The 47,119-nt window shown below is 32.2% G+C and carries 47 protein-coding genes; 10 read left to right on the plus strand and 37 right to left on the minus strand.

Annotation, left to right across the window (positions count from 1 at the left end):
* From H6578_11895 to H6578_11960, 14 genes are all read right to left on the minus strand, one after another.
* Positions 1-301 (minus strand): hypothetical protein (locus H6578_11895; GenBank protein ID MCB9227853.1); only part of this gene is annotated, 301 nt, incomplete at its 3' end.
* Between the two features lie 8 nt (positions 302-309).
* The gene (locus tag H6578_11900; GenBank protein MCB9227854.1) at positions 310-1,290 is read right to left on the minus strand and encodes a hypothetical protein; all 981 of its coding nucleotides are present in this window, start codon (positions 1,288-1,290) and stop codon (positions 310-312) included.
* 352 nt (positions 1,291-1,642) lie between these two features.
* A complete protein-coding gene (locus H6578_11905) occupies positions 1,643-3,400 on the minus strand; it encodes a Na/Pi cotransporter family protein (protein MCB9227855.1) in 1,758 nt (585 codons plus the stop codon).
* A 65-nt stretch (positions 3,401-3,465) separates the two neighbouring features.
* Positions 3,466-4,221 carry a 23S rRNA (guanosine(2251)-2'-O)-methyltransferase RlmB gene (gene rlmB / locus H6578_11910; protein MCB9227856.1) on the minus strand — a complete coding sequence of 252 codons (756 nt, stop codon included), beginning with the start codon at positions 4,219-4,221 and terminating at the stop codon, positions 3,466-3,468.
* Positions 4,222-5,100 (minus strand): class I SAM-dependent methyltransferase, encoded by an 879-nt coding sequence (locus H6578_11915; GenBank protein MCB9227857.1) that lies wholly within the window; start codon positions 5,098-5,100, stop codon positions 4,222-4,224.
* A gap of 3 nt (positions 5,101-5,103) precedes the next feature.
* A complete protein-coding gene (gene pruA, locus H6578_11920; protein ID MCB9227858.1) occupies positions 5,104-6,741 on the minus strand; it encodes an L-glutamate gamma-semialdehyde dehydrogenase in 1,638 nt (545 codons plus the stop codon).
* A gap of 249 nt (positions 6,742-6,990) precedes the next feature.
* A complete protein-coding gene (locus tag H6578_11925; protein MCB9227859.1) occupies positions 6,991-7,743 on the minus strand; it encodes a succinate dehydrogenase/fumarate reductase iron-sulfur subunit in 753 nt (250 codons plus the stop codon).
* Positions 7,744-7,787: 44 nt separating this feature from the next.
* Positions 7,788-8,153, minus strand: coding sequence for a four helix bundle protein (locus tag H6578_11930; GenBank protein MCB9227860.1), 366 nt, complete (start codon positions 8,151-8,153; stop codon positions 7,788-7,790).
* Positions 8,154-8,206: 53 nt separating this feature from the next.
* Entirely contained in the window at positions 8,207-10,213 is a 2,007-nt protein-coding gene (locus H6578_11935) for a fumarate reductase/succinate dehydrogenase flavoprotein subunit (protein MCB9227861.1), read from the minus strand.
* Between the two features lie 14 nt (positions 10,214-10,227).
* Entirely contained in the window at positions 10,228-10,896 is a 669-nt protein-coding gene (locus tag H6578_11940) for a succinate dehydrogenase cytochrome b subunit (protein ID MCB9227862.1), read from the minus strand.
* Positions 10,897-10,999: 103 nt separating this feature from the next.
* Complete coding sequence (locus H6578_11945; protein MCB9227863.1) at positions 11,000-11,545, minus strand: HAD family hydrolase; 546 nt, start codon at positions 11,543-11,545, stop codon at positions 11,000-11,002.
* The gene (locus H6578_11950; GenBank protein MCB9227864.1) at positions 11,538-12,116 is read right to left on the minus strand and encodes an SIS domain-containing protein; all 579 of its coding nucleotides are present in this window, start codon (positions 12,114-12,116) and stop codon (positions 11,538-11,540) included. The genes H6578_11945 and H6578_11950 overlap by 8 nt, the downstream gene beginning before the upstream one ends.
* A gap of 5 nt (positions 12,117-12,121) precedes the next feature.
* Complete coding sequence (locus H6578_11955) at positions 12,122-13,150, minus strand: glycosyltransferase (GenBank protein ID MCB9227865.1); 1,029 nt, start codon at positions 13,148-13,150, stop codon at positions 12,122-12,124.
* Positions 13,150-13,950, minus strand: coding sequence for a class I SAM-dependent methyltransferase (locus H6578_11960; protein MCB9227866.1), 801 nt, complete (start codon positions 13,948-13,950; stop codon positions 13,150-13,152). The genes H6578_11955 and H6578_11960 overlap by 1 nt, the downstream gene beginning before the upstream one ends.
* A 49-nt stretch (positions 13,951-13,999) precedes the next feature.
* Here H6578_11960 and H6578_11965 point away from each other — a divergent pair, with 49 nt between their 5' ends.
* A complete protein-coding gene (locus H6578_11965; protein ID MCB9227867.1) occupies positions 14,000-16,393 on the plus strand; it encodes a hypothetical protein in 2,394 nt (797 codons plus the stop codon).
* Here H6578_11965 and H6578_11970 read toward each other — a convergent pair.
* Positions 16,383-17,114 (minus strand): FkbM family methyltransferase, encoded by a 732-nt coding sequence (locus tag H6578_11970; GenBank protein ID MCB9227868.1) that lies wholly within the window; start codon positions 17,112-17,114, stop codon positions 16,383-16,385. The genes H6578_11965 and H6578_11970 overlap by 11 nt on opposite strands.
* Positions 17,115-17,195: 81 nt before the next feature.
* On the opposite strand from H6578_11970, the gene H6578_11975 reads away from it, so the two are divergent.
* The 4 genes from H6578_11975 to H6578_11990 are packed head-to-tail and all read left to right on the plus strand — an operon-like array spanning position 17,196 to position 20,515.
* Positions 17,196-18,041 (plus strand): hypothetical protein, encoded by an 846-nt coding sequence (locus H6578_11975; GenBank protein ID MCB9227869.1) that lies wholly within the window; start codon positions 17,196-17,198, stop codon positions 18,039-18,041.
* Positions 18,038-18,835, plus strand: a complete 798-nt coding sequence (locus H6578_11980) for a polysaccharide pyruvyl transferase family protein (protein ID MCB9227870.1) — start codon at positions 18,038-18,040, stop codon at positions 18,833-18,835. The genes H6578_11975 and H6578_11980 overlap by 4 nt, the downstream gene beginning before the upstream one ends.
* A complete protein-coding gene (locus tag H6578_11985; GenBank protein MCB9227871.1) occupies positions 18,828-19,430 on the plus strand; it encodes a CatB-related O-acetyltransferase in 603 nt (200 codons plus the stop codon). Before H6578_11980 ends, H6578_11985 begins: the two co-directional genes overlap by 8 nt.
* Positions 19,431-19,432: 2 nt before the next feature.
* Positions 19,433-20,515, plus strand: coding sequence for a hypothetical protein (locus tag H6578_11990; GenBank protein MCB9227872.1), 1,083 nt, complete (start codon positions 19,433-19,435; stop codon positions 20,513-20,515).
* On the opposite strand, the gene H6578_11995 is transcribed toward H6578_11990, so the two are convergent.
* The 11 genes from H6578_11995 to H6578_12045 all read right to left on the minus strand — a co-directional run bounded on the left by H6578_11995 (position 20,504) and on the right by H6578_12045 (position 32,350).
* Positions 20,504-21,976 (minus strand): polysaccharide biosynthesis C-terminal domain-containing protein, encoded by a 1,473-nt coding sequence (locus tag H6578_11995; protein ID MCB9227873.1) that lies wholly within the window; start codon positions 21,974-21,976, stop codon positions 20,504-20,506. The genes H6578_11990 and H6578_11995 overlap by 12 nt on opposite strands.
* Positions 21,977-21,979: 3 nt before the next feature.
* Positions 21,980-22,933 (minus strand): glycosyltransferase family 2 protein, encoded by a 954-nt coding sequence (locus H6578_12000; GenBank protein ID MCB9227874.1) that lies wholly within the window; start codon positions 22,931-22,933, stop codon positions 21,980-21,982.
* An 8-nt stretch (positions 22,934-22,941) separates the two neighbouring features.
* Positions 22,942-23,475 carry a DUF4199 domain-containing protein gene (locus H6578_12005; GenBank protein ID MCB9227875.1) on the minus strand — a complete coding sequence of 178 codons (534 nt, stop codon included), beginning with the start codon at positions 23,473-23,475 and terminating at the stop codon, positions 22,942-22,944.
* Positions 23,472-24,734 (minus strand): dihydroorotase, encoded by a 1,263-nt coding sequence (locus tag H6578_12010; protein ID MCB9227876.1) that lies wholly within the window; start codon positions 24,732-24,734, stop codon positions 23,472-23,474. The genes H6578_12005 and H6578_12010 overlap by 4 nt, the downstream gene beginning before the upstream one ends.
* Before the next feature lie 2 nt (positions 24,735-24,736).
* Positions 24,737-26,749, minus strand: a complete 2,013-nt coding sequence (locus tag H6578_12015; GenBank protein ID MCB9227877.1) for a BatA domain-containing protein — start codon at positions 26,747-26,749, stop codon at positions 24,737-24,739.
* Positions 26,750-26,757: 8 nt separating this feature from the next.
* Positions 26,758-27,078 (minus strand): DUF3467 domain-containing protein, encoded by a 321-nt coding sequence (locus H6578_12020; protein ID MCB9227878.1) that lies wholly within the window; start codon positions 27,076-27,078, stop codon positions 26,758-26,760.
* Between the two features lie 885 nt (positions 27,079-27,963).
* Positions 27,964-28,611, minus strand: a complete 648-nt coding sequence (locus H6578_12025) for a hypothetical protein (protein MCB9227879.1) — start codon at positions 28,609-28,611, stop codon at positions 27,964-27,966.
* 357 nt (positions 28,612-28,968) lie between these two features.
* On the minus strand, positions 28,969-29,586 hold the full coding sequence (locus H6578_12030) for a hypothetical protein (protein ID MCB9227880.1): 618 nt from the start codon (positions 29,584-29,586) through the stop codon (positions 28,969-28,971).
* A gap of 477 nt (positions 29,587-30,063) precedes the next feature.
* On the minus strand, positions 30,064-30,732 hold the full coding sequence (locus H6578_12035) for a hypothetical protein (GenBank protein MCB9227881.1): 669 nt from the start codon (positions 30,730-30,732) through the stop codon (positions 30,064-30,066).
* 202 nt (positions 30,733-30,934) lie between these two features.
* Positions 30,935-31,567 (minus strand): SMI1/KNR4 family protein, encoded by a 633-nt coding sequence (locus H6578_12040; GenBank protein ID MCB9227882.1) that lies wholly within the window; start codon positions 31,565-31,567, stop codon positions 30,935-30,937.
* Between the two features lie 162 nt (positions 31,568-31,729).
* Positions 31,730-32,350 carry a Type 1 glutamine amidotransferase-like domain-containing protein gene (locus H6578_12045; protein MCB9227883.1) on the minus strand — a complete coding sequence of 207 codons (621 nt, stop codon included), beginning with the start codon at positions 32,348-32,350 and terminating at the stop codon, positions 31,730-31,732.
* A gap of 280 nt (positions 32,351-32,630) precedes the next feature.
* Here H6578_12045 and H6578_12050 point away from each other — a divergent pair, with 280 nt between their 5' ends.
* A complete protein-coding gene (locus H6578_12050) occupies positions 32,631-34,769 on the plus strand; it encodes a PKD domain-containing protein (GenBank protein ID MCB9227884.1) in 2,139 nt (712 codons plus the stop codon).
* Between the two features lie 75 nt (positions 34,770-34,844).
* Here the strand turns inward: H6578_12050 and H6578_12055 are convergent, their stop codons facing one another.
* Positions 34,845-35,309 (minus strand): hypothetical protein, encoded by a 465-nt coding sequence (locus H6578_12055; GenBank protein MCB9227885.1) that lies wholly within the window; start codon positions 35,307-35,309, stop codon positions 34,845-34,847.
* An 82-nt stretch (positions 35,310-35,391) separates the two neighbouring features.
* Positions 35,392-36,384 (minus strand): NAD(P)-dependent oxidoreductase, encoded by a 993-nt coding sequence (locus tag H6578_12060; protein ID MCB9227886.1) that lies wholly within the window; start codon positions 36,382-36,384, stop codon positions 35,392-35,394.
* 73 nt (positions 36,385-36,457) lie between these two features.
* On the opposite strand from H6578_12060, the gene H6578_12065 reads away from it, so the two are divergent.
* From H6578_12065 to H6578_12080, 4 genes are all read left to right on the plus strand, one after another.
* Positions 36,458-37,648: a pyridoxal phosphate-dependent aminotransferase family protein gene (locus H6578_12065; protein MCB9227887.1), complete on the plus strand. Its 1,191-nt coding sequence runs from the start codon at positions 36,458-36,460 to the stop codon at positions 37,646-37,648.
* A gap of 160 nt (positions 37,649-37,808) precedes the next feature.
* Positions 37,809-38,849, plus strand: coding sequence for an META domain-containing protein (locus H6578_12070; GenBank protein MCB9227888.1), 1,041 nt, complete (start codon positions 37,809-37,811; stop codon positions 38,847-38,849).
* A 144-nt stretch (positions 38,850-38,993) separates the two neighbouring features.
* Positions 38,994-39,953 (plus strand): helix-turn-helix transcriptional regulator, encoded by a 960-nt coding sequence (locus H6578_12075; GenBank protein ID MCB9227889.1) that lies wholly within the window; start codon positions 38,994-38,996, stop codon positions 39,951-39,953.
* Positions 39,954-39,965: 12 nt separating this feature from the next.
* A complete protein-coding gene (locus tag H6578_12080) occupies positions 39,966-40,469 on the plus strand; it encodes a rhodanese-like domain-containing protein (protein ID MCB9227890.1) in 504 nt (167 codons plus the stop codon).
* A 10-nt stretch (positions 40,470-40,479) separates the two neighbouring features.
* Here H6578_12080 and H6578_12085 read toward each other — a convergent pair whose 3' ends face one another.
* The 9 genes from H6578_12085 to H6578_12125 all read right to left on the minus strand — a co-directional run bounded on the left by H6578_12085 (position 40,480) and on the right by H6578_12125 (position 46,967).
* The gene (locus H6578_12085) at positions 40,480-41,562 is read right to left on the minus strand and encodes a PA0069 family radical SAM protein (protein ID MCB9227891.1); all 1,083 of its coding nucleotides are present in this window, start codon (positions 41,560-41,562) and stop codon (positions 40,480-40,482) included.
* 274 nt (positions 41,563-41,836) lie between these two features.
* The gene (locus H6578_12090; protein MCB9227892.1) at positions 41,837-42,415 is read right to left on the minus strand and encodes a hypothetical protein; all 579 of its coding nucleotides are present in this window, start codon (positions 42,413-42,415) and stop codon (positions 41,837-41,839) included.
* A complete protein-coding gene (locus H6578_12095; GenBank protein MCB9227893.1) occupies positions 42,415-43,035 on the minus strand; it encodes a DUF5343 domain-containing protein in 621 nt (206 codons plus the stop codon). Before H6578_12095 ends, H6578_12090 begins: the two co-directional genes overlap by 1 nt.
* A 184-nt stretch (positions 43,036-43,219) precedes the next feature.
* The gene (locus H6578_12100; GenBank protein MCB9227894.1) at positions 43,220-43,513 is read right to left on the minus strand and encodes a transposase; all 294 of its coding nucleotides are present in this window, start codon (positions 43,511-43,513) and stop codon (positions 43,220-43,222) included.
* A gap of 224 nt (positions 43,514-43,737) precedes the next feature.
* Entirely contained in the window at positions 43,738-43,899 is a 162-nt protein-coding gene (locus H6578_12105; GenBank protein ID MCB9227895.1) for a hypothetical protein, read from the minus strand.
* Positions 43,889-44,350, minus strand: coding sequence for a PIN domain-containing protein (locus tag H6578_12110; GenBank protein MCB9227896.1), 462 nt, complete (start codon positions 44,348-44,350; stop codon positions 43,889-43,891). The genes H6578_12105 and H6578_12110 overlap by 11 nt, the downstream gene beginning before the upstream one ends.
* Before the next feature lie 265 nt (positions 44,351-44,615).
* Positions 44,616-45,290: a hypothetical protein gene (locus H6578_12115; GenBank protein MCB9227897.1), complete on the minus strand. Its 675-nt coding sequence runs from the start codon at positions 45,288-45,290 to the stop codon at positions 44,616-44,618.
* Between the two features lie 111 nt (positions 45,291-45,401).
* A complete protein-coding gene (locus H6578_12120) occupies positions 45,402-46,103 on the minus strand; it encodes a hypothetical protein (protein ID MCB9227898.1) in 702 nt (233 codons plus the stop codon).
* A gap of 48 nt (positions 46,104-46,151) precedes the next feature.
* A complete protein-coding gene (locus H6578_12125; protein MCB9227899.1) occupies positions 46,152-46,967 on the minus strand; it encodes a hypothetical protein in 816 nt (271 codons plus the stop codon).
* Between the last annotated feature and the right edge of the window lie 152 nt (positions 46,968-47,119).

Genomic DNA, 47,119 nt, shown 5'->3' on the forward strand with positions numbered 1-47,119 from the left:
CTAATTGCTGCCAATATTGTTTATTTCCTACAGGGTACAATTCATTTTTAAAAAAAGTTGAGTTATCTATAAGTTTTAAAGAGTCAAAATAACAATTGTTATCCTTGTTTTTTAAAATAATCGTGTCCCCAGAAGAATAATTATAAAAGAAAAAGTCAACAAATTTATTCTCAATAGTTACAAATAGCTTGTCATCACTTATTACTAATTCAACATTATCCTTCCTCCATACTCCCTCTATGTTATTTTGATTACAAGAGAACAAAACAATAGTATGAATAATTAATAAAAATCTTTTCATGTTAAAATTTAATTTTGTCCACCAAATATCCACCAATCAGCTTCCTTTCTACTTTTGTATTTACCAATTTGCTTATAAATAATTTCTTTCGCCTTTTCATTAGCTGAATCAAACATTTCTTTATCTGACATTTCCATTATATTTCTTGCTTCAGGACTAAGAATTAAAGGAAGTTGTTCACTGCCTTGGAAAAATTTTACAATTGATTTTTTTAACTGTTTATACTCATTATAGTAAGCGAACATAATATGTTCCTGTTGTTCTTTAAAGTAACTTCCCCCAGCACCACCTAAAAATGCATTTATCATTCCTCCTATTGGAGTTCCATCATTAACGTTAACAAAAGCAATGCCTGAGGACATACCTTCCCATATTGTTCTCATCTCAACATTACTTTTACCTTTAGGTGAGCTGAAAAAAGGAATATTAGATGTGTTAGGAAAAACTGGTTGCATTTGTGTCGAATTTTGGAATGCATACTTTAGTAAATCTTGCGAAATATCTTGCTTATCTCTGATACCTTCAAAATATTTTGAACTTGCATATTTGATAGTTCCGACAGAATTACCATCTCTATCAAAAACATTTATGTTAATCTCAGTGTTTTTCATTCCTTCTGTTTTTTCTGCTTGAAAACTATAATCATCTAAATCAAATCCTACTAAGTCTTCCATTACAGTTTTTTGTTCATTCCTTCCACTAGCATATATTTGGTTAGTAGGGTCATCTTTTTTTGTGGAACTAGAAGGTGATAGTCCATAGACATCAGTGTACAAAACTGGATTATTATCATATGCAACATAAGGACTCATGTGAGGAAATTGAGCCATTAATGGGTCTAAACTAGTCCATCTACCCAATCTCGGGTCATACTGTCTAAACTCGGTCGTGTACTGATTTCCATCTCCACTAACTTCATCATCTTTTTCCATTCCATTAAACCCAAACCTATAGTTTTCACTGGTGTAAGACCTTCCTGGCATGGTCATACCGAACGGGTAGTAGTTTTTTACACTTAATTTTGTATAATATGTAGCTTGATTTTGCACTTAGCTTAACCAAATGTAAGAAATATTTTTGTAATCAGATTGTTAGAAGGGAACTTCTGACAGCACGAGATCTGTATTATGCCATAAAAACACCTAACCTAACCCAAAAACGTCATTGCCGCAAAGGCGGTAATCCCAAACTACAATGAGATGCCTGCTTCCGCAGGCATGACGAGTGAGATAGAAAATGTAAACACACAAACATAACCTAACAAATACCATCAACTTTGGTTATTAAACCTATCGGGTTAAGAGGATGAGATTGGACTATTATATTGTATAAACTACTACTTTACTGTTTCTTAACCTCTTCTTTCTTATCATTATCGTAAGCTTCAAACAAGTCATTTTTATTGTACAAAGCTTCATGAACATTCATACAGTGGTCGCCTATTCTTTCTGCTCTGTTTACAAAATCTATAAAAATAACTCCCGCTCTTGCAGAATACACACCACTTTCTAAACGAACAAAATGCTGGGTAAAAATTTTCTTTCTCAACTTATTAATCTTCCTTTCGGTATTAATAATTTGCTCTAAGTTAAACTTGTCTTTTTTGCCCTCTATGTGGTTTTTTACCAGCCCAATAGCTTCAGAAGTGTATTCCATTAGCTCTTTAAGTTCTTCTTTAGCATTAGGTGGCAGTTCTACGTTTTCACGTTTTAAACGTTCGTAGTTTTTGCTCATCTCATAAATAATATCAGCTATACGTTCTAAATCATTAGAAGTGCTAAGCATTCCTCTTATTTCTGTAGTATTAGCTTTGGTTAAATCGCTTTCAGAAACCTTAGTTAAGTAATCAGAAATTTCTAAATCTATACTATCGGTTATTTCCTCTCTATTTTTAATTTTCTTCAATAATTTTTCTGGATTTTTCTGCTTTTCAAAAAATAAAGAATTGATATTGCTATCCATTTTATAAACAAGCGTAGAAAACATTTCTATTTCTTTTTTAGCATTTTCTAAAGCTAAAGAAGGAGCGTTTAAAAATCCGCTTGAAATATATTTTAGTTTAAATTCTTCTGCATCATCATCTTCCGATTTAACAGATTTTTCGGCTATGCGAACCAACCACGGCACAAAAGGCAACAGCAACAATACATTGCTGGCGTTAAAAACTGTATGGAATACTGCCAATCCAAGCGATGCCGCATGAGGGTCATCAAAAGGGTTTCCATCGCCTATTTCTAATCCTATTAAATTACCTGCAAATTTTGTAGCTCCGGGAATAATATATTTTAAGAATAAAGGCATTGCCAAAATCATCCAAGAGACCCCTATTATATTAAATAGAGAGTGGATTCTTGCTGAACGCTTGGCATTTACATTAGCCACTAAAGAAGCCAATTCCGCTGTAATTGTTGTACCTATATTTTCGCCTAAAATCATGGCGGCACCTACATTAAAAGGAATTACTCCTGCCATTACCAGTGCTAAAGTAAGCGTCATTGATGCACTTGAAGACTGCATAATAACGGTAATTAATGCTCCTAATGCCACAAAAATTATAGAAGTTAAAATGCCGTAGTTAGAAAATTTAGTAAAAAATTGTACTAAAGGAGAATCTGGACCCAATTCCGGAACTGAATCTTTTAGCTCGCTTAAACCCATAAAAAGTAAGGCAAATCCTATTAAAAACTGCCCCCAAAATTTCCAATTGCCTTTATTAGAAAATAACATGGGGAAACCAATACCTATAATAGGCAGAGCAATAGTGGCTATTTTAAATTTTCCTACAATATTTACCAGCCAACCCGTAATAGTTGTACCAATATTAGCTCCCATCATTACTCCTGCCGATTCTACCAAAGTTAACAACCCGGCATTTACAAAACTAACTGTCATAACTGTGGTGGCAGAAGACGATTGCAAAAGTGCCGTAATAACAAACCCTACCAATACTCCTAAAACTCTGTTTTGAGTCATAGTACGTAGAGCTTTTCTCATAGTATCTCCTGCGGCATTTTGTATGCCTTCACTCATTACCTTCATGCCATACATAAAGAAACCAAGTGCTCCAACTATTCTAAGTATTGTCCAAAAAATTTCCATTTTTTATATTGGGTTTATTATAAAGTACAAAAATAAAGTGCCTAATGTTAAGCTAATGTTATCATTTATTTTCTTTGTGCATTAACTTCGTATAAAATCATACCAGCCGATACCGAAACATTTAAAGAATTAATTTCTCCTTTCATAGGAATAATAAATAAATGGTCGGCTTTATCTTTTGTAATACCACTAATTCCTCTCCCTTCGCTACCCAAAACTATGGCTGTAGGATAAGTAAAATCTATGGCACTAATTGCTATATCAGTTTCTAAACTTGAAGCTACTATTTGTATGCCACTCATTTTTAAATAATCATATACCTCCGCTAAATTGTTTTCTCTACAAATAGGAATATTATGTATGGCTCCGGCACTTGCTTTTATGGTTTCTGAATTTATGGGAGAATTGCCTTTTTCTGTAGTAATAATAGCATGCACACCCATTGCCTCTGCTGTACGAGCTATAGCACCAAAATTTCTAACATCTGTAATGCCATCTACAATTAAAAATAATGCCGTTTCGCCTTTAGTTAATATCTGATTGTAAATATCGTCTAACTTAAAATATTTTATTTCGCCATAAAAACCAACTACGCCCTGATGATTAGGTTTTTCGTGCTGATAAACAGGGAAAAGCATGTAGTCTATTTTCTCTTTGGGCACAGTACGCAATGAAATTCTTTGTTCTTTACAAATAGTTTTTATTTCGTCTATTTCTCTCCCCGATGCTCCTTTTTGAATCAATATTTTTTCAACAGCTGTATCGCTTTTTAAAATTTCTAAAGCCGGCTGTCTTCCTATAAAAATATCTTTTTTCTTCATTTAATTAGATTTCTTAAAAATATAAACAACCGATGAAGCACTTTCTGCATCAAAAAAACCTTCGGTAAAAGAAGCAATTCCTATTATAAATGCTCTAAACTTGCCTAAAAAATTAGATTGCTTATTTTTTTCACTTAAAAGTGCAATATAAAATGGGTCAAAAGGCATAGCATAAGATTTTTGATGAACAAAACCATGCTGTTTTGCTAACTCTTTCATTGAATTAGGCGAAAAATGCCAAAGATGCTTAGGCAAATCGTAAGCCGCCCAATATTTTTGGTACATTTTTGCATCGTAAGAAGTATAATTTGGAACAGCAATAGCCAATGTGCCATTATTGTTTAACAAAGTTCTAAAATGCTCAAAATAATCGTGTAAATCATGTACGTGCTCCAACACATGCCACATACTTATAGCATCAAATTTATTTTGTGCTACTATACTTGCTAAATTGTCTTTTAACTGCAAATTGAAATTCTTTTGAGCCTGATTTCTTGCTGTGGCATCGGGTTCAAAACCGGTGGCTTTAACACCATTATTATTGGCATAATTAACAAAATATCCTGTGCCGGCACCTATATCTAAAAGTGTACTTATTTTATTTTGTTTAGTTATATATTTCAGCTTTTGCCCCAGCATATAATTTCTTACTTTATGATACAGTTTAAAGAAAAGTCCTTCTTTAGTATCGGTATGAGAAACATAATCGGCATGCTCATAGTATTTGCCAATATTTTGAGCATCGGGAGCATTTACGGTATAAGCAAAACCACATTCTTGGCACTTATTAATAGTAAAATCCTCTTGCGAAACGCAAAAATCTTTGCTATCTAAATGCTTAATTATTTTATGGCTATTACAAACTAAACAAGTGTTCATGTTTTACTTTTTGTCTTCGCCTAAAAATGGATAACGATAATCTGTAGGAGGCACAAAAGTTTCTTTTATGGTTCTCATACTTACCCAGCGAAGCAAATTGTGCTTAGAGCCTGCTTTATCATTAGTTCCACTAGCTCTGGCTCCGCCAAAAGGCTGCTGTCCTACTACTGCCCCGGTAGGTTTGTCGTTAACATAAAAATTTCCTGCTGCGTGTTTTAATGCCTTGTGTGCTTCTACTATTGCATATCTATCTTGGCTAAACACAGCTCCTGTAAGTGCATAAGGAGAAGTTTCATCTACTAATTTTAAAGTTTCTGTCCATTTGTTTTCGTCATAAACATATATAGTTAAAACAGGACCAAAAAGCTCTTCTACCATAGTAGTATATTTAGGATTTGAAGTAACAATAACCGTAGGTTCTATAAAATACCCTTTAGATTTATCATACTTACCTCCAGCTATTATTTCGGCATCTTTATCTTTTTTAGCTTGGTCTATATATCCTGCCAATCTATCAAAAGATTTTTCGTCTATAACGGCATTAATAAAATTGCCAAAATCTTCTACATCGCCCATTTTAAATGAAGCTAAATCGGCTACTAAAGAATCTTTTACTGTAGCCCACAAATTTGAAGGAATATAAGCTCTTGACGCAGCAGAACATTTTTGTCCTTGATATTCAAAAGCACCTCTGCTTAATGCTGTAGCCACTTGTTTAGCATGAGCACTTGGGTGTGCTAAAATAAAATCTTTACCGCCTGTCTCGCCCACTATTCGTGGATAAGTTTTGTAGTTAGCTATATTATTTCCTATGGTTTTCCACATAAACTGAAAAGTACCTGTAGAACCCGTAAAATGGATACCTGCAAAATCGGGATGACTAAAACATACATCTCCGGCTACAGGTCCATCGGTAAATACCATATTGATTACGCCATCGGGCAAGCCTGCTTCTTTAAACAACTGCATAATAAAATGTGCTGAATATGCCTGCGTTACACTTGGCTTCCATACTATTGTATTTCCCATCATAGCAGGAGCAGCACTTAAATTAGCACATATTGAAGTAAAATTAAATGGTGTTACGGCAAATACAAAACCTTCTAAAGGTCTGTATTCCAGTCTGTTCCACATTCCAGGGTTGCTTTCGGGTTGCTCTTTGTACAATTCAGTCATATATTGCACATTAAACTTAAAGAAATCTATCAGCTCGCAAGCAGCATCTATTTCTGCTTGAAAAATATTTTTACTTTGCCCTAACATGGTAGAGCCATTTAATAAATCTCTATAAGGCCCTGCCAATAAATCGGCAGCTTTTAAAAATATGGCGGCACGTTCTTCCCAAGGTGTATTTTCCCATGCTTCTTTAGCGTTTAAGGCTGCTTTTATGGCATCTTCTACGTGCTTAGCTGTTCCTTTATTGTAAGTGCCCAATTTGTGTTTTAAATTGTGCGGTGGGTTTATTTCTATTTTATCATCGGTAAAAACTTCCTTCCCTCCTATTATCATAGGAATATCTATAGTTTTACTTTTAAGAGTTTTAAGGGTTTTTTCTATACTTTTTCTTTCCGCTGAACCTATAGCATAAGCTTTAACCGGCTCGTTTTTAGCAAGAGGTACATTAAAAAATGCGTTTGACATAATTATTTTATTTGTTTTGAGACTGCAAAGATAAGTTTTCTATAAACTTTATAGCTAAAATTGGCGTATGTTTACACTATACAGAATAAGGATTTTAAAAAATTATGAAGTTTTTTATCTTTCTTATAGTTTATACCGATTAGGAATATATAATAGTCCAATTTCGGCTACGCCTCATTGTACTAAATAAATTATCTAACGGCATTTGCCATTGTAAAACACAAAATAGATTAGACTATTTTGTGTTAACTACTTTCTGCTTACTAATGAAGATTTTAAGTACAATCTATTCATTCTTGCTATGTTTTCTAAAGAAATTCCTTTAGGGCATTCTGCTTCGCAAGCTCCGGTATTGGTACAGTTTCCAAAACCTTCTTTATCCATTTGGTGTACCATGTTTAATACTCTTTCTTCACTTTCTACTTTGCCTTGTGGCAATAAAGCTAACTGAGAAACTTTAGCTGAAACAAACAACATAGCACTGGCATTTTTGCAGGCTGCCACACATGCTCCACAGCCTATGCAAGTAGCTGCATCAAAAGCTAAATCGGCATCTTCTTTTGGTATAGGAATAGCATTTGCATCTTGCGTATTTCCACTTGTATTTACCGATACAAAACCACCTGCTTGAATTATTCTATCAAAAGCACCTCTATCTACTACTAAATCTTTAATAACAGGGAAAGGCTCTGCACGCCATGGTTCTATGGTTATAGTATCGCCATCTTTAAAACTACGCATGTGTAGCTGGCAAGTGGTAACTCTTTCTCCTGGTCCATGAGGTTGTCCATTAATAAACATAGAGCACATTCCACAGATGCCTTCTCTACAGTCATGGTCAAAAGCAACGGGTTCTTCGCCTTTTTCAACTAATTCTATATTCAGTTCATCTATCATTTCTAAAAACGAAGAATCGGGAGAAATATCTTTCACTTTATATTCCACCATTTTGCCTTTGTCATTTCCGTTTTTCTGACGCCAAATTTTTAATGTTAGATTCATATCTTTTTATTTTTACGCTAATTAGCTGGTTAGCTTTTAGCTGTTTAGTCTTTTTTTAAATTATTAATAAAGCCATTTATCATTTTAGCTTCTTCTATAATTATATTATTAATCTTATCAAAAGATTCTACCTCAATATAGTTTAATTCTTTTGATAAATAAATTTGAGTTTCTAATTCCATTAAAGATCCTCTTGAAATATACAAAAAGTTAGCAAACTGTTTATTGGTATGTCGCCCCCATCCCTCAGCAATATTGCTGGGTATTGATACTGCACACCTTCTTAGTTGTTGCTTCAAACCAAAGTTTTCTTCACTTGGGAAAGTACTTGTTACAGAATAAATTTCTTTAACTAATTCAATTCCTTTCATCCAAATCTTTAAATCTTTATATGAATTAAATTTACTCATACATCTTTTAAAACAACTTTTCTAAATTACTAACAAGCTAATCAGCTACCAAGCTATTTATAACTTCTCGTTTTTAACTCTATATCTTTAAAAGTCAACTCTTCTTTATGCAATACTGGCTCTTCATTATCGCCTTTATATTCCCACGCTGCCACATAAGCAAAGTTTTTATCATCACGCAAAGCTTCTCCATCTTCTGTTTGATATTCTTCTCTAAAATGTCCTCCGCAAGATTCATTTCTGTGCAACGCATCTTTAGCAAATAATTCGCCTAATTCTAAGAAATCTGCCACTCTGCCTGCTTTTTCTAATTCTTGGTTAAATGAATTGGCATCTCCCGGCACAAATACGTCTTTCCAAAATTCTTCGCGTATTTCTCTTATTTCTTTAATAGCATCTTTTAGTCCTTTTTCATTACGTGCCATTCCCACTTTATGCCACATTACTTGTCCTAATTTTTTGTGGAAATAATCTACCGGCTTGTTGCCTTTATTATTTATAAAAAAGTCTATTCTTTCTTTAACTGCTTTTTCGGCTACATCAAATTCTGATGTATTTGTAGGAATAGCACCCGTTCTAATATCATTAGCTAAATAATCGCCTATAGTGTATGGCAATACAAAATATCCGTCTGCTAAGCCTTGCATTAAAGCCGAAGCTCCTAATCTATTGGCTCCATGATCCGAGAAATTACACTCTCCTGTGGCATATAAACCCGGTACGGTGGTCATTAAATTATAATCTACCCAAGTGCCTCCCATAGTGTAATGCACCGCAGGATAAATCATCATTGGAGTTTCGTAAGGATTTTCGTCAACTATTTGTTCGTACATTTCAAATAAGTTGCCGTACTTTTCTTTAATAACTTCTTTACCCAATCGGGTTACTTCTGCTTTATTTCCTGTATCAATTCCATGCAATCTGGCTTGTATTTCTCCATAACGTTGTATAGCTGATGAGAAATCTAAATAAACGGCTTCCCCAGTTTTATTTACACCAAATCCGGCATCACATCTTTCTTTAGCTGCTCTTGAAGCAACATCTCTTGGCACTAAGTTTCCAAAAGCGGGGTATCTTCTCTCTAAATAATAATCTCTATCTTCTTCTTTTATTTGTGTTGGTTTTAATGAACCGTTTCTTAATGCGTCAACATCTTTTTTATGTTTTGGCACCCATATTCTTCCATCATTTCTTAATGATTCTGACATTAAAGTCAATTTACTTTGGTGCTCTCCACTTCGTGGAATACACGTTGGGTGAATTTGGGTATAGCATGGATTGGCAAAAAATGCTCCTTTTTTATACGATTTCCATGAAGCGGTAACATTGCTTCCCATAGCATTGGTAGATAAAAAGAATACATTTCCGTATCCTCCACTGGCTAAAACTACCGCATGAGCCGAATGTCTTTCTATTTCTCCGGTTATTAAGTTTCTGGCTATTATTCCTCTTGCTTTTCCATCTACTATAACAACGTCTAACATTTCATGACGGTTAAACATTTGTACTTTTCCTATGGCTATTTGACGGCTTAATGCAGAATATGCTCCTAATAATAACTGCTGTCCTGTTTGCCCAGCGGCATAAAATGTACGCGACACCAAAACACCACCAAATGAACGATTATCTAATAATCCTCCATATTCTCGGGCAAAAGGAACGCCTTGTGCTACACACTGGTCTATAATATTAGCCGATACTTCTGCCAAACGATATACATTGGCTTCACGGCTTCTGTAATCGCCACCTTTTACGGTATCATAAAACAATCTATAAACAGAATCGCCATCGCCTTGATAGTTTTTAGCGGCATTTATACCTCCTTGTGCCGCTATAGAGTGTGCTCTTCTTGGACTATCTTGAAAACAAAATGATTTAACATTGTATCCTAATTCTCCTAATGTAGCTGCTGCCGATGCTCCTGCTAATCCTGTACCTACTACAATTACATCAATTCTTCTTTTATTGGCAGGATTAACTAAGTTTATATGTTCTTTATATTTTTCCCACTTTTCGCTTATTACTTTACCCTCAGGTACTTTTGAATCTAATATGCTCATTGTTTATGATAGTTTTAATTGAATAAATAATGGTAAATTGCTATAAAAGCAAATCCTAAAGGCAAAAACACGCTATAAATAATGCCTACCGCCTTTATTATAGGAGTATATTTAGGATGATTAGCTCCCACTGACTGAAAAGCCGATGAAAACCCGTGGTTAGTATGCAAACCTAAAAACGCAAATGCTAATATGTAAATAATAACACGCCAAATATCTTGAAATTTAGCTACCAATTCTTCATAATATCTAAATTCTCCGTGTGCATTTAATCCTGTCATATCGCCATGTCCGTATTTTACAATCATTTCGTGTACCCAAAAATCATAAAGGTGCAAACCTAAAAACAGCAATATTGCCAATCCGGAATATATCATGTTTTTACTAATTTTAGAACCACCGGATTTGTTTTTAGAATAATACTTAATTGGTCGTGCCGATTTATTTTTAGTTTCTAAAATAAAAGCCATCACAAAGTGAAAAATAATTCCAAACATTAACACAGGTTGCATTACATACTGTATTAAAGAATTAGTTCCCATAAATTGTGAAGTTTGATTAAAAGCATCGGGGCTGACTACTGATAGGAAATTGATAGAGAAATGCTGTAGTAAGAAAAACATTAAGAAAAATCCTGATAAAGCCATTAAGAACTTACGTCCTATTGAAGACATTTTAGACATGTTTTATATTTTTATGCAAAGTTAAGGAGCATTCGTATTAAAGACAAGTTATTGCTAAATAATACCTTAGAAGTTTATAAATTTAGAAAAACTCTAAATAAGCCTAAACAGATAAATGCATTAACACATCACTTAAAGAATCTACTTTGGTTAAACCTGTATCTTCCGGTACTTCTTTATCTGTTACAAAAAAGCATTCCATGCCTAAAGTAAGACCAAAACGCATATCGGTAAGCTTATCTCCTACCATTACGCATTTATTAAAATCTATTTCGGGAAAATCTCTTTTAGCCCACATTGCCATTCCTATTTCCGGTTTTCTGCATGGCGATTCATCTTCTTCTAAATCGGGACAATAATAAATTCGGTCTATTTTTCCGCCTTCTTCTTTAACAGCCTCTGTAAGTTGGTTATGAATATCGTGAAGCTGCTCTTTAGTCATAAGTTTTTTGCCTATGCCTTGCTGGTTGGTTACTACTATTACCCTACCAAACATCATACTGAAATAGCGTAAAGCACGCATCACATCGGGTAGAAACTCAAACTCCTCCCATGTGGTAACGTAACCGCCTTCAATATTTTTGTTAATAACACCATCTCTGTCAAGAAACAAAGTCCATGTTTCATCTACTTGTAATTGCTTACTCATTGAATAATTTTTGTTCTACTAATTCACAAATAATATGTCCTAATAATAAATGACATTCTTGAATGCGTGGCGTAATTTCTGAAGGAATTTTTACAGAAAAATCAGCAATTGAGTCAAGAATACTTTCCTTTTGTCCTGTAAATGAAACTACAGCCACACCCATTTCTTTAGCTTTTTCAGCCACTTTTATAATGTTTTTTGATTGCCCCGAAGTGCTAAAAACCCAAAGCACATCTCCTTTTGTAGCTTTAGCTTCAAGCATGCGAGCAAATACATTTTCAAAGCCATAATCATTTGAAATAGCCGTAATGGCAGCCATGTTTACATTAAGTGCTTCTACGGGCAAGGCTTTTCTATTCAAATAAAACCTACCAGAAAATTCTGCGGCTATATGCAAAGCATCGGCTGCACTGCCGCCATTGCCACATAAATAAACGGCTTGTTCTTTTTTCAACTTTTGCGATAAGAAAACTACAAGATGCTCAACTGTTTCCTCCGTATTTTTATCTGCCAACAATTTTTGTTTAAGCAATACGCTTTCTTGAATTATATGTTGAATTTTATTCTTCAAGCTGTTTATTTTTTACCGTAATAGTTTTTTACAAAGCCTTCTGCTTCTTTTTTTCCCAATATTTTTTGCCACAAAGCATACAGCAAGCCTGCACCATAGGCAAACACTTGAATATTTAATGTAACAATAGAAAGCAAAGCTACTTTTATATTTTTATACATCCAAAAAGATTGTGCAAATGCCGCCAGACAAACCATGCCATGCAATAGCAAAACTAAATTTAAGATTTGACTAAAAAAAGGAGAAATAAAAGATAAGATTATTAAAATAACATAAGCAGACAATACAATAGCCGGGAAAAAATGTATGGGCTTCAACATTTGTTTATGTAAAGTTCCCAAATTAACTCGGGCAACGCCCCAATTAAAAATCTGTCGGAAAAACTTAGGAATACTTGTTCTTCTTTTATGAAAAACAATAGCATCGGGCACAAAACCTACTTTAAAGCCTGCTTCATAAATTCGGGCAGAAAAATCCATATCCTGACCATGACGCAGGGCGTTCATACCTCCTATTTTTTCAAAAACTTTTCTGTTGATACCCATATTAAAACTACGGGGATAAAACTTACCAACACTTTTTTTATTGCCTCTTGTACCTCCTGTACCTAAAAAAGAAGTCATACTATAATTTATAGCTTTAACCATAGGCGAAAAATCGGGATGAGCACCATCGGGACCACCAAAGGCGTCCAATTTTTGCGTTTCCACAGCTTTATCAATTTCTTTGAGATAATTAGGCGTAAATAAGCAATCGGAATCCATAAAAATAAAATACTGAGAGGCAGATTGGCTCATACCATTATTTCTAGCAGCACCGGGTCCTTTATTTGTTTGGTAAATGGCTCTTACATGTAAACCCGATTTAGATTGATAACTTTCTATAAATTCTTTAAATCCATCGTTAGAACCATCATCTACAAAAAGGAGTTCAAACATATTGCGTTCAAACTGTAGTTCTTCGGCAGATTTAAGAAGTTCTTTTACTTCATCTAAACGATTATAAACAGCTATGATTATGGAGTATTTAAACATTACTTTTTAGGCATAATAATATAATAAGCACAAGTGGTATAAAAATTTCTAAAAAACGGAATAGACCTTAAAATAGGGAATTGCTTTCTTGGCTTTAAATGAAATTTTATTTCATAATTAGGGTTAATTAAATACAAGGTTTCATCTAAAATTTGCCAGCCGCTATTTTTTACTGCACGCTTAAACCGTTCTATTGAAATACCTGTTGATTTAACTTCTAATAAAGAATTTATAGCATAATCAGATTCCCCAAACAATTTCAAAACATTTTTATACAAAAAAGCAGGTAAAATATGAAAGTAAGGCACTTTTTTCAAAAAACTTTTACAGCCCTGCTGATGCCCACCAAAAGGCATATACCAAGGCGGAAAACCAAAGAAAATAACTCCATCGGGTTTTACAAATTTATGAAGAAATGCTACAAACTTTTCTTGATTGGGAATGTGTTCAATTACATCACGCATCATTATAATATCAAACTGTCCAAAGTCTTCATGGTTGGTATCATAGATGTCCTTACAAATAAACCTTACTTTATCATTTGGTTTGCAAAACTTTTTTGTATAATGAGTAGCCCTATTAAGTTGCATTTCATTTAAGTCAATCCCTACAACTTCGCACCCCAAATCAATAAAATATTTTAAATTGCCACCTTCTCCGCAACCAATCTCTAAAATTTTTAACGTTTTATCTATTTTCTTATAAGCAGATATATAAGGAATAACATACCTTTCTGTAGTTAAGAATTGTTCATTAAAATACAATTCTCTATTATTTCTTCTTAATTCTGTTGAATTCACGCTACAAAGAAAAAAAAAATGTTTTACTTTGTTTCAAAATACATATAACATGTTTAAAAAAAATAAAAAAAAATTATTTCACCTTTTATCCATATTTGTAATATTAATATTTTCATGTGTTCTTTTTTTTCCGCAATTAAATGGTTCTAAAGTTGAAGCCGGAGATATGGTTAGTTCTGACGCAAAATCAAAACACATTAAAGAATATATGCAGAACAATAATGATTTAATTTATTGGAATGCAGCCCAATTTTCCGGTGGACCCATATATTTATTAGCTTTAGGTAAGAAAAATAATATTATGGGATACATTGACAAAGCAATTACATTCAATCATGCTGCTCCCATTGGTTTATTTTTTGCGTTAGGACTAGTTTTATATATTTCTCTCATCTTTTTAAATATTGATTGGAAACTAAGTTTAGTGCTGAGTTTAGTCCATATGGTCAGCTTAATGAATTTTACCTTACTAGAAGCCGGGCATTATTCTAAGCTATATACATTAGCTTATCTGCCTCTCATATTGTCAGGAATAATACAAACCTTTAAAAATAGATTCATTTCTGGAGGGATATTTGTAGCAATAGGTATGTCATTGGCTATTTATTCGGGGCATGTTCAAATGGTATATTATCTTGGCATTAGCATTGCTTTCTTTTTAATTCCTTTGCTAATAAAATCTATTAGAGCAACCAATAAAAGTAATCTATTGAAGATAATTCCTATTTTATTAGTAGCCTTACTCTTTGGCGTTTTATCCAATTTTTCTCAGTTATACTCTTCATTAAAGTTTTCCGAAAAAACAATGAGAGGTGGAGATGTGCTGGAACAAGAGGCTTCTCCCGAAAACAAAGTTGGTTTAGATTGGGAATATGCGATGAATTGGAGTTATACGACTAAAGACTTTTTTAATATAATTGTACCAAGAATTGTAGGTGGTGGTTCACAGGAAAATATAAGTTCCGAAAATCCGCTGGCTAAATTGTTAATTCAAAATGGAGCACTGGTAAAAAATGGAAAAGTTGCTGTACCGGGTTATTGGAGTAGTATGCCATTTACTTCCGGAGGTGCCTATATTGGTGCCGGATTATTTATTCTCTTTGTTATATCGTTAGTTTACCTTAAAAACGAATATACCATAGCATTTTCTTTAGCTTTTTTAGTGATATTTGTTTTGTCTTTAGGTTCAAATTTTCCCATAATAAACAAATTATTCTACAACTATTTCCCCATGTTTGATAAATTTAGAGCCCCAAGTTCTGTAATAGCTATTTTACCCACATTCATAACTATTGGTACCGCATTAGGACTACAAGAAATAATAAGTGCTAAGGATAAAAAAAACATGCGTTTTTTACTACAAGGACTATCTATAGGTGCCGGATTAATAATACTTATTCTAATTATAGGGAATTTGAGTTTTTCTTTTCTTTCTACCAATGATTTAAAATATGATTTTAGTATTCAACAAATTTTCATTGAAGGTCGTAAATCATTATTTAATAATGATGTGTTTAGATCTTTACTTTTCACTTTTTTAACGGCAGGGCTTTTAATATTGTCTTATAAATCTATTATCAAAAAAGATGTTTTCTTATATATTCTATTAGCAATAGTTATGTCATTAGACTTAATTCCTATTTCAAAAAGATATTTTACGGAAGATAATTTTGTTAGTAAAAACAAATACGAACAAAATTTCCAAGCTAGACCTTCTGATATTCAAATAGCTAATTTAGAAAAAAAAGGGAGAGGATTTTATAGGGTATTAGATTTATCTGTAAATACTTTTAATAGTGCTATACCATCTGTACATCACAATCAAATTGGAGGCTATGACCCAACAAAATTGCAACGATATCAAGATATAATTGATTATCATATAGCGAAAAACAACATAAAAGTATTGAATATGTTAAACGCAAAATATATAGTAAATCAAAAAGGAGAAGTACAATCTAATCCTAATGCTAATGGCAATGCTTGGTTTGCATCAAATATAAAATATGTAAGTACAGCTAAAGATGAGATTGAAAGTTTAAATACTATAGATAATAAAACTACTGCCGTTATTAATGAAAAGGATTTCGGAAATAAGTTTAAAACGGGTAATGGAAGTGGTTCAATCACACTAAAAGAATATCAACCCGATAGATTAGTTTATACTAGTAATTCAAATGAAGATGAATTAGCTGTTTTTTCCGAAATTTGGTATGGCGGTAATCCTGATTGGAAAGCGTGGATTGATGGGAATGAAGCAAGCATTATTAGAACAGATTATATATTGAGAGCTATGGAAATTCCTAAAGGGAACCATGAGATTGTAATGGAATTTAAACCTATCCCTATAGGTGGAATAGTTTCCACAATCTTTTCTTTACTATGTATCCTATCTATACCAATATCTTTTTATCCATATTTAAAAAAACAATCTAACGTTTAAGATTAAGTGTTGCCAAAGCATCTTGCTTATTATATTGTACAACACTATAACCATTATTGGTTAATAAATTTAAGCATGATTTTTTTTCATCATTATCTAAGTTTGCTATTTCAAAGTGAATTATTTTGGGTTTAACATTATCAAAATTAATGAGTTTAATAATTTCATAATCATATCCTTCCGCATCAATCTGTAATAAATCAATTTTATTTATGTTATACATATCCAACAATTTTTCAAAATCAATAGAGTCAACTTTGATTGGTTTTCTATATTTCTTTATTTCTTCATATATTTTCTCGTATTCCTTATGTTCCTTTCCTTTACCCTCCTCCCAATAATTATTACCCAAAGCATTTTTATCTGAACTAATAGTTGAAATTCCTTTAGCCCATTTAGGCAATCTTTTCAAGCCATCCTCTGTAATTGTCTGCATTTCTATTGTACCATTCACAGAACTAATCGCCTTGTTTACCAATTCAATATTTGGTATATCCTTATAATTTTTCTTTAATTCTTCAAATAAATGAGGAATAGGTTCTAACAATACTCCATGCATTTTATATTTTTTTGTTAAAAAAAATAAAGGATCAAAAGAAATCCCATCACAGGCACCTATTTGAATAAAAAACATATTAGTACTAGTAGGCAAACTAATTATTGCTTTTTCTAATTCAGATTTGAACAAAGTTGTTTTTAATTTTTTAAAAAATAATTTCATCAAAAAAATATTATTAAACGAAGATACTCAATAAATTGTATAATTCAATTTTGATCTTTACCTTTATCTCAAGATAATTCCTTGAAGAAGCACTTAAACATATTATTATTATACTCAATACCTATAAGCTCTAACAAAATTAATAATTGGGTTGATGGATTTACTACAGCTATAGACATATTAAAGTCAAAATATAATATTATATTCCAAAATATTCAAGAGAAACCATTATCTAAAAATGAAAATGATTATAAGAATATTGATTTAATATTAGTTAAAGCAAATTGGAATTCCTTTCTTGAAAATGAATGTTATCAAAAATTAGGTCATATAAAAATAAAAAAGGCTCTACTAATTTCCGGATCTAAATTTCCTAAAGATGAAGCACATTTACTTTCTTATGATTTACTTTTTTATGAAACAGAATGGTATAAACGATATATAGTAAAACACCCCAATATCATCCATGCTTTTGGAATAGACAGCAGTAAAATGCAAGTTAATGAATCTACAAAGAAAACAATTGACTATTTATCTGTTGGTTCTTTTAAGCTATATAAACGTTTATATTTAATTTTAAGATTTAAAGGAAAAAAATTAATAATAGGCGAGATACCTAAAAAAATTACAAAAAAAAATCTGCAAGATTATTTTATTTATTACACTCTCAAAATATTAGGTATCAAAATAATTGATTTTATGGATTATAAACTATTGAGCAATTATTATAATGCAGCCAAAAATGTATATATACCTGCCAAAATAAATGGCGGTGGAGAAAGAGCCGTGCTTGAAGCAAGAGCATGTGGTGCAAATGTTATAGTAGAAAAAGATAATCCAAAACTATTATCTTTAATTAACTCACCGATATACAACCACATATATTATGCAGAACAATTAGAAAAAGGAATTAATTCATTAATATGAAATCAATAAAGCTATATTGGTGGCAACCAAAGCAATACAAAAAATTTAATTTAAGAGGATTTCTTAGTGGTGAAATGAAACGGTATAAAAATGTACCATCTAATTTTGGTGATGAATTATCTGCATATATAGTATCCAAAGCATTAGAAAGACAAGTAATTAAAGCCGATAAAAATGAATCTGGCAAGTTATTATCCATAGGCTCTATACTTCATCATGCTAAAAATAATGATGTGATATGGGGAAGTGGTATTAATGGAAAATATATAAACAGAAAAATAAAAGCCCACCCATTAACCATTTTGAGTGTTAGAGGACCTTTAACAAGAGATATTTTACTTAAAAACAGTTTTAAAGTACCTGAAATATATGGAGACCCGGGCATTCTAGTTTCAAAATATTACACTCCTAAAGATGCTCAAAAAAAAGAATATGTTTTTGTGCCTCATTTTTCTGAAATTGAACAGGCAAAAAAAATAGTCCCTATTGAAAATATTGTACTACCCACCAATGATTTGTTTAGTGTTATAGATAATATTTTCAATGCAGAATTAGTAATTTCATCTTCTTTACATGGTATAATAGTAGCAGAATCTTATGGAATTCCTGCTATACTATTCAAATTTACAGATAATGAACCCATGTTTAAATATGAAGACTATTACAAAGGAACAAATAGATTAAATTATAAATTTGCTACCACCTTAGAACAAGCTTTTAATATAAAAGAAATTGTAAAACCTATCTACAACAGTGAACTTCTTATTCAAATTTTAAAAGAATATTATGCTTAAATTTATTCTACAAAATATTTTTAATTTTATAGTGCCCCCTCCATATTCTATCAGAAATAGAAGAAATATTACCTCAGATTCAACTAGTTTCCACAATGGAAATTTAGTAATAAGAGGACGTGGAAAAGTAGAAATTGGCAAATATTGTGCACTTGGAAAAAACATATCTATTATTACAGAAAATCATGATACTAATTTTGCTTCAATTCAAGGTTTTTTTTACAAAAAGTACTATAACAACATTCATCCCGGAGATTTAATAAAACAAAACAAAAACAAGATTAAAGGAGATACTTTGATAGGCAATGATGTTTGGATTGGAGATAGTGTAATAATTTTAAGTGGTGCAAAAATAGGCGATGGCTGTTGTATTGCAGCGGGAAGTGTTGTTACTAAAGATATTCCATCATATAGCATTGTTGCCGGAGTACCGGCAAAAATTATTAAATATAGATTTAAAAATGAAATAATAGAAGAACTACTAAATATGAAATGGTGGAATTGGGATAATTCTAAAATAACAAAAAATAAAGATTTTTTTTATACAGACTTAAATCAAGTAAACATTGATGAACTCAGAAACTTAATTCAATAAATATGAAAATATTGATAGTTGCTAATGAAACTGAACGAAATACTTTTATAACTAATTTAGTTTCTTCTATTCAAAATTTAGCCGATGTTTACACCGGAATTTCGCACTTTTGGAGTGATGAAAACTCATTTGATATTATCCACATTCATTGGCCGGAACACCTTTCTTATAAAGTGAATAGAAAATCGTTTCCACCTTATTTGGGTAGATTAAAAAAAATAAAAACAAGACTTGATTTTTTAAAAAAACAAGGAAGCAAAATTGTTTATACTAGACATAATGTTCAATCAAATGAAAATGAAAAAGGATTTAAACAGCTATATGATTTAATAAATACAAATGCTAGCGGTATTATACACATGGCAAAATACTCGTTAGATGAATATAAAATACATTATCCGAAAAAAAATGTAGAACATACTATAATACCCCATGGGTGGTACAATAATATCCCTAATATTATTGATAAAAAATCGGCTAGAAATTTTTTGAATATAGATAAAAATACTTTTGTAATATTAGCTTTTGGAGCTATAAGAAATATAAAAGAAGAAAATTTTATTATAAAAGCTTTTAAACAACTAAACCACAAGGATAAACTATTAATAATACCAAGAGGATATTATAATAATGAAATACTTCTTTATAGATTTTTAGACTTTATTAAATTCCCTTTATATAAATATATTACTAAAAAAAAGTCTAAGCGTCTTTCTACTAACAAAATACAATGGAATCAAGAATTTACAGCAATAGATAAAATACAATACTACTTTAATGCAGCAGATATTATACTTATTCCAAGGTTAAACATACTAAATTCAGGCAATGTTCCTATGGCATTTTATTTCAAAAAACCAGTAATTGGTCCCAATAAAGGCAATGTAGGATATATTCTTAATGAAACAAACAATCTTGTTTTTAATACTGATGATATTACAACTCTTACAACAAAATTTGAAGACGGTATAACCTATAGCAAAAGTAGTAAAGGACAAGAAAATTATGAATATGCTAAAACCAACTGGAACTGGGAAACTATTGGAAAAAACCATTTAGAATTTTACAACAAATTACTTTTGTAAAAATTTACTAATAAAGGCTTTGTGTATTCCTAACAACAACATAAGAACTATAGAAAAGAATACAATTACACTTCCATTTACTACAATACTTAAATATGGATTATCTATATCAGGCAATTTATAAAAAACAAAATAACTCAATAAAGTAAACATAAAAATGACTACCGTGCCCTTTGAAAAAGGAATCAGCTTACTCTTAAATGCCACTAAAAGAAATGATATAAAATTAGTAATAAAAACAGAAATCAATGACGCTAAAGCAGCACCATTAATACCATATTTAGGAATGAGAACTAAGTTTAAAACTACTACTAAAAGTGACATAAAAATATTTATAAACAAATTAAAATTATAGTATTCAGACATTTCAATTATCTGTTTATTTAATCCAAAACCAATATCTGTAATTTTAGCAATACTTATTAATAAAACAACCACCCAACCTGCTTCATAAATACTACCATTAGGCATAATTTTATATATAGCATCAAGATTAAACCAAATTCCCGAAAATAAAACATACGCTATAAACAATTGAAATAGACTTGATTCTTTATAAATAACTTGAAGCCCTTTAAAATCATTAGATTTTAATTTATTACTTATTATTGGAGATGCTACTTGAACCAGCATACGCTGCGGTATTTCTATAATGGTAGCAATAAAAAAAGCAATGGTATAAATGGCGGCATCAGCAGTCCCCTTCATTGAGCTAATCATAATAGTATCAATACTTTGAATGATAATACTTGACGTAATAGTTAGATATAAAAAAGAATTGTACTTATATGTATCTTTAAATACAGATTTTAGTTTTAGTCTATCGGGAATTTCAATTCTAACCTTCAAAAAGTATAGTACATAAACAGAAATCAGTATAAATGGTAGTACATAAAATGCAGTCATATATAAGATTGTGAAATTATAAAATTTCATTAGACCATAACCATATCCTATCAATATGGCTACAGAAAGCAATCTATTTACTACACTATTAAAAAAGTTAGGAAACACAATCCGTTTACTTACACCTGCTACTACAAAAAAAAATTGCGAAAAAACGATAACAATAGCTAAGAATAAAGGGAAATAAATAAATGAACTTAATTCTTCTGAATTTTGAATAAAGAAACTTAAAATTACATCTTTTAGTAGTACATAAACTAAAGAAAAAAGTAAACATGAAATACTTAAAAAGACAAGATTTGCACCTAAAAATTCTTTATAATTATATTTACTAATGGAAAAATCTGTAGAAGAAAATTTTCTTACAGAAAAAATAACACCCAAAATCATAAATGAATATAATAATATTGAAGATCTTTGAATAGTACTTAAAGTACCTATTTCTTCCGGTGTTAAAAATTTTGGAGTAATAAATAATGTGGTTACAGCCCCAATACCCACTCCCACAAAACCAACCACACTAGCCTTTATACTCTGCCGAGCAATAATTCCCATTGCTTATATCTCCTTCTCTATTAAATAATCATTTCTATCTGGGGAAGTTCTGGCTACTAATTCGCCTAAAAAGCCCGCTAAAAATAGCTGTACGCCCATTACCATTGCCACTAATGCCAAGTAAAAAATAACATTATCTGTTACCAAGGGTGGTTTTATTCCTATTTTCCAAAATACAAATAATGCTTTTTGAACTAATACCCACAAGGTAAATATAAAGCCTATTAAAAACATTAAGCCTCCTAAATATCCAAATACGTGCATAGGACGTTTGCCAAAACGCGTCATAAACATTACCGACATTAAATCTAAAGGACCGTTTATAAAACGCTCTAAGCCAAATTTTGTAGTGCCATACTTGCGTGCTTGATGCTTAACCACCTTCTCTCCTATTTTATCAAAACCCGCCTGCTTTGCTAATACCGGGATATAACGGTGCATATCGCCATACACTTCTACACTTTTAACTACTTCATTTTTGTACGCTTTTAATCCACAGTTCATATCGTGTAGCTTAATACCGCTCATGGCACGCGTAACACCATTATAGACTTTTGTAGGTACTGTTTTAGTTATGGGGTCATATCGTTTTTGTTTCCAACCGCTTACCAAATCATAATTATCCTTAGTAATCATTTTATACAAAGCCGGTATTTCATCCGGACTGTCTTGTAAATCGGCATCCATAGTAATAACTACATCTCCTTGTGCCTTTTCAAATCCTTTTTGCAGAGCAGCCGCTTTGCCATAGTTTCTTTGAAATTTAATGGCTTTTATGTGTTTATTTTTAGAAGCTAATTTTGAAATTTCTTCCCATGTATCGTCTTTACTGCCGTCATCTATATATATAACTTCATAGCTAAAGTCATTTTCTTGCATTACCTTTTCTATCCACTTTTGTAAGTGCGGTATGCTTTCTTCTTCATTATATGACGGTATTACTATTGATAGTTGCATAAGAAATACTATTCTTCAGTATGGTCAAGTATGGTATCTTCTTCTTGTCTTTTTTTAGCTAAAATGGCTGCTGTGGGCAGTCCTATAAAAACACCACCCAATACCGTTGAAAACATTCCCATAATAAACATCCACATTGGTGTCATCATTTTTTTTGTCCACTGCATAGCCATGTCTATTTGTGCATCTTCCATGCCTTGTTCTTCAAATTTTATTTCGTTTTCTAACAATATCTTACTAACCATTTCTTTATCTATAAATGTAACATTGATTATACTGAACGCAGATACTACTAATCCGTAAATAATAGCTAATATCATTACAAATCCGAATATTTGACCAAATGAAGCAAAATTTTTCATCATTTTATCTCTGTATTCCATTGAACCTAAAATAGAAACGGTAATTATAACCAAAAATCCTACCCAACGCAGTTTAGAATCGTAAGGCACATTAACGATGTACATTAGTAAATTAAAAATTATCATAACAACGGCTCCTAAAAGTGCCCACTTTGCTGCTAATCTAAACTTATCATTCATAATATATTGGTTTTGTTTTTATTAATTACACCCAAAACAACACTATTAAATTCTTCTCCTATAAAAGGATTATTTTTCCCTTTTGACAATACTTTTTCCTTTGTAAATTTAGTAGTTTTATTTAAACTGTATAAAGTAAAGTTTGCTTCGCTACCTTTTTCAACTGTAGGCTTTTCTATATTCAGAATTTTATATCCATTGGTTAATTTAGCTATTAATTCTTCTTCTGTTAAGTATTTTTCTGTAGCTTTTTGTGCCACTATAAATGAACAGTCTATGGTACTTGCTCCAAATTTTGCATTTTCAAATTCCACTTTTTTCTCATCTTCATGCAGTGGATTATGTCCGCTATTAATTACATCTATTGTCCCATCTTTTAAGCCTTGTAATAGAGCTTTTACATCTTCTTTGTTTCTTAAATGTGGTTTTACTTTAAAATTTGTATCGTAATCTAATAGTTTTTCATCATCAAAATACAAATTGACTACATTTACGCCAGCAGTTACGTTTAATCCATCCTTTTTTGCTTTTTTAATAAGCTCTACCGATTTTTTAGTAGAAACTTGTACAAAATGCAACCTTGATTGTGTGTATTCTAATAAGTACAAATCTCGGGCAACCATAATTTCTTCTGCCAATTTTGGCGAAGCATGCAAACCCAAACGAGTACTTACTATACCTTCATTCATTTGCCCGTGTCCGCTTATGCTTTCATTGTAAGGGAAACTAAATACTAATCCGTTAAACTTTTTAACATAAAGCAAAGCTCTTTCCATTAGTCCTGCACTTTGTATAGCTTTATTGCCATCGGTAAAAGCCACCGCACCACTTGTGTGCATATCGTAAATTTCGGCTAAATCTACGCCTTTTGTTTCTTGAGAAACTGCTCCCAGTGCATAAGTGTTAGTTAATTTTCCTATGCCTGCATTTTTTACAAATTCTACTTGAGTTTTATTGTCAATAACGGGAAAAGTATTAGGCATAACGCACACCGCTCCATAGCCGGCACGGGCAGCGGCATTTAAGCCACTTTCAAAGTCTTCTCTATATTCAAAACCCGGCTCGTAAATATGCGTGTTCATATCTATCCAGCTTGGAGATAAACTACAAGCTTTGGCATCTACTACTTTGGCTTTATCGGAATTTATTGACTTTGAAATTTCAGAAACTTTACCATTTTCTATTAAAACATCTACCATTTTGTGGTGGTGTTTGCTTTGTGCATCAATTATTGTTACCGATTTTAGAAGTAGTTTCATGCTTAATTGGGTAAAAATCTTAGTATTAAAATCTCAATTGCTAAAAATAATAACGCTAAAATAATACATAACTTCCAATATGACTTTCCATTTTCAAGAAGTTTTACATTTTCGCTTATTTGAGCTAAGTTATTATCCAATATTTTTACGTTATTGCTACCCACAAAATGTTGTTCTATTTCTTCTTTTGAGTAGTAATTTAAAAGAGATTCTTCTCTATTATAATTCAAAGCTATAAAAGCTTCATAATCGCCTGTATTTGATTTTACTTCATAAAATCCACTTTTTAATCCTTTTGTTGGAAACTGAAGTTGTAACAATCCGTTGTAAATAGATTTTTGAGGAATTAACTCAATGTCATTATTTTTAATACTTAAAGTAGCTTCCGCATCTTTAGGCAGTTTATTTAAAGTTACTTTAGTATTGGTTGATAAAGGAAAAGATATAGCATTGCTTTTAACGCCTAATACCGCCATTTTATATACTAATGGAGCAAAAATAGCCTGAGAAGTAAAATTAGAATATGCTCTACCCAAAGGAGATGACAAAACATAAACCTTGCCTTTACCACTATTTGTTACCGAAAGAAAAGGATTTCTATCAGAAAATGTCATAATAGGCTCTTGATTTATAGTATTAGATAAATTTAGGTACAGTTCTACATTTGGCAAATCTAACTGCGTAGGTTTTTCCATAAAAATATCATTAAACAAAATATGCTCTGTATTAATGTTACTTACTTTTCTTTTAGTTTTGGTAATATTAAGTATTTTACCTGCTTGCAGTTTTTGCAAAAGCTGGTTGTAGCTATTAATATCTAAATTTTCGTTAGGCGTAATAAAAAGTTGACCACCTGCTTCTACAAAAGTTTGTAGTTCATTAATTAAACCCGTAGGAATGGATTTAATATTGCTCAACACCACTAAATGCTGGTTTTCAATCTGATTGTAATCAATATTACTTACTTTGTCTTCTTTATAATCTACTTGTTCATTGCTACTAAAAACGGCTTTTATATAGGAGTTTTCATTGCCATCATAAATACTATAAACCTTTATTTTTTCTTCAACAAAAAAAGTAAAATAAAAATCATCATCAAATATTAATGGATAATCATTTAAAGTTATTTCTCCTTTATTCCAACCTTTTTCGTTTATGGTAAAACTAAGCGTATCTGTGGTTTCGGCATTTGGAGCTATGGTGTAATTGCCTAAAGATTTTTGAATACCATTAATACTCAATTGAAAACTTCCGCTTTTTTCTTCTTTACTTTGGTTTTTTATGGTAACTAAAAGTTTGTTGCTTTGATCTTTTAAAAATACCGGATTTTCAAACTCTACATTTTGAATACTTAAATTTCTTACCGTAGTAGGTTCAACTTTTATTAAATTAAAAGAACTCAAAGTATCTGCATCAAATAATCCATTAACTTGTTGAAAATCTGATAGTTGATAAAATATTTTTTCGTCTTTAAATTTATTAGAAACATTTAGTTGTTTGTTTACAACATCTTCTTTTTGCTGATAAGCGGCAGTTATTTTTATATCTTCTAATAAATCTAAGGCTTCTGATTTAGAAACAATTCTTTGGTGCTTTGCTTCAAAATCATTGCTTAAAATTTGAAAAGAATTACGCTCGCTATAAGATTCAAAAATCTTTTTTGCGGTTTCTTTGGCTTCATCAAAAAGTAGTACACCACTACCCTCTGCTCCCATACTAAAAGAGTTATCTAAATAAATGCTAACCAACTTTTTAACCTGCTTGGTTTGCTTATTATTGGGAATAAAAGGCTGTGCAAATGCCAATACCAAAAATATAATAGCTAAAATTCGGCTAAGCAGTACTAATAAATGCTTAAGTTTATTTCGGGTGGCTTGTTCATCTTTAATTTCATTAAGAAAATTGGTGTTAGAAAAATAGATTTTCTTATATCTTCTAAAATAAAAAAGATGAATAATAATGGGGACAATTATTAGCAATAATGCCCAAAGAAAATTAGGATTTAAAAACCTCATTTAGTTGTTTATGCTTGAGCTGTATTTCCTCCAAAATTCATTGGCATACCCGGCAATACATCATCATCTGCAATATCTCCGTGCATATCTTCAAATTTCTTTAAGTTATCTCCAAGAGCTTTGTACAAACGCTTAGCATGCTGAGGTGTAAGAATAATTCTTGATTTAACCTTAGCTTTTTGCACTCCGGGCAATATTCTTACAAAATCTACAATAAACTCAGATTGAGAATGTGAGATTATAGCTAAATTAGAATACGTGCCATCAGCTATTTCTTCTGTCAGTTCAATATTTATTTGGTTTCCTTGTTTTTGTTTTTCTTCACTCATAGTTTTTATTATTGCCAAACAAAGATAAAACAAATTAGAACTCTTATCTTAGATACATCAGAGAATTTTCAATTACATGGCTTTAACAAAAAATAAAATCCTTTCTGAATTACATTTTGCACTAAAAAGTAGTAATACAAATCTAAAAGAACACCTTGCAATTTTATTGACCTAAAACTGTAATGCCAATACCGAATTAACTAAACTATAAAAAGGCGAAAGACCTTTTTTGAAGCAATTAATAGATAGTTTAAATATAGAAATTCTTATTATTAATTTAAATATTACTAAGACTACCCGTAAAGATACCTATGAAGTATTTTACATTAACTTTTCTTTAGTAGAAAAGTTACAAAACCAGCCTGACGGCAGTCAGGGAATCGCACTAAGTTTTCAGTGCCCCATTATAACCTTACAGTTTCGGAACATCAATTTAATAATTGTTTCCGTAAAAGGAATTTGGGATTCCATATAAATTTTTCCGTTTCACTACAAAATTTTATGGAATGACGCCCTTGATATGATGATTTTTTACGGAGTTTTCGGTTAATGGATGCCCCGCTTGCAAACTTAAGGTGCACTTTTTATCTGACCTTAATCAAAAATACGTTAAGAAATGGTATAAAACAGACATCCAAAATGAATGAAATTATAAAACAATAAACAGACAAATTAGTATGCTCATAAAAGTGAAAATACTTTAGTAAAACTGAAATTGAGCATACATTAATTTGTCCTCGTCTGTTTTATGGCATTTTAGTATTTTTGATTACAGTCTTGATTTTTTGTTACTTTTGTATCAAGACAAAAGTAAAAATTACTTAAACGTCCCAAACTATTATATTTAAACATAAAGTACTGGTATAAAATGGATAGTCATATAAATTACAAAATAGGAATAAAACGTTTTTCTATGGCTTTAACCATTAGCTCAAATGATTTTTCTTGAGCATCCCAGTTTTGCTCAGCCGCTGTTTCACTCATAAATTCTAATGATGCTTTTTCGGTTTCTAACTGCTCTACATTTTGAATAAAACTTTTGTACTTATCACTATTATTGCCAAATAACTCTTGAATAAATATAAAACTTTTGTTTAAGTCAATTATTTGGTTCATTTGTCGTAAAGGACTTTTAGCTGAGTAGCTCCTATCTCCTATCAGTTCCTTAATTTTATTATTATAAATTAAATTTTCGGTCTTTACGGTTTTAGGTTCTACTAAAATAGGTTCAGTTTCTTCTACATTTTCATTTACAAACTCAATTACGGGTTCTTCTTTTTCTTCATTCACAACCACTTCCTCAACTTTTAATTTAGTATTTTCAATATTTGTATTTTTATCAACTACCTCACTCTCTTCAGTTACTGCTACTTGCTCATCTTGAACATCATCTATAATTTTCATTAATTTTTCAAGCTGTTCTTTAAGCAGTTCTCGTTCTATCTGCGTAGTGTTTTCTATCCCGTCTTTTAATAGTACACTAAAAAGTAAGTTAACTTTATCTAATAATTTCTGAATTTCGTTTTGTTGCATTTTGCTTTTATTTATTAAACGTTGGCAAACATAAAAATATTTAGTCAAAGATAAGAAAAGGCAAATTGCTTAAAAAATATTTATCTTTATCCTACAAAATTTTCTATAAATGTTTAGCCACTAGCATTATTTCATGGCTAAAAATTCTTTTGCCTCTTTTGATGATTTAAGTTTTGAAAGAATATAGTTTGAATTTGTTACGGATTTTTTTGCTTGTGCACAAAGTTTTGTAGCTTGGCGAAGGTGGCGGTTTTTAAACACTTTCCTGTCCACCGAAACCAAAGTTGGCTATGGATCTAAAATCTTGTTGGTAGCTTTTCACCCGCCATAAGCTATATGCTGTGTTGTAATGCGTTTTTATTTTATTTCCTTTTTCATTTCGTCTGATAATTCAATTTTCCCTTTCTCAGTTAAACGACCTTCCTTGTAGATTACTTCAATACTCTCTGTTCCTGGGATTGGGTTGTAGTCGTCATTGCATTCGGAGGTTTTCATTGTGTCGGCTGTGTAGATTGAAAAGTCTTCTTTTATTGTCATGAACTCATCACATTCAAAACAAGACCCGTCTCCACAATAGCCAATTGCAATCGTTTTACTATTAATTTTTTCTCCCGTCAGTTTGTAAGTAGTCAAGACAGGAAGCAAACAGTCGGCAACCCCTAAAGTGATTACCGAAACATAATTTCCGTTAGTTTCTATTTGTCCTACTGCATACGAGTAGTCTTGTATATATGGACTTGGGTTTTCGTCATTAAATTCAGTCAAATCTTCATAATCAGCTTCACAGCCTTTAATCTGAACAGGCAATTCAATTTTTGGAAATTTGTCAAGAAACGATTGAAACTGGTCGTTTACCTGCGGAAGTTCGGTTTCCAACTTTGTTGTTGAAGTCGAATTATCTTCATCCGTTTTACTCTTGTCGGTTTGCGAGCAACTTATCAGTAATAGGGTCAATATTGGTAATAGTATTTTCATCGTTCTTTTAAATGCATTACAACGGGAGTTTGTGCATTAACCCACAAAACTCGGGCTTTTCAAATGTAAATATAAAATATATTTTTGAAAATTAAGCCGTTTTTTAAACAAAATGTGAGGAGTTGATTTTGTTATGTGAGGCTTTGTGGTAACTGTGGTGCTTAAAAATGAAAAAATAGTCGTTTTTATGGCTCTTAGTTGTTTTATTAGCTCTATGTTAATAACTGTCAGGTTGTTATAGGATTTAACGAAAAAAGGAGGTATTTCTGCCATGCCAACCGCTCTAAAAAGAAAAAAACCGCTCTAAAGCGGTTGTCTAAGTAACAAACTGTTTTACGAAATCCCCAATAGAACATTTTTTTTATCAACCATCCTCCAACAACCGATTCCGTTCAACCTGCGTTCTCATTGTTCGTCCTTCGGACGCAACGAAAACTTAGTTGTTAGTGGCTGCCATTTTTTTATATTTCACTTTCTTCAAGGATTGCTATTTTCTGATAAATATTGTCTGCGCCAAGGTTCATAGTTTTCTGACAAACCTGCAACATTAGATTGTAAACAAGTGTATAATTCATTGTATTTAAACCCTGCATAAAAACAAGTTTTTATATAATCAAAAGGTATAATATTTTTACTACCCGCAGAAGGTTTAAACAAGATTTGGTAAATATTATCCGCATACCTCACTTCCCAACCGTGTTGAGTCGTATTTTTCAAAATAGTATGCAATACATATCCTGTCAATAACGGTAATATATGGCTGTTACAGAAAGTCTGTTTGAAATAATCGGTATATGTGTTGTTTTCGTCTAACGTGTTCAATGATTCAATTGAAAAATTAAGTTCACTTTCGGATAATGTCCAATACTTGTTGGTTGGGTCGTCTCGCTCTCTCTCGTGCATTTGTACAAACTCCTCTGCAAGTCGCTTAATAAGTATTTCTCTCAAAAGACAAGCATTGTCATACGCACAGATTTTTTCTGTGTACTCGTCTGCTGTCCCAACAAATGTATGATATGCTTCTTTGAATTTAGGCAGAGGATATTCTTTTTCTACTATTTTAATTATTTGAAAAAAAGAGGTGCCTAAATTTCCAAAAAGACCATTTATAATTTGTTGTTGTTTGTCTATATCAAGTTGTATCATTGTGCTTGTTTTTATGCCCATAGTCTTGTCGTAGTTGGTTTCGTATGGTTGCCACTAACGGAAAAGTATAAGCGTAGTGCGGGATTATGAAGCCGATACTTTCAATTTGCCGATATTTTGTTAATAGTTCATAAGTTCATCCCGAAGCTTCGGGATAGCACTTTCGCCCGCATTACACTTATACAATGTTGTGCTTAGTTTTTTATTCAACTCCAATTATTTTTTTCCACGTATTCGCATTTTTGCATTTTGGGTTAATTCCAGAATTTTTGTTTTTAGTGAATGGTAACCATTGCCAATCTTCTCCACCTGGAAACCCTAAATTTCCCCAGTTATCTATAAGTTCTGTGAAAGAATTTGACATTATAAATCCGTGTCCTTCTCCGTCATCATGACTCAAATAAATAATTTTCCCATAATTTTCTTCTGAAATGTCAATTGACAAATAGTCGCCATTACCAACTTCTTGAAAAACAAATTTGTTATGCCAGACTTTATCATATTCATTATTTTGGTCAGGGAAACAAACTTTTATCCAATTATCTTTACTTTTATTGAAATCAATGATAAAATTTGTTCCCCAATGAATTTCTCCGCAAAAGATTCCATCTAGTTCTTTTGGAAGCTCAAAGTCATCAGGCAAAAACCATTTAAACTCTAAATGAGCGCTTACATTAAGTAATACATTCCTGAATTCATTTGGAATTTTATAATTTAATTCTTTTTCAATTTTTAATAATTGCTCCTCAGAAGCGGGATTTTCAAAAATCAATTCTCTACTTTCTCCACCTAAATTTTCAATTTTTAATAATATATTTTCTAATATCTTTTTCATTTGGAATTCGATTTTTAAATTATGCACAACGGCTTAGGCTATGAGTAGTTGCGTGAATTTAGTAAAAAATTTCCAAGTACACGCAAGGCTGAAAATTCCAACGGAATTTTCAGAGTGTGCGGGTAGAAGCAATTACTTATAGCCATTGTTGTGTGCAGTTTTTTATTTTGTTCCAACTATTTTAATATTCTCTCCATTGACTTGAATTGCCTCCGTGTTGCTTATTGGAATCAAATCAATTTTATCTCTGTAATCAACAATAATTTCTTCTACTGATTTTTTAAATGGTTGGTTCGTGTGGTGTGGCAAAGTATAAAAGTCAACAATATTTAAAGCATTGTAATCAGTCAGTTTTTTTGCTTTTGCTTTGTCGTCCATTTTCTCAACATATTTTATGTTTTCTGACATAATTATTGAGCCAGCGGAAGCTCCAATATAGGGTTTTCCTTTTTTTATTTCTTCAAGTATTATTTTATCAGCTCCAGATATTTTTAATTCTTGAAGCAGATAAAACGTATTCCCTCCTGAAACATAGATAAAATCATTCTTTTTAATTACTTTTTCGATTTGATTTGTTCCAGTACTGGAAATGTCTAATTCTTCAATTATAAGTCCAAGTTTTTCAAATGCTTTTTGGTCATTCTCAACATAGGCTTTATATTCTTCAGGAATACTTGCTGTTGGAATAAACGTTATTCTCCTGTTTTTTAATTTCTCTCCAAGAAATGGTTCTAGGAATTCGGAAACATCTACAAAAGAAGAAGAAAGAAAAAGTTTTTTCATTTTTATTTTACGTTCAGATTTTAAATTGCACACAACAATTGTATAAACGAACATTTATGTTGTTTATACCGCTATTTTGGAATATATACGACATAAATGTTCGCATATATTTCGTTTATGCATCGCTAAAATATAAATATTTTATTGAATTTTAAAGATTTTAATTATTTTTTTTGCAATAAATACCGCTTTTTTATTCTTCCCTTATAGCCTTTCACTCCAAGTAGGTATTGTTTAATATTACCCAATTTATTTATCTTTATAGCTTAAAATTCTATCTATGCGTTTTTTAAGTGCTCTCTTTTTTGTTTTGCAAGTGTTATTCTTGTCGGCACAAAACACATGCCCGTACCCAAATAGATATATAGACTCTGTTTTCTCGCAAGTAGATATTACTACCAATATTTGGTTTGGCAATGCAGACCCTTTTAATCCATTTTCAAGCAATCAAGATTTATACTTAGATTTTTACGAACCGCATGGCGATACCGCTTCGGCTCGCCCTTTAATTATTCATGCTTTTGGTGGTGGTTTTTTAAGTGGCAACCGCACCAGCGATGATATTCCTTACTGGGCAGACCAATATGTAAAGAAAGGCTATGTTTTTGTATCAATAGACTACCGCCTTGGCTACAACCCTACCAGTGCCAGTAGTGTAGAACGTGCGGCTTACCGCTGTGCACAAGATTATAATGCCGCTCTACGTTTTTTGGCAGACAATGCAAGCACTTACAGAATTGACTTAAACAATGTAATTGTAACCGGAAATAGTGCCGGAAGCATAGGAGCATTAATTGTGGCTTTTATGGACGATAACGACCGACCGGCTTCTACCTACGGTACCACTTTAGAAGGAAGTGATTTGGGTTGTTTTAATTGTTCGGGAAACAGCAATTATAACAATGTGCAAGTGCCTATAAAAGGCTGTATTAATTTATGGGGAGCTATGTTAGACACCTCTTTTATAAATTTGGCAAGCAATAGTGCCGATAATATTCCCACCATTTCTTTTCATGGCGATGATGACAGCTCAGTGCCTTATGACGTAGGGCATCCATACAGCTTACCATTTTTCCCTATGGTTTATGGCAGTTATCCCGTTCATATAAAATTAACGGAGCAAAATATACCTAATCAGTTGGTTACTTTTCCGGGTTTTCCGCATGAGCCGGAGCAAACCTATCCTTGGGTTAGCGATACCATTGTTTCAAAAGCAAGCAAATTTATGTATCCGTTTATTTATGGCGATTCGGCTAAAATTATAGCAGATAATACCATTTGTGCAGATAGTATTTTAACTATTACTGCTCAATATCACAATGGGAGTTCCTACTGCTGGAATGCACCCAATGCCACTATTTTAAATGATACAGCCAATACCATTACCCTTCGTTTTAATAATACAGGAAATTTTACGGTATATCTTACCGAAACGGATTATAAAGGTTTGGCTAAAATAGATTCTGTAGCAATACAAGTCAATCATCCGCCACAAAGTGCTTTAGCTGTAAATGGGCAAAATGGTTTGCTAAGTTTAACTTTATTAAATACAGATATTACGCAAGCATATTGGAATTTTGGCAATGGAAATACAAGCAATATTCCACAACCTACAAATCAATTTTTAGATACCGGATATGTAAATATACAAGCTACTATTACAGATGCGTTTTGCTCGGCAGATACTTCTTATTGGGTATTGTCTAATAAATGTCCCGATGCCGGCTACAGCTATGAAATAAAGGACAGTACGCTATATTTATACAACACTTCTACCCTTTCTACCCACGCTTACTGGGTAGATTTTGAAGGCTCTGTATTTAATGGCGATACCTTGGTTTATCCTTTAGAAAATGAAGATGATTTTCCGTTTATTTTACAGGTTTCTAATTCCTATTGCTCCGATTCTTTGCAAGATAATTTAGCTATTCATTTTTGTGCCCATGCAGCTTTTGATTATAACATAACTAACAAGCAAGTTGATTTTAATGACGAAAGCTACAATGCCTATTTTTATACTTGGAATTTTGGAGATGGCACTATTTCGGGCATTCCAAATCCTTCTCATTCATATTCAGATACAGGTATTTATACCGTTCAATTAATAGTAGCAAGCACCGAAAATTGTAGTGATACAACGTTTAAAGAAATCCATATTTCAGATATAAATACAGCTATATACACTATTGAAAATAGTTTAAATATTTATCCAAATCCTACGGACGGACTTATACACATTGACGGCTTATCTAATTTTACAAATGCTAAAGTAGAAGTGTTTAATTATGTAGGCAAAATGGTTTATAGTGGCAGTGCTAATTCAACTGAAACCATTTTATTAAACAAAGAAAAAGGCATTTATTTTATTAAAATAAGTAGCAAAGAGCAGCAGGTGGTTTATAAGGTGGTAAGGGAGTAATGTAGTTTTTTGACGTAACACCTTCAATTTAAGTTTTATTTAATGGTTACAGCCATCCTTCCGTTGGCAACAATATTATCTCATGCTTATTAATAGTGAAGCTAATTGATAAAGTTCGCCAATTCTTTCTATGTTTGTTTTATAAAAATAACTTTGCCCCGATAAGTAAGTAATTGTTAATTGTGCAAAGTATTCCTTTTTAACATTTTCTTGGTCATTTTCTTTGATTTTTGAAACCGCAGTAATTGTTTGAACTCCTACCTTTATAAGGTCTTTTATCCAAATAGAATTAATATTAACATTGTCGGATTCAACTACAATATCATAAAGTTTTTTTTCGTCAATAATTAAGCATTCAATTATAAGCCCTTGCAATTGAGGTTTTGGGTTTTCCACTATTTGTACAAAATGTTTAATTGGTTTTATTTGTAAACTATGGCTTTCGTTTACAAATAAATTGTAAGCCCTAATTGTCGTTTCACTTGTCTTAATAGTTGTAAGGTGTTTAGATATTTCAGTAAAAATTTCTTGTATTGTCATTTTCTATTCATTTTATCACATAAATATTTTCCTTGTGGCAAGTGTTGTTACCGTACAACTTCATTAGCGATATAAATACCCTTTACAGCCATCCTTCTTTTTTATACCAATCTATAGCTTGTTCAACTCCGTCTTTAATGGAAACGGTTTGTTTAAAACCGAAATCTTTTTGGGCTTTATCTACTTTGCAAATCCATGCTTCTTGCACACCTTCTTTGGCTTTTTCTAAATCAAAAGTGGGTGCTGTGCCTCTTAATTTACCTGCAAGGGAAGCAAAAAAGCCGGCTATGTATATAATAAAATGGGGCAAGTGCAAAAACAACGGTTTTTTATTTAATTTCTTAGCACAAAGCTCGCCAAAAGTTTTCCAATCTATAATATCTTCAGAACTTAAATAATAAGCTTCGCTCGCAGTTTTTTCAGTTATTGCCATTTGATAAAAAGCCTCCGTTAAATCTTTTACATTTATAATACCCAAATACTTTTTATTAAACCCAACTAAAGGCACTAAACCTTGCTTAACGGTTTTTATAAATTCATACAGTTCTGCTTCTCTCTCTCCACTTATTACACTCGGGCGTGCTATAGTTATGGGTAGTTTATCCATATATTGCATACACACTTTTTCCTGCTCCACTTTTGCTTTTCCGTATAAAGAAATGGCATTAAAACTCCCTGTTTCATCTATAGGCGTATCTTTTGTGCAAGGACCACCTACTGCCAAACTGCTGGTTACTACTATTTTCTTTAAATTTTGATTGGCGTTTAAAGCCGCTTGCAACACATTTTTGGTCAATTCTACATTTCCGTACAAATAATCTTTAAAGTTTAACGCGGCTACCGTGCCAGCCAAATGAAAAATATAATCCACATTTTCAAAAGCTTTTTCAAGGGCTTTCACATCAGTTAAACCACAATCATGAAAAGTAAGTGCTAAGTGTTTAACATACTTCAAATTGCTTGATTTTCTTGTAATACAATGCACATCATAGCCTTTGTTTACCAAATACTCGGCTAAATGACTCCCTAAAAACCCGGTGGCTCCTGTTAGTACTACTTTTTGTGGTTTGGACATAATATTGTTTGTAAATGAAAAGACAATGATAAGAAAAAACTACCTTTGTAAGAAATTTTAAAGCTGTAATTAAATGACAATTTTAGATAAATGTAAGGCATTTGATAGATCGGAGAAAGTGAAAGAGCAAGGTATTTATCCTTATTTTAGAGAAATACAAGATAGCGAAGGTCCAGTGGTAACCATGGAGGGCAGAAAAGTGATAATGGCAGGCTCTAACAATTATTTAGGACTTACTACGCACCCTCATGTAAAAGAAGCTGCTATAAAAGCCATTGAAAAATACGGCACGTCTTGTTCCGGTTCTCGTTTTCTTACGGGCACTATTGATTTGCATGTAGAAATGGAACACCGCATAGCTAAATTTATGGGCAAAGAAGCTGCTTTGCTGTTTAGTACGGGTTTTCAAGCCGGGCAAGGCGTTATTGCTCCTTTAGTAGGCAGAGGAGAGCATATTTTATCAGATAAAGATAATCACGCCAGTATTGTAGCCGGAAATATGCTGGCTTCAAGTATTAACATAAATGTAGTACGCTACAAACATAATGATATTGAAGATTTAGAAAAAAGATTATCAAAACTCCCTTTAGAAGATGCCAAATTAATAGCTACCGATGGTGTTTTTAGTACTTTTGGTTCAATAGCTAATGTGGGAGAAATAAGCAAATTAGCAAAAAAATATAATGCCAATTTAGTAGTAGATGATGCTCATGCTTTTGGTGTTATAGGCCCACAAGGAAAAGGCTCGGCTCATCATTTTGGCGTGCAAAATGATGTAGATTTAATATTGTGTACTTTTAGCAAAACACTGGCTTCTATTGGCGGTTTTGTAGTGGGCGAAGAAAGAGTAATCAACTACTTAAAACATAAATCTCCTGCTTTAATTTTTAGTGCTTCGCCTACGCCTGCATCGGTGGCAAGTGCCATAGCCGCATTAGAAGTTTTAGAAGCTCACCCCGAACTACCTCAAAAAGTATGTGCTAATACTGAATTTGTAAGAAAAGGACTTAAAGAATCAGGTTTTAATGTAATAGATGGCGAAACAGCCATTGTGCCTGTAATAATAGGCGATGACGAAAAAACCTTTAAAATTTGGCGTATGCTTTATGATGAAGGTGTGTTTGTTAATGCTTTTATTTCTCCTGCCACACCTCCGGGTATGCAAATGCTACGTACCAGCTATATGGCTACACACGAACCGGAACACTTAGAAAAAATTGTAGATACTTTTAAAAAGTTAGGGAAAAGATTAGGATTGATTTAGTTTGAACGTTTTATTGTTCAATGGTTGAAGTTTAATGTTTCAGGGTTTAATGTTTGAACGTGTGTTAAGTTAACCTTTTTCAATTACTATATGAACTTATTGAGTTAAAACCCACTACTCTACTCACCTTAACTTTGTGCTATAAATAAAAACTAAAATCATGAAAATTAAATTTATAGTATCAAGCTTAATAGTACTTTTAGTATTACAATCATGCTCCTCATCAAAAAAATCTACCGAAAGTGAAAACACTATTTTTTGGGTAAGTGGCTATAAAACTACGGCAAACTCAGGTGCCGGAAAAAGTGAAGTGCTAAACATAAGTAAAAGCCCCAAATTAGAAAATGCTACATGGGAAAATTTCTATGCTCCCATTGACAGTTTTACTTTTGAACCTGGCTATTTTCAAAAAATAGAGGTTAAGGAAACAGAACTAAATCCAAGTGAAGTTCCTGCCGATGCTTCGTCTATACAATATAAATTAGTTAAAGTATTAGACAAACAAAAAGACATGAGAACCGAATTGAACGGAAACTGGTCTTTAGCTAAATTAAATGGAGCTCCTTTAAATAAAATGCTTGCCGTTCCTACGCTTTCTATAGATTTAAGCAATAAAACTTTTGGAGGTAACAATGGTTGTAATAATTATTCGGCTCTTATTAATAATGTAACAAACAACAGCATAGAATTAAACAGCATAGCAACAACCGAAAGAGCTTGCATAAATAAAAATGTAGAAGCTGAATTTAATGTGGCTTTAAATGCTATAAGTACCTACAAAATAGACACTGATTTTTTAATTTTTTACGCTGAAAACGACACAGAACTACTAAGATTTTTTAAAAACAGCACTTCCGAAGCACAAAAAAATCTACATGATATTTGGGTAGCAGTAAGAATAGACGGCAATCCTATAAATAGAATGACAACAGCCCCTCAAATGGAATTAAACCTAAATACTATGCAAATAATGGGAAATAATGGGTGCAACAACTATGTAGGAAAAATTAATAAAGCAACAGCTAATGAATTAGTTTTTGGAAATATTGCCGTAGAAAACAAAATGTGCAAAAACATAGAAACAGCAAATACGTTTAATAAGGCAATCAGCAAAACAGCTACTTACAAAAGAGATAATTTAGAACTTGTATTTTATGATACAGCAGGAAATGAAGTAGTAGCTTTTTTAAAAGTTGATTAATAAATAGCACTCGTGCACAACTTGGAGTCGTGGCACGAGTATTTATATGCTAATGACTAAAAAACGCAGGTAATTATAGCCTGCGTTTTTTTATTTTCCCTTAATTGTTTATTTTTAGTGTTCTTAAAAACACCCATTGTTATAATGAATACTATTCATCATCAACTTATGCCACCTAAGCTACTGTACGAAACACTTCATAAGCAGATACCCTCTTACATAAAAAACAATTACTTTATTTTTGACAAAAAATTAGGCAAAGGCAAGTTTGAATACATTAATCTACAAGAAGGATTATGGGTGCTACAAATGAACTTTGAATTAAATGAACCACTAAAATTAATTAGAGAAGCAAGTGAAACTAATAATTACTTTGCTATAAACTTTTACTTATCCTCTTCAGAGATTATATATGAGAATAAGGATTCAGCTAAATTAGGCTTAAACAATGTAAGTATTTTACTGAACGCTGCCACAGCGGAAATAAAAATGGAAATACCTGCCCACACGCCTATTAAAATTATGAATATAGGATTTACAAGGCAATGGCTGAAAAAATCTCTTATAGAAGAAAAGAATACCGATAAATTAGAACAGCTTTTTTTATCTGACAAACCTTTTTATTTAAGTGAAAGCTTAGACTATAATTTTAAAAACATATTAAATGATTTAGATTTAGAAAAAACCAGTAAACTAAAGTTGTTTTCCAGCACATTGCAGTTATTAGATTACATGGTAGTGAAACTCAACAAGAGAGAACACGAAAATGTTATTCCGGAAAATATACACTATCATGATTTTCAAGAACTAATGAAAACAAGAAACAATATAGATGAACAATTAGACGAGAGTATTCCTGTAGAAACCTTAGCCACGCAAGCAGGCATGAGTTTATCTAAATACAAACGCCTTTTTAAACAAGTTTTTGGCACAACACCCTACCAATATTATTTAAACAACAGAATGGAAAAAGCTATGGATTTATTAGTACATAGGGAACATTCTGTAACGGAAGTTGGTTTTTTAATAGGTTACACCAATTTAAGTCAATTTACCAAAGCTTTTAAAATGCACCACGGCATACTACCCAGTGAGGTAAAATAATTTAAAAAAACTATGAAAACAATAAACAACCATATAGCACAAACTGAATTTATAGCTGGAAAAGCTATAATAGTAGATGTTAGAGAACCGGCAGAGTTTAAAGAAAAACATATTCCAGGTGCTTTAAATCTTCCTTCTACTAATTACGATAAAAATCATTATTCGGGATTTAAAGACATAAACATATACTTAGTTTGCGAAAGTGGAAAAAGAGCTTCGCAAATACAAAACAAATTAGCAAATGATGGCTTTGCTAACACAAAACTTCTTGAAACCCAAATGCAAAATGTGCAAAAAACAAAAGAAGTAAAAGGTTGGTCGGTAGATAGACAATTTAGAATGACCCTTGGAATGCTTTTAGCCATATTTCTGATTTTACATTTTGCAGGCATCAAATATGGTATTATTATTCCCATTATTTTAAGCACCGGATTAATTATAACCTCTATTATAGACCGCTGCTATATGAGAATGGGAATAGCTATGCTACCGTGGAATAGAGAAAAAGAATACTAAATTTAACATACTAAAATAACTCTCTTTGTCCTGTTTTATATTGTTGGTACAAATTGTAGTTTAAAGGCAAACGTTCTTTTCCTTTTAAATATTTTTGCCTTGCCAGCTGAAACTGGTCGGCTATAATTTGAGCTATATTGCCATCGCCACTCATACGCACGCCATAGCGACTGTCATTAAGTTGTCCATTATGACATTCTCTTATTTTATTTAGCACATTATCAGCTTTCATGGGGTAGTGTTTGCGTATCCAATCTTCAAACAACTGTCCCAACATGCCGTTTAACCGCACCATGGTATATCCTACAGATAAAGCTCCATGCTCGCTTACTGTTTTTACTAATTTTAATATTTCAGGGCTATTTAAAGCCGGAATTATTGGAGCCATCATCACATTAACAGGTATGCCTGCATCTGACAACTGTTTAATAGTTCTCAAAGCATTTCGCACAGATGCCGTTCGGGGTTCTAACTTGCTTTTTAATTCTTGATTTAAAGTAGTTAACGAAAAACTAACAACTATTAAATTATCTTGAGCCATTTTTTGAAGAATATCTATATCTCTGGTTATCAAAGCATTTTTGGTAATAATGCCTACAGGATGTCTGTATTTGTAAAACACTTCAAGAATGTTCCTGGTAATTCCCATTTTCCTTTCTATAGGCTGGTAGCAGTCAGTATTTCCTGCCAACATTATAGAGCTTGCTTTCCAATTTTTACTTTTTAGTTTCTCTTCTAAAAGCTGAGGAGCATTAGGTTTGTATAAAATTTTCTGTTCAAAATCTAAACCACCGCTATAATCCCAATATTCATGAGAGTTTCTTGCGTAGCAATATACGCATCCATGCTCGCACCCTTGGTAAGGATTCATAGAAAACCCTACGGGAATATCGGGACTTTTGGGCTTATTTAGTATGCTTTTAGGATATACTTTTATAAACTGTGTAGCTAAATTCTCATTAGCATACTCTTGTTTTTCCTCTTCCGTAGCAAAATCATCATAATATTTCTCTAATTGAGCTTTATGAAATTTATTTCCCGTGTTTATTTGAGCTCCTCTGCCCTTAATAATATTTTTGCCTTTATCTTCCATTTTAACTGTTTCAAGTTACAAATAAAAAGGAGCTAAACGCACTGTATGTGCTAAGTTTATTTTTCAACATATAGGTGGGTGCTAAAGACATTTGCCGCTCTAAAAAGAAAAAAACCGCTCTAAATCGGTTGTGTAAGCAACAAACTGCTTTACGAAATCCCCAATAGAACATTCTTTTTATCAACCATTCTACAACAACCAGTTTCGTTCAACCTGCGTTTTCATTATACGTCCTTCGGACGCAACGAAAATTTAGTTGTTGGGCACAGTTTTTTTATCCTACTTGTCTTATCCAATCTCGACAAATACTTTCAATTCTTTCAATTTCTATTTCAGGTAATATTCCTGTATGCATAATAATATTACGTGACATTTCAAGGTCGTTAAATCTTGAATTTATCCAATGCTGGTCTGGGAATAAGTCTGAAAAATCGTCCCAATTATTAATAATGATTTGGCATAATTCCCCAAAAAAGGTATATCCGATATTAATGGCTGAACGTTGTGCGTGATATCGGTTAAATTTTTCTTTGTCTTTTAATTTTTCAACACTATTCTTTATTTTGTTAGGAATTTTATCAGTCCACCAAGTTGGACCATAGCGTTCCGCTAGTCTTTCTTGAATTAATTCTCTAACAGCATTTTCTAAACAAAAAAATACTGTGAAAACAGAAGACATTTTGGTCGCATTATGAATAATTCTCGGACTAAAATCTGTCTCTTGAATTCTGCTAACACCTTTTAGTTTCTGACCTTCTCTTACTGAAATCCCCGAATCTTCTAATTTGTCCAATGTGTCATCAAGAAGAAGTCCGTTAAATATGAATTCCTTAAGTTTTTTTGAGTTTTTCATTACATAAGATTTTCTTTAATACTCTTGAAAATCGCATTATAAACGGAAATATCTGTAGTCGCTGGTAAATGAATTTGAATATTGTAATGAAAATCAGGTGAACCAATAACAGGCATTTGTATTTTGGGGTCAGCTTTAGTAGGCTGTTCTTTTTTTGTTTCTTGTTTAGGTTCGACTTTTGGCTTTTCTTCAATAATAGGCTCTTCAAATTCCGCTATATCTGTTAAAGTTTTATAAGTTGCATAAAATCTGTTAACTGACGTTTCGTCTTTTCCTGTAACTCTGCTTATTGCTCCTCTTATTTCATCTTCATTAGCCTCGTGAATTTTGGTGTTAATGGCGTACAAATCACTATAAAGCTCTCTGATTTGCTCTCCAAGTACATATCTAAATCTTGTTGCATCTCTTAAATCCTTATACTTTTCTGTTGGTGAACTATCATCATTAAGAAATTCAAGTTTTTTTAATAAAGGAATTATTGCTCTGTCATTTGTACTTGCAAAACCTAATTGTTTTAGGAAAGCGTGTGTAAATTTAGTTGGTTCTGCTGCCTTTCTTAATTTGTCAAGAATTTGGGATATTTTCCCATTTGCGACCATATAAGGATATGTATCTGTCATATTTTGTTTTTTTAAATTGTGCCCAACGAGAGTTTGTGCATTAACCCACAAAACCTATGTTTTTCAAATGTAAATATATTTTTTGAAAATTAAGAGTTTTTTAAGCAAAATGTAGGGAGTTGATTTTGTTGTGTGAGGCTTTGGAGTTGTCTTTTCTAAAGTCGGATATGGTTTTGAAATGGGGTTATAGTTTTCTAATCATCCACATCACTTCTATATTGGTAATGCAAGCATGAGCCAGTTTTCTACAAGAACGGATTCCATTTCTGTAGCCGTAAAGATAGAGTTTAATTAAGTCTGTAGGGTGATAGGGAATATTTCCTTCTATATTAAGCGTATGGTTGGTAAAGCCGAGTGCTTTAACATCAAGCGTATCTACAAAGGCATCTACTACTCGGGCAAAACTATCGGGTGCTACCATTTGGTCTAAGCAGGTAACCTCCAACTGAAATCTGTCTTGTTTTTGTCGGTATTGCATACCTTAAAGATAATATCCTTATACCCAAGATATTTTTTTTCTTGTAAACTTGTCCACAATACGGTGTGTAGGTTATTGCACAGTCTGACGGTAAAGTATAAGCGTAGTGCGGGGTTACGAAGCCGATACTTTCAGTTTACCGATATGTTTGTTAATAGTTCATAAGTTCAAATTTAGCACTTTCGCCCGCATTACGCTTATACAATGTTGTGTGCTGTGCTTTTTTATTCAGCGTTTAACTTTAAACTATTTTTTCTCAAATATTCCTTGATTTGTTCAGCAGTTTTTCCAAACAAATCTTCGGATATTTTGTCCTTGATCTTTCGGAAAGTTTTAACGGTGTCAAAATCTTTCTCTTTTTCGTTATTTTTTTCTTTAGTCTTCATATTCTAAAATTTCTCTTGGTGACCTAATTTCTAATGATATATAATTCATTCTCAGATTGATAGAGTTATAACCTCTTATCTTGTATACATTTACGATATGTTTGAAATTCCAACTAACCAAAATGTCAACTTTGTTCAGTGTTGCAGTTGCAATGTGCAAACAGTCGTCAAAACTCGTTTTTCCGACAACTTTCTCTTCAATGTATTTTGAAGCAAGTGCGATTGCTTCATCATCTATCTCAACTTTTTCTTTGTTTTCTTTCGGTAATTTTTTAAAATATTCCCGTACATTTTTTGGTGCATTAGTCAATTCAGTTTCAGTTAAACTTGAATAAACGCAAATTATTTTTCCAAGGTTTACCCTCTCAAAAAGTTGAAGTGTCGCTTCTTCAAATTCCGAGTCAAAAACTCCACCAAAAACAGAAGTATCAAAATAAAATCTTTGCTTCATTTAATTTTTATTCTTTCTTCAAAGATAAGAATTTTCAATTTGATTTCCGTTTTCTTGCATAGCACCACAACGGTTTGCGTATATGTGTCAGGAGCGAAAAAGAAAGCCGAAACTTTCAATTTTGTACTGACCTAAGCAAAACCATTTTTTCTTTGCTAATTTACATTTTTTATGCAAATAAAAAATGGTTTTTGCGACATAGGAAATCGAAATGTTGAATTAGCCGTAAACCCGCTCTTGCACATATACGATGTTAGTGGCAGGCTTACTTGTCAAATTTTTTCATAAATTCTACCATACTTAATTTGTAACCATTTAAAAGTTTAAAAAGGTATTCTGTTACTTTAAACATATTAAAAGCAAAATCAACTTTTTCAGCAATTGAAAATTCTGTTGTTTCTGCAATTCTTATGTACATCATAAAATCATTTCCATCAATAATTCTGTCGTTGTTAATATTCAAGTGTTCATTAGAAAAATGAATAAAACCACTTGTATTTTCATAAAGCATTCTAAATCCTGGATATAATATATCTAATTTTTGCGACAAATATAAGTCTGTCATTTTGTTTCCTTCTCCGTCTCTAATGTTTCTTATTTGTTCACCGTTTATAATTCTGGTGTAAAAATCTAATCTATCTTTCACTAAGCTTAAAGCATAAAGTCTCATACAATTATCAGCTTGAAGTCTTAATAAATTTATTGCAGTTATCCAGTTGTTTGTTTCTGATAATGACTTAAATCCTCTATTCAATTCGATAGCTCTATGTACAATTGAAAATGTTAAATGACTTGGTTTTGAAAGTAATTTTCTATCTGTTTCATTTTTGAAAATGTCGAGAGCAGTTTGGTTCAGACTATTATTTAATTCGTCAAGTTTTTCAAAAATCAGAATTAAGTCTGTTTGGTTAACATTCTCATTGAGAATTTGTTTTTCCATAGCGTTTTGTTCAAAGCTTGCCACTAACGTTTTGGCTATGGCAAGTGCGGGATTTCAAGGCACAAACTTGTCAGATTAACGAGAAGTTTATTTAATGTAATCCCTTTCATATTAGCACTTTACCCCGCATTTGCTATAGCCGTTGTTATGGGCATAGTTTTCTTTTTCTTTTCTGTTCGGGTGCTTGAATTTAATGTCTTTTCCCTTTATTTTAATCTCTGAATTTTCAGTCAAGTAGTCATATAATTTTTGAGATTGCTCTTGTGTCAATTTGTAAGGTCTTGAATTCATTGATTTTTTACCGCTCTTGTTTCTTGCAATTGAATTTATCAATACATCTGTCGAAATTCCTTGTTGCTCAAAAAAGGGAATTAGGTCAATCAGGTCTCCGTTTTCTGTCTGGGGTTGAAAGCTTTTTTCACAGTCAGCCTTTAATGTGTATCTCCTACGTCTTTTAAATAAATGCTGGTTAAACGGTGGGTTTACCCATTTGTAATGGTGGTCAAATGATTGTTGGTTATCTACAATCAAGTCCGTTGGTTGAATTTGGTTTGCGTTTTCCCAATACTTCTTACTGTCGACTACAAAAACACAGTCACACAATAATTTTGTAAAATTTGGATAAGTGTCTCCTGAAACCCAAAACAAAATATTTTTTGGCTCAACTCTTAACTGAGTAATGTGGCAGAAGGAATGCAAAAACTGGTCGTTCCATAAATAAGGGTCTTGATTATCCGAAAAACTATCGTGATAAATTTTCAAGTTTCCTATCTCGGAAATTTCTCGTTTGGGGTGATAAACTAAATAATCCATAGTAAAAAAAACGAAGTGTGGCGGGAACCGCCACACTTCGTTTGAGTTTTAATTTTGCATTTCCAATGCAGCGTTGGTCATTTTCGTTTGAATTTTCATCATACGCTGAATTTGCGTTGCACTCAATTCATTATTGTTTTGAGCTTTAGCCATACTTTGTTGAAGTGCAGTCGCTTTTTCCATCATTGCTGGATATTCCGACATTGCACTATTGTCGCCTTTCATAGCTTTTTTGTAGAATTTGATATACTCGTCAACATATTCTTCATAGTCGTCAAGCATTTCGTCCCAATCTTCACTACCACTTGAAGCAACCGTTTCTTCAACATTTTCGTCATCATTGTCATATTCGGTCTCACTAACAGACGAAGAGGAAGAAGCACTACTGGTAATATCTGCTCGGGTTATTTCAAAATTTTCAGTTTGTTCCATAATTCGGGCTTGCTTTTCTTCACTCGCAAAGTAACTCCATTCGAATGAAATTGTCGCAACTTTACCTACTTCTGAACTTAATAGGTCTTCAACTTTACCCCAATCACTCATTGTGGCAGGTGAAAAGTCTAATCCAATATCAGGAACGGCTGCTCCCGATTTATCAAGTGGAATAAGCGAAAGGTTGCCCATTTTCGGACTTTCTATTCCAACTGATTTTGTTAATTCAAGTTTGATTGGAATAATCACTTTATCGTCAACGGTTTTCATTGTGTATTCACCGTCAACTACTTTGATATATTCACTCCCATCTCCTGAAATTGCAATATCACTCGCTTTAATGGTTTTCTCTTTAATTGTGTTTCCGCCACAGGCAGATAATAGGATTGTAACTCCAATTGCTAATGCAACGTTTAGTTGTCTTAATTTCATCTTACTTTGATTTTTTTGTTTGTCTTACTCTTGAGGCTTTTCAGGTTCTCCACCGTTTGATTGGTTCAGGTCTCCAATTTTTTTTGAAAACTTGAGTTTCAAGGTGGTTCTCTTGTTTGTTTCATACCGCTTGGTTTTTTCAACTTGCCCAT

This window comes from Chitinophagales bacterium (assembly GCA_020635995.1).
Classification (GTDB): Bacteria; Bacteroidota; Bacteroidia; order Chitinophagales; family UBA8649; genus JAFMKE01.

Coding starts and splice junctions, on each gene's coding strand:
- H6578_11900 (MCB9227854.1), bottom strand. CDS start 1,290: ATGACCATGCCAGGAAGGTCTTACACCAGTGAAAACTATAGGTTTGGG.
- H6578_11905 (MCB9227855.1), bottom strand. CDS start 3,400: ATGGAAATTTTTTGGACAATACTTAGAATAGTTGGAGCACTTGGTTTC.
- rlmB (MCB9227856.1), bottom strand. CDS start 4,221: ATGAAGAAAAAAGATATTTTTATAGGAAGACAGCCGGCTTTAGAAATT.
- H6578_11915 (MCB9227857.1), bottom strand. CDS start 5,100: ATGAACACTTGTTTAGTTTGTAATAGCCATAAAATAATTAAGCATTTA.
- pruA (MCB9227858.1), bottom strand. CDS start 6,741: ATGTCAAACGCATTTTTTAATGTACCTCTTGCTAAAAACGAGCCGGTT.
- H6578_11925 (MCB9227859.1), bottom strand. CDS start 7,743: ATGAATCTAACATTAAAAATTTGGCGTCAGAAAAACGGAAATGACAAA.
- H6578_11930 (MCB9227860.1), bottom strand. CDS start 8,153: ATGAGTAAATTTAATTCATATAAAGATTTAAAGATTTGGATGAAAGGA.
- H6578_11935 (MCB9227861.1), bottom strand. CDS start 10,213: ATGAGCATATTAGATTCAAAAGTACCTGAGGGTAAAGTAATAAGCGAA.
- H6578_11940 (MCB9227862.1), bottom strand. CDS start 10,896: ATGTCTAAAATGTCTTCAATAGGACGTAAGTTCTTAATGGCTTTATCA.
- H6578_11945 (MCB9227863.1), bottom strand. CDS start 11,545: ATGAGTAAGCAATTACAAGTAGATGAAACATGGACTTTGTTTCTTGAC.
- H6578_11955 (MCB9227865.1), bottom strand. CDS start 13,150: ATGTTTAAATACTCCATAATCATAGCTGTTTATAATCGTTTAGATGAA.
- H6578_11965 (MCB9227867.1), top strand. CDS start 14,000: ATGTTTAAAAAAAATAAAAAAAAATTATTTCACCTTTTATCCATATTT.
- H6578_11970 (MCB9227868.1), bottom strand. CDS start 17,114: ATGAAATTATTTTTTAAAAAATTAAAAACAACTTTGTTCAAATCTGAA.
- H6578_11980 (MCB9227870.1), top strand. CDS start 18,038: ATGAAATCAATAAAGCTATATTGGTGGCAACCAAAGCAATACAAAAAA.
- H6578_11985 (MCB9227871.1), top strand. CDS start 18,828: ATGCTTAAATTTATTCTACAAAATATTTTTAATTTTATAGTGCCCCCT.
- H6578_11990 (MCB9227872.1), top strand. CDS start 19,433: ATGAAAATATTGATAGTTGCTAATGAAACTGAACGAAATACTTTTATA.
- H6578_11995 (MCB9227873.1), bottom strand. CDS start 21,976: ATGGGAATTATTGCTCGGCAGAGTATAAAGGCTAGTGTGGTTGGTTTT.
- H6578_12000 (MCB9227874.1), bottom strand. CDS start 22,933: ATGCAACTATCAATAGTAATACCGTCATATAATGAAGAAGAAAGCATA.
- H6578_12005 (MCB9227875.1), bottom strand. CDS start 23,475: ATGAATGATAAGTTTAGATTAGCAGCAAAGTGGGCACTTTTAGGAGCC.
- H6578_12010 (MCB9227876.1), bottom strand. CDS start 24,734: ATGAAACTACTTCTAAAATCGGTAACAATAATTGATGCACAAAGCAAA.
- H6578_12015 (MCB9227877.1), bottom strand. CDS start 26,749: ATGAGGTTTTTAAATCCTAATTTTCTTTGGGCATTATTGCTAATAATT.
- H6578_12020 (MCB9227878.1), bottom strand. CDS start 27,078: ATGAGTGAAGAAAAACAAAAACAAGGAAACCAAATAAATATTGAACTG.
- H6578_12025 (MCB9227879.1), bottom strand. CDS start 28,611: ATGCAACAAAACGAAATTCAGAAATTATTAGATAAAGTTAACTTACTT.
- H6578_12030 (MCB9227880.1), bottom strand. CDS start 29,586: ATGAAAATACTATTACCAATATTGACCCTATTACTGATAAGTTGCTCG.
- H6578_12035 (MCB9227881.1), bottom strand. CDS start 30,732: ATGATACAACTTGATATAGACAAACAACAACAAATTATAAATGGTCTT.
- H6578_12040 (MCB9227882.1), bottom strand. CDS start 31,567: ATGAAAAAGATATTAGAAAATATATTATTAAAAATTGAAAATTTAGGT.
- H6578_12045 (MCB9227883.1), bottom strand. CDS start 32,350: ATGAAAAAACTTTTTCTTTCTTCTTCTTTTGTAGATGTTTCCGAATTC.
- H6578_12050 (MCB9227884.1), top strand. CDS start 32,631: ATGCGTTTTTTAAGTGCTCTCTTTTTTGTTTTGCAAGTGTTATTCTTG.
- H6578_12055 (MCB9227885.1), bottom strand. CDS start 35,309: ATGACAATACAAGAAATTTTTACTGAAATATCTAAACACCTTACAACT.
- H6578_12060 (MCB9227886.1), bottom strand. CDS start 36,384: ATGTCCAAACCACAAAAAGTAGTACTAACAGGAGCCACCGGGTTTTTA.
- H6578_12065 (MCB9227887.1), top strand. CDS start 36,458: ATGACAATTTTAGATAAATGTAAGGCATTTGATAGATCGGAGAAAGTG.
- H6578_12070 (MCB9227888.1), top strand. CDS start 37,809: ATGAAAATTAAATTTATAGTATCAAGCTTAATAGTACTTTTAGTATTA.
- H6578_12075 (MCB9227889.1), top strand. CDS start 38,994: ATGAATACTATTCATCATCAACTTATGCCACCTAAGCTACTGTACGAA.
- H6578_12080 (MCB9227890.1), top strand. CDS start 39,966: ATGAAAACAATAAACAACCATATAGCACAAACTGAATTTATAGCTGGA.
- H6578_12085 (MCB9227891.1), bottom strand. CDS start 41,562: ATGGAAGATAAAGGCAAAAATATTATTAAGGGCAGAGGAGCTCAAATA.
- H6578_12090 (MCB9227892.1), bottom strand. CDS start 42,415: ATGAAAAACTCAAAAAAACTTAAGGAATTCATATTTAACGGACTTCTT.
- H6578_12095 (MCB9227893.1), bottom strand. CDS start 43,035: ATGACAGATACATATCCTTATATGGTCGCAAATGGGAAAATATCCCAA.
- H6578_12100 (MCB9227894.1), bottom strand. CDS start 43,513: ATGCAATACCGACAAAAACAAGACAGATTTCAGTTGGAGGTTACCTGC.
- H6578_12105 (MCB9227895.1), bottom strand. CDS start 43,899: ATGAAGACTAAAGAAAAAAATAACGAAAAAGAGAAAGATTTTGACACC.
- H6578_12110 (MCB9227896.1), bottom strand. CDS start 44,350: ATGAAGCAAAGATTTTATTTTGATACTTCTGTTTTTGGTGGAGTTTTT.
- H6578_12115 (MCB9227897.1), bottom strand. CDS start 45,290: ATGGAAAAACAAATTCTCAATGAGAATGTTAACCAAACAGACTTAATT.
- H6578_12120 (MCB9227898.1), bottom strand. CDS start 46,103: ATGGATTATTTAGTTTATCACCCCAAACGAGAAATTTCCGAGATAGGA.
- H6578_12125 (MCB9227899.1), bottom strand. CDS start 46,967: ATGAAATTAAGACAACTAAACGTTGCATTAGCAATTGGAGTTACAATC.